This window comes from Inquilinus limosus, assembly GCF_051487185.1.
Taxonomy (GTDB): domain Bacteria; phylum Pseudomonadota; class Alphaproteobacteria; order DSM-16000; family Inquilinaceae; genus Inquilinus; species Inquilinus limosus_F.
The window spans coordinates 53,806-107,852 of the sequence record NZ_JAHVDK010000015.1 but is presented as its reverse complement, the minus strand read 5'-3'; the positions used below and the strand labels follow the sequence as shown (position 1 = coordinate 107,852).

Annotated in this window: 55 protein-coding genes (2 of these 55 only partly in view); 29 read left to right on the top strand and 26 right to left on the bottom strand. The window is 70.5% G+C overall.

Going from position 1 to position 54,047, the window contains the following annotated elements; all coding sequences use genetic code 11:
* From KXR53_RS18510 to KXR53_RS18495, 4 genes are all read left to right on the top strand, one after another.
* A protein-coding gene (locus tag KXR53_RS18510) for an FAD-dependent oxidoreductase (protein ID WP_437376726.1) crosses the window boundary here: on the top strand, positions 1-394 show its end. It extends 1,217 nt beyond the left edge of the window; the window shows 394 of its 1,611 coding nt (coding positions 1,218-1,611); the start codon falls outside the window, past its left edge; its stop codon occupies positions 392-394.
* A gap of 15 nt (positions 395-409) precedes the next feature.
* Positions 410-1,567 (top strand): NAD(P)/FAD-dependent oxidoreductase, encoded by a 1,158-nt coding sequence (locus KXR53_RS18505; RefSeq protein WP_437376725.1) that lies wholly within the window; start codon positions 410-412, stop codon positions 1,565-1,567.
* A gap of 157 nt (positions 1,568-1,724) precedes the next feature.
* Positions 1,725-2,372, top strand: coding sequence for an RraA family protein (locus KXR53_RS18500; RefSeq protein ID WP_437376724.1), 648 nt, complete (start codon positions 1,725-1,727; stop codon positions 2,370-2,372).
* A gap of 72 nt (positions 2,373-2,444) precedes the next feature.
* Positions 2,445-2,825 carry a DUF427 domain-containing protein gene (locus tag KXR53_RS18495; protein WP_437376723.1) on the top strand — a complete coding sequence of 127 codons (381 nt, stop codon included), beginning with the start codon at positions 2,445-2,447 and terminating at the stop codon, positions 2,823-2,825.
* Between the two features lie 319 nt (positions 2,826-3,144).
* Here KXR53_RS18495 and KXR53_RS18490 read toward each other — a convergent pair whose 3' ends face one another.
* Positions 3,145-3,555 (bottom strand): VOC family protein, encoded by a 411-nt coding sequence (locus KXR53_RS18490; RefSeq protein ID WP_437376722.1) that lies wholly within the window; start codon positions 3,553-3,555, stop codon positions 3,145-3,147.
* Positions 3,556-3,796: 241 nt separating this feature from the next.
* On the opposite strand from KXR53_RS18490, the gene KXR53_RS18485 reads away from it, so the two are divergent.
* Complete coding sequence (locus tag KXR53_RS18485) at positions 3,797-4,081, top strand: hypothetical protein (RefSeq protein WP_437376721.1); 285 nt, start codon at positions 3,797-3,799, stop codon at positions 4,079-4,081.
* 49 nt (positions 4,082-4,130) lie between these two features.
* Here the strand turns inward: KXR53_RS18485 and KXR53_RS18480 are convergent, their stop codons facing one another.
* Positions 4,131-5,138: an ABC transporter substrate-binding protein gene (locus tag KXR53_RS18480; RefSeq protein ID WP_437376720.1), complete on the bottom strand. Its 1,008-nt coding sequence runs from the start codon at positions 5,136-5,138 to the stop codon at positions 4,131-4,133.
* Positions 5,139-5,433: 295 nt separating this feature from the next.
* On the opposite strand from KXR53_RS18480, the gene KXR53_RS18475 reads away from it, so the two are divergent.
* Positions 5,434-5,718: a hypothetical protein gene (locus tag KXR53_RS18475; RefSeq protein ID WP_437376719.1), complete on the top strand. Its 285-nt coding sequence runs from the start codon at positions 5,434-5,436 to the stop codon at positions 5,716-5,718.
* Positions 5,719-5,837: 119 nt separating this feature from the next.
* Positions 5,838-6,590 (top strand): SDR family oxidoreductase, encoded by a 753-nt coding sequence (locus KXR53_RS18470; RefSeq protein ID WP_437376718.1) that lies wholly within the window; start codon positions 5,838-5,840, stop codon positions 6,588-6,590.
* Positions 6,591-6,912: 322 nt separating this feature from the next.
* Here KXR53_RS18470 and KXR53_RS18465 read toward each other — a convergent pair whose 3' ends face one another.
* The gene (locus tag KXR53_RS18465) at positions 6,913-7,701 is read right to left on the bottom strand and encodes a GNAT family N-acetyltransferase (protein ID WP_437376717.1); all 789 of its coding nucleotides are present in this window, start codon (positions 7,699-7,701) and stop codon (positions 6,913-6,915) included.
* Between the two features lie 97 nt (positions 7,702-7,798).
* On the opposite strand from KXR53_RS18465, the gene KXR53_RS18460 reads away from it, so the two are divergent.
* A complete protein-coding gene (locus KXR53_RS18460; RefSeq protein ID WP_437376716.1) occupies positions 7,799-8,437 on the top strand; it encodes a LysE family translocator in 639 nt (212 codons plus the stop codon).
* 8 nt (positions 8,438-8,445) lie between these two features.
* On the top strand, positions 8,446-9,165 hold the full coding sequence (locus tag KXR53_RS18455; RefSeq protein WP_437376715.1) for an HAD family hydrolase: 720 nt from the start codon (positions 8,446-8,448) through the stop codon (positions 9,163-9,165).
* A 4-nt stretch (positions 9,166-9,169) separates the two neighbouring features.
* Here KXR53_RS18455 and KXR53_RS18450 read toward each other — a convergent pair whose 3' ends face one another.
* Positions 9,170-9,721: a hypothetical protein gene (locus KXR53_RS18450; protein ID WP_437376714.1), complete on the bottom strand. Its 552-nt coding sequence runs from the start codon at positions 9,719-9,721 to the stop codon at positions 9,170-9,172.
* Between the two features lie 21 nt (positions 9,722-9,742).
* Positions 9,743-10,213: a MaoC family dehydratase gene (locus KXR53_RS18445; protein WP_437376713.1), complete on the bottom strand. Its 471-nt coding sequence runs from the start codon at positions 10,211-10,213 to the stop codon at positions 9,743-9,745.
* Between the two features lie 65 nt (positions 10,214-10,278).
* Here KXR53_RS18445 and KXR53_RS18440 point away from each other — a divergent pair, with 65 nt between their 5' ends.
* The 8 genes from KXR53_RS18440 (at position 10,279) to purH (ending at position 19,443) form a co-directional block, all read left to right on the top strand.
* On the top strand, positions 10,279-11,631 hold the full coding sequence (locus KXR53_RS18440; protein WP_437376712.1) for an RsmB/NOP family class I SAM-dependent RNA methyltransferase: 1,353 nt from the start codon (positions 10,279-10,281) through the stop codon (positions 11,629-11,631).
* A 113-nt stretch (positions 11,632-11,744) separates the two neighbouring features.
* Positions 11,745-12,485 carry an ATP-binding cassette domain-containing protein gene (locus KXR53_RS18435; RefSeq protein WP_437376711.1) on the top strand — a complete coding sequence of 247 codons (741 nt, stop codon included), beginning with the start codon at positions 11,745-11,747 and terminating at the stop codon, positions 12,483-12,485.
* Entirely contained in the window at positions 12,485-13,513 is a 1,029-nt protein-coding gene (locus tag KXR53_RS18430; RefSeq protein ID WP_437376710.1) for an ABC transporter permease, read from the top strand. Before KXR53_RS18435 ends, KXR53_RS18430 begins: the two co-directional genes overlap by 1 nt.
* 44 nt (positions 13,514-13,557) lie before the next feature.
* Entirely contained in the window at positions 13,558-14,505 is a 948-nt protein-coding gene (locus KXR53_RS18425) for a sugar-binding protein (RefSeq protein WP_437376708.1), read from the top strand.
* 106 nt (positions 14,506-14,611) lie between these two features.
* Positions 14,612-15,277: a ribulose-phosphate 3-epimerase gene (gene rpe / locus KXR53_RS18420; protein ID WP_437376707.1), complete on the top strand. Its 666-nt coding sequence runs from the start codon at positions 14,612-14,614 to the stop codon at positions 15,275-15,277.
* Positions 15,278-15,280: 3 nt separating this feature from the next.
* Positions 15,281-16,945, top strand: a complete 1,665-nt coding sequence (locus KXR53_RS18415) for a heparinase II/III family protein (RefSeq protein WP_437376706.1) — start codon at positions 15,281-15,283, stop codon at positions 16,943-16,945.
* Between the two features lie 18 nt (positions 16,946-16,963).
* Positions 16,964-17,797, top strand: coding sequence for an aminoglycoside 3-N-acetyltransferase (gene aac(3) / locus KXR53_RS18410; RefSeq protein WP_437376705.1), 834 nt, complete (start codon positions 16,964-16,966; stop codon positions 17,795-17,797).
* Positions 17,798-17,862: 65 nt separating this feature from the next.
* Positions 17,863-19,443, top strand: coding sequence for a bifunctional phosphoribosylaminoimidazolecarboxamide formyltransferase/IMP cyclohydrolase (purH, locus tag KXR53_RS18405; protein WP_437376703.1), 1,581 nt, complete (start codon positions 17,863-17,865; stop codon positions 19,441-19,443).
* 188 nt (positions 19,444-19,631) lie between these two features.
* Here purH and KXR53_RS18400 read toward each other — a convergent pair whose 3' ends face one another.
* The 3 genes from KXR53_RS18400 to htpX all read right to left on the bottom strand — a co-directional run bounded on the left by KXR53_RS18400 (position 19,632) and on the right by htpX (position 22,249).
* On the bottom strand, positions 19,632-19,877 hold the full coding sequence (locus KXR53_RS18400; protein ID WP_437376702.1) for a hypothetical protein: 246 nt from the start codon (positions 19,875-19,877) through the stop codon (positions 19,632-19,634).
* A 62-nt stretch (positions 19,878-19,939) separates the two neighbouring features.
* Positions 19,940-21,226 carry an MFS transporter gene (locus KXR53_RS18395; protein ID WP_437376701.1) on the bottom strand — a complete coding sequence of 429 codons (1,287 nt, stop codon included), beginning with the start codon at positions 21,224-21,226 and terminating at the stop codon, positions 19,940-19,942.
* Positions 21,227-21,379: 153 nt separating this feature from the next.
* Positions 21,380-22,249: a zinc metalloprotease HtpX gene (htpX, locus tag KXR53_RS18390; RefSeq protein WP_437376700.1), complete on the bottom strand. Its 870-nt coding sequence runs from the start codon at positions 22,247-22,249 to the stop codon at positions 21,380-21,382.
* A gap of 93 nt (positions 22,250-22,342) precedes the next feature.
* Here htpX and KXR53_RS18385 point away from each other — a divergent pair, with 93 nt between their 5' ends.
* Complete coding sequence (locus KXR53_RS18385; RefSeq protein ID WP_437376699.1) at positions 22,343-22,531, top strand: DUF1674 domain-containing protein; 189 nt, start codon at positions 22,343-22,345, stop codon at positions 22,529-22,531.
* Between the two features lie 6 nt (positions 22,532-22,537).
* Here KXR53_RS18385 and KXR53_RS18380 read toward each other — a convergent pair whose 3' ends face one another.
* Complete coding sequence (locus KXR53_RS18380; protein ID WP_437376698.1) at positions 22,538-23,524, bottom strand: isopenicillin N synthase family dioxygenase; 987 nt, start codon at positions 23,522-23,524, stop codon at positions 22,538-22,540.
* Between the two features lie 135 nt (positions 23,525-23,659).
* On the opposite strand from KXR53_RS18380, the gene KXR53_RS18375 reads away from it, so the two are divergent.
* Positions 23,660-25,261 carry a glucan biosynthesis protein gene (locus KXR53_RS18375; RefSeq protein WP_437376697.1) on the top strand — a complete coding sequence of 534 codons (1,602 nt, stop codon included), beginning with the start codon at positions 23,660-23,662 and terminating at the stop codon, positions 25,259-25,261.
* A gap of 14 nt (positions 25,262-25,275) precedes the next feature.
* Here KXR53_RS18375 and KXR53_RS18370 read toward each other — a convergent pair whose 3' ends face one another.
* Positions 25,276-26,193: a LysR family transcriptional regulator gene (locus tag KXR53_RS18370; protein ID WP_437376696.1), complete on the bottom strand. Its 918-nt coding sequence runs from the start codon at positions 26,191-26,193 to the stop codon at positions 25,276-25,278.
* A 96-nt stretch (positions 26,194-26,289) separates the two neighbouring features.
* On the opposite strand from KXR53_RS18370, the gene KXR53_RS18365 reads away from it, so the two are divergent.
* Both KXR53_RS18365 and KXR53_RS18360 read left to right on the top strand, forming a co-directional pair.
* On the top strand, positions 26,290-27,162 hold the full coding sequence (locus KXR53_RS18365; RefSeq protein ID WP_437376695.1) for an NmrA family NAD(P)-binding protein: 873 nt from the start codon (positions 26,290-26,292) through the stop codon (positions 27,160-27,162).
* Positions 27,163-27,298: 136 nt separating this feature from the next.
* The gene (locus tag KXR53_RS18360; protein WP_437376694.1) at positions 27,299-29,179 is read left to right on the top strand and encodes an ABC transporter ATP-binding protein; all 1,881 of its coding nucleotides are present in this window, start codon (positions 27,299-27,301) and stop codon (positions 29,177-29,179) included.
* A 9-nt stretch (positions 29,180-29,188) separates the two neighbouring features.
* On the opposite strand, the gene KXR53_RS18355 is transcribed toward KXR53_RS18360, so the two are convergent.
* The 8 genes from KXR53_RS18355 to KXR53_RS18320 all read right to left on the bottom strand — a co-directional run bounded on the left by KXR53_RS18355 (position 29,189) and on the right by KXR53_RS18320 (position 35,472).
* Positions 29,189-29,470, bottom strand: coding sequence for a helix-turn-helix domain-containing protein (locus tag KXR53_RS18355; protein WP_437376693.1), 282 nt, complete (start codon positions 29,468-29,470; stop codon positions 29,189-29,191).
* 11 nt (positions 29,471-29,481) lie between these two features.
* A complete protein-coding gene (locus KXR53_RS18350; protein WP_437376692.1) occupies positions 29,482-29,796 on the bottom strand; it encodes a type II toxin-antitoxin system RelE/ParE family toxin in 315 nt (104 codons plus the stop codon).
* A 57-nt stretch (positions 29,797-29,853) separates the two neighbouring features.
* The gene (locus KXR53_RS18345) at positions 29,854-30,750 is read right to left on the bottom strand and encodes an efflux RND transporter periplasmic adaptor subunit (RefSeq protein ID WP_437376691.1); all 897 of its coding nucleotides are present in this window, start codon (positions 30,748-30,750) and stop codon (positions 29,854-29,856) included.
* A 16-nt stretch (positions 30,751-30,766) separates the two neighbouring features.
* Positions 30,767-30,964: a DUF1656 domain-containing protein gene (locus tag KXR53_RS18340; RefSeq protein ID WP_437376690.1), complete on the bottom strand. Its 198-nt coding sequence runs from the start codon at positions 30,962-30,964 to the stop codon at positions 30,767-30,769.
* Entirely contained in the window at positions 30,961-33,030 is a 2,070-nt protein-coding gene (locus KXR53_RS18335) for an FUSC family protein (protein ID WP_437376689.1), read from the bottom strand. The genes KXR53_RS18340 and KXR53_RS18335 overlap by 4 nt, the downstream gene beginning before the upstream one ends.
* Positions 33,031-33,045: 15 nt before the next feature.
* On the bottom strand, positions 33,046-33,513 hold the full coding sequence (locus KXR53_RS18330) for a MarR family transcriptional regulator (protein WP_437376688.1): 468 nt from the start codon (positions 33,511-33,513) through the stop codon (positions 33,046-33,048).
* A 197-nt stretch (positions 33,514-33,710) separates the two neighbouring features.
* Positions 33,711-35,081: an NAD(P)H-dependent oxidoreductase gene (locus KXR53_RS18325; RefSeq protein WP_437376687.1), complete on the bottom strand. Its 1,371-nt coding sequence runs from the start codon at positions 35,079-35,081 to the stop codon at positions 33,711-33,713.
* Positions 35,082-35,112: 31 nt separating this feature from the next.
* The gene (locus KXR53_RS18320) at positions 35,113-35,472 is read right to left on the bottom strand and encodes a GFA family protein (RefSeq protein ID WP_026870766.1); all 360 of its coding nucleotides are present in this window, start codon (positions 35,470-35,472) and stop codon (positions 35,113-35,115) included.
* Between the two features lie 189 nt (positions 35,473-35,661).
* Between KXR53_RS18320 and KXR53_RS18315 the strand changes: the two genes are divergently transcribed.
* Entirely contained in the window at positions 35,662-36,972 is a 1,311-nt protein-coding gene (locus KXR53_RS18315; RefSeq protein WP_437376686.1) for a PQQ-dependent sugar dehydrogenase, read from the top strand.
* A 30-nt stretch (positions 36,973-37,002) separates the two neighbouring features.
* Here the strand turns inward: KXR53_RS18315 and KXR53_RS18310 are convergent, their stop codons facing one another.
* From KXR53_RS18310 to KXR53_RS18280, 7 genes are all read right to left on the bottom strand, one after another.
* Positions 37,003-37,641, bottom strand: a complete 639-nt coding sequence (locus KXR53_RS18310; protein ID WP_437376685.1) for a sarcosine oxidase subunit gamma — start codon at positions 37,639-37,641, stop codon at positions 37,003-37,005.
* Positions 37,634-40,693, bottom strand: a complete 3,060-nt coding sequence (locus tag KXR53_RS18305; RefSeq protein WP_437376684.1) for a sarcosine oxidase subunit alpha family protein — start codon at positions 40,691-40,693, stop codon at positions 37,634-37,636. The genes KXR53_RS18310 and KXR53_RS18305 overlap by 8 nt, the downstream gene beginning before the upstream one ends.
* Positions 40,690-41,064, bottom strand: a complete 375-nt coding sequence (locus KXR53_RS18300; protein ID WP_437376683.1) for a sarcosine oxidase subunit delta — start codon at positions 41,062-41,064, stop codon at positions 40,690-40,692. The genes KXR53_RS18305 and KXR53_RS18300 overlap by 4 nt, the downstream gene beginning before the upstream one ends.
* A 10-nt stretch (positions 41,065-41,074) precedes the next feature.
* The gene (locus tag KXR53_RS18295; protein ID WP_437376682.1) at positions 41,075-42,325 is read right to left on the bottom strand and encodes a sarcosine oxidase subunit beta family protein; all 1,251 of its coding nucleotides are present in this window, start codon (positions 42,323-42,325) and stop codon (positions 41,075-41,077) included.
* 120 nt (positions 42,326-42,445) lie between these two features.
* Positions 42,446-43,012 (bottom strand): tyrosine phosphatase family protein, encoded by a 567-nt coding sequence (locus tag KXR53_RS18290; protein ID WP_437376681.1) that lies wholly within the window; start codon positions 43,010-43,012, stop codon positions 42,446-42,448.
* A 113-nt stretch (positions 43,013-43,125) separates the two neighbouring features.
* On the bottom strand, positions 43,126-43,683 hold the full coding sequence (locus KXR53_RS18285) for a hypothetical protein (protein ID WP_437376680.1): 558 nt from the start codon (positions 43,681-43,683) through the stop codon (positions 43,126-43,128).
* Positions 43,684-43,741: 58 nt separating this feature from the next.
* Complete coding sequence (locus KXR53_RS18280; protein WP_437376679.1) at positions 43,742-45,418, bottom strand: formate--tetrahydrofolate ligase; 1,677 nt, start codon at positions 45,416-45,418, stop codon at positions 43,742-43,744.
* 225 nt (positions 45,419-45,643) lie between these two features.
* Here KXR53_RS18280 and KXR53_RS18275 point away from each other — a divergent pair, with 225 nt between their 5' ends.
* From KXR53_RS18275 to KXR53_RS18250, 6 genes are all read left to right on the top strand, one after another.
* Positions 45,644-46,681, top strand: a complete 1,038-nt coding sequence (locus KXR53_RS18275; protein ID WP_437376678.1) for a GlxA family transcriptional regulator — start codon at positions 45,644-45,646, stop codon at positions 46,679-46,681.
* A gap of 173 nt (positions 46,682-46,854) precedes the next feature.
* Positions 46,855-47,502, top strand: a complete 648-nt coding sequence (gene bioD / locus KXR53_RS18270) for a dethiobiotin synthase (RefSeq protein WP_437376677.1) — start codon at positions 46,855-46,857, stop codon at positions 47,500-47,502.
* A 203-nt stretch (positions 47,503-47,705) separates the two neighbouring features.
* Entirely contained in the window at positions 47,706-49,229 is a 1,524-nt protein-coding gene (locus KXR53_RS18265; protein ID WP_437376676.1) for an ABC transporter substrate-binding protein, read from the top strand.
* Positions 49,230-49,239: 10 nt separating this feature from the next.
* Positions 49,240-50,178, top strand: a complete 939-nt coding sequence (locus KXR53_RS18260; protein ID WP_437376675.1) for an ABC transporter permease — start codon at positions 49,240-49,242, stop codon at positions 50,176-50,178.
* Positions 50,175-50,987, top strand: coding sequence for an ABC transporter permease (locus tag KXR53_RS18255; RefSeq protein WP_437376673.1), 813 nt, complete (start codon positions 50,175-50,177; stop codon positions 50,985-50,987). The genes KXR53_RS18260 and KXR53_RS18255 overlap by 4 nt, the downstream gene beginning before the upstream one ends.
* Positions 50,984-52,438 carry an ABC transporter ATP-binding protein gene (locus KXR53_RS18250; RefSeq protein WP_437376671.1) on the top strand — a complete coding sequence of 485 codons (1,455 nt, stop codon included), beginning with the start codon at positions 50,984-50,986 and terminating at the stop codon, positions 52,436-52,438. Before KXR53_RS18255 ends, KXR53_RS18250 begins: the two co-directional genes overlap by 4 nt.
* A 196-nt stretch (positions 52,439-52,634) precedes the next feature.
* Here KXR53_RS18250 and KXR53_RS18245 read toward each other — a convergent pair whose 3' ends face one another.
* Positions 52,635-53,579, bottom strand: coding sequence for a metFprotein (locus KXR53_RS18245; RefSeq protein WP_437376670.1), 945 nt, complete (start codon positions 53,577-53,579; stop codon positions 52,635-52,637).
* A 226-nt stretch (positions 53,580-53,805) separates the two neighbouring features.
* Between KXR53_RS18245 and KXR53_RS18240 the strand changes: the two genes are divergently transcribed.
* Positions 53,806-54,047, top strand: the 5' portion of a protein-coding gene (locus KXR53_RS18240; RefSeq protein WP_437376669.1) for a Bug family tripartite tricarboxylate transporter substrate binding protein. The gene runs 754 nt beyond the window's last position; the window shows 242 of its 996 coding nt (coding positions 1-242); the start codon lies at positions 53,806-53,808; its stop codon lies off the right edge, out of view.

Sequence of the window (54,047 nt, the reverse complement as noted above, 5' to 3'; positions counted from 1 at the left end):
GGTCAGCCGCGGCGAGCTGCTGGATGTCAGCCCGCCCCGCTACCTCGAGCGCAAATCGAACAAGATGGGCACGCGGTCGCTGGCCACCCTCTTGGAGGACGGGCCGGTCAACCAGGACCAGGTCAAGCGCCTGACCCGCGCCGGCATGGGGCTGTGCCAGGGCCGCCGCTGCCGCGAGCAGGTGGCGATGCTGCTGGCCCTGGCCTCCCGCATCGATGTCGGCCAGGTGCCGCTGGCCAGCTACCGCCCGCCGGTGCGGCCGCTGCCGCTGAAGGTGCTGTGGCCGCAGGACGAGGCCGAGGTGGTGCGGCAGGAATGGGATTCCTGGTTCGGCATCGAGAGCCAGTGGATGCCCTGGTGGGAGATCCCCACCGGCGAGGCGAAGCAGGGCTGAGGCGGAGGGCGGATCATGGCGGAGACGGAGAAGACGGGCGCCTCGGTCGTCATCATCGGCGGCGGCGTCACGGGGCTGAGCGCCGGCTGGTGGCTGGCCCGCAGCGGCGTCGACGTGCTGGTGCTGGAGAAGGGCATCGTCGGCTGGGAGGCCTCGGGCCGCAACGGCGGCGGCTGCACCCATCCGCAGAGCCCGCTGTTCCCCGAGGAGCAGCGGCTGTGGCCGCAGATGGACGAGCTGCTGGGCTATCCGACCGAGCACCAGCCGCGCCGTCTGAAGATCGTCCTGCACGACTCCGACGTCGAGTTCATGCTCGGCTGGGCCCGGATGGGCGAGAAGCAGGGCTTCGGCTACGAGACGTTGGACGGCCGGCAGATCCGCGAGCTGGCGCCGCTGGTCGGCGACACTGTCGAGCGCGGCTACCTGCTGAACTATGGCGGCCACGCCAACCCGCAGCGCACCTCCCAGGCCTATGCCTGGGCGCTGCAGGACCATGGCGGCCGCGTCCTGCAGCATTGTACGGTCACCGGCTTCGACACCGCCGGCGGCAAGGTGACCCGGGTCCGCACCGACCGCGGCGATTTCGGCTGCGACCATGTGGTGATCGCCGCCGGCCCGCAGACCGGCCTCCTGGCCGGGATGCTGGGCATCGACCTGCCGCTGGCCTCCGGCCGGGCCGAGATGATCGTGACCGAGCCGCTGCCGCCGATGCCGATGAGCGGGGTCGACGGCAACGGCCTCTACGGAAGGCAGACGCTGCGCGGCAACCTGGTCTATGGCGGCGGCCCGCATGAATGGCTGCCGCCGGTCGACCTCTCGACGCCGCCGAAGCCGTCCAGTCCCCTCCTGCGCAACATCGGCCGGCGGCTGATGGAGCTGTTCCCGAAGGCGGCCCATGTGCGGATGATCCGCAGCTGGTCCGGGGTGATCGAGAACACGCCGGACGGGCGCGCGGTGATCGACCGGATGCCGGGCTTCGACAACGCCATCGTCGCCACCATGTCGAGCGTCGGCTTCGGCCTGTCGCCCGCCAGCGGCCACGCCATCCGCGACCTGATCGTCGACGGCGCCTGCAGCTTCGCCGACCTGTCGTCGATGCGGCTGGACCGTTTCGCCGGCCTGCCCAAGGACTGGCGCGAGGCCCAGGGCTGGCTGCCGCCGGTGGCGGCGTGACGGAAAGGCCGGCCTCCCCCTCCCCCAAGGAGAGGGATGGAGGTGCTGCCCCTTCACCTCTCCTCGGGGAGAGGTCGAAATCGCGCCAGCGATTTCGGGTGAGGGGGTGGCGCAGGCCTGTCGGATCGAGATAGCGTCGCGAAGGGAGGACCGCACCATGACCGACCTGACCGCCCGGCTGGAGGCCTGCTATTCCGGGGCCGTCTACGACGTGCTGCGCGACCTGGGCCATGCCAATTGCGTGCTGCCGCGGACCATCGTCGCGATCGATCCGGACACCCGCATCTCCGGCCGCGTCTTCACCATCCGCGGCCGGCCGGACGACACCGTCGATGCGCATCGCAGCCTGCTGGCCTGGACCGAGCTGCTGACCGTCGTGCCGGCGGACCATGTCGCGATCTGCCAACCGCAGGACGATGTGCGGGCGCTGATGGGCGAGCTGTCGGCCGAGGCGTTGCAGTCGCGCGGCGTGCGCGGCTATATCGTCGACGGCGGGTCGCGCGACAACGCCTTCATCCGCAAGCTGGGCTTCCCGGTCTTCGCCCGCTTCCGCACCCCGCGCGACATCGTCGCCGCCTGGGTGCCGGAGGCCTATGGCGAGCCGATCACCATCGGCCAGGTGCGGATCGCCACCGGCGATTGGGTGGTGGCCGATATCGACGGCATCGTCGTCATCCCCGAGGCCCTGGCCGAGGAGGCGGTGGGCCGGGTCGAGGCGGTGATGCAGCAGGAGAACCTGGTGCGGAAGGCGATCCTGGAAGGCGTCTCGCCGCAGGAAGCCTATCTCCGCCACGGCAAGTTCTGACCGCCCCTTCCCTCGCTGCCGCCCGGGCCCCACATCGGTGGTTCCGGACACAGCAACCAGAGGCCGCACGCCATGAGCGAGAAGCCGAGGAAGATCCCCGGACCCGACCACCCGATCACGATCACGCCGAATCCGGGCCGGGTCGTGGTCACGGCCGCCGGCCGGGTCGTCGCCGACAGCCGCAACGCGCTGACGCTGCGCGAGGCGTCCTACCCGCCGGTGCAGTACATCCCGCGCCAGGACGTGGACATGGCCGCACTACAGCGCACCGACCACGCCTCGCACTGCCCCTACAAGGGCGACGCCGCCTATTACAGCATTCCGGCCGGCGGGGAGCGGGCCACGAACGCGGTGTGGAGCTACGAGGCGCCCTACGAAGCCGTCGCCGCGATCAGGGACCACCTCGCCTTCTACCCGGACCGCGTCGATTCGATCGCGGAGCGGCCGGCCTAGACACCGACGACGCGACTTCTTAGCCGCTATGGCGAGCCCGAAGGGGCGTGGCCATCCGGGATGGTTGGGTCTGCTCCGGCCGCGGGACTGGATGGCCACGCTTCGCTCGCCATGACGGTTCGGGGATATGGGCCTGCTCTCTAGATCAGGTCGGGATACAGGTCCCGCCAGCCCGGGTTCATTACTTCAACCAAGACACGTCATGGCGAGCCTCGAAGGGGCGTGGCCATCCAGCGGCACCGGCCCCTGAATGGCCACGTCCCCCGGTTCAAGGCCGGGGTCCTCGCCATGACGGAGAAGTGAGATCGGCGCAATCAGGCTACGGGAACAGCCCCGGCGCATCCGCCCGGTGGCAGACGCAGCACAGCTTGTTGCCGTCCGGGTCCCGGACATAGGCGCCGTAGTAGTTCGGATGATAGTGCGGCCGGACGCCGGGCGTGCCTTCATCGGCGCCGCCTGCGGCCAGCGCCGCCTGGTGGAAGGCGTCGACCTGCGTCCGCTCGCGCACGTTGAAGCCGATGGTGACGCCGTTGCCGAAGGTCGCCTTCTCGCCGTTGATCGGGCGGCAGATCAGGAATTCCGGGCCGCTGTCGCCCTCCGGCACATAGCACAACCAGCCGGCGACCCGGTCGTCGAGCTGGCAGCGCAGCCCGATCGCCGCCAGCACCTGATCGTAGAACTGCTTGGCCCGGTCGATGTCGTTGGTGCCCACCGTGATGTGGCTGAACATGGCCCTCCCCCGCGGCCGATGGCCTTCCGTGTCCCGTGCATCGGGCTCGCCGGCCGACGCGATAGGTATGGCCTAGCATAGCGCCCGACACGTTCCGAACAAAGCGGCAACACCCCGAATTCTTCCTGCAGAACAGAGGCCGGATGCCGCAGCCGCGGCCGGAACCGGCTTTGCCCGGGCGCTATTGACCCGATAGCCGGCGCCGCCGGCCCTGCCCGGAACGCCGCCGAGGAGGATGGACATGGACACCATCGGTCCCCTGACCCAACAGATCCACAGCGATCTTCTCGCGCTGATCGGCGAGCGGTCCGAGGATTATGCCGCCGACGTCGGCGGTGATCCCCATGCCCTCAGCGGTGCGCTGATCGGCGCCCTGGCCTTCCTGACCGGGCAGATGATCGCCGCCGCGGTCGACGCCGAAGGCGTCACGCACCTGATCGAGCGGGCGACCGCCAATATGCGCGTCGGCGCCGAGATGGGCGTCGCGCAGGTGGAGATGCTGGACACCGACATCACCCTGCACTGATCCTGCAAGGATCGAACCCCGCCTGCGGCCGGCCGACGACAACGGCCGGTTATGGAGCGACGGCGGCGACGAAGCGCGGGTCGATCAGCCCGGCGGCGTCGACCTCGCCCCGCAGCAGCCCCGCGGCCTGGGCCGCCTTCTCCACATCGGCGATGACATGCCGGGCGAAGGCGCCGGTGAGCTGGGCCTTGTTGTCCGCCAGGGAGTAGAAGGTGACGCCGTCGAAGGCGGTCGACAGCTGCCCCGGCGCCGCCTTCACCGCCCTGGCGATGATGGCGCGGTCGTCCGCCCTGTTCTTCTCGTAGTCGTCATGCGCCGCCTGCCAGGCGCGCAGCAGCGCCGCGACCTGGCCCGGGCGCCGGGCCGCCACCTCCTCGCGCACGATGAAGACATCGGAGATCAGGCCGGGCTCCTCGGCCGCCGTGTACAGCAGCCGGACCGTCGGGTCGACCAGCCGCGCCAGGGAGAGGTAGGGCTCGTAGCTCACCGCTGCCGGGGTGCGATCCACGGTCACGGCGGCGGCGGCGTCCAGGGCCGGCATCGCCACGGAGGTGATGTCGGCGATGCTCATGCCGTTCCGGGCCAGGGCGTTGCTGAGCAGCATGTGGCTGGTGCTGCCCTCTTCATAGGCCACCTCCCTGCCCTTGAGGTCGGCGATCGTCTCGATCCCCGGGCCGGCGATGATGGCATCGGCGGTCATGCTGACGTCGAGCAGCGCGACGATCCGGATCGGCGTTCCCGCCGCCGCCAGCATCAGGGCGGTATGGGTGGAGACGCCGGCGCCGTCGAGCCGGCCCTCGGCCAGCGCCGCGTTGATCTCGCGGTCCTCGGCGAAGGTCACGATCTCGACGTCCGGCAGGCCCTCGGCCTGGAACAGCCCCTTCGCCGCCGCGACATGCCAGAGCCCGTAACCCAGCCAAGGCTGGATTCCCAAGCGGAAGCTGCCCGCCTCCGGCCGGGCCGGTATCGCCTGCGCCGCGGCCGATCCGGCCCAGGCCAGCACGACCGCCAGCAGCGCCGCCGGCACGGCACCCCGCACCCTGCCGCGAGACTTCATGGTCCCTTCCTCACCGCCGAGGCGCGGCCGCTGGCCGGCCACGCTGTTCTTGTGGAGCGAGGATTCATAGAGTGGCGGCCCGGAGAGTCAATCGATGCCCGGTGTCTTTTCCTACCGGGCGGCCCATGAGCGACGCTGCCCGGCGTCCGCAGGCTTGCCAATCCGAGGTCCAGCGGCTAACCATGAGTCATGGTCACCATGCGCTCCCTGCGAATTAGCCACTAGGCCCCGGGCCGGCCGCGCCGGCTCCCCCGGGGTCTCGCCGCTGCTGTTCGCGTTTCCCCGGGAGAAGACGATGACCATGACCCGCGACGATGCGCAGGTCGTCTTTCACGTGGTCGGCCTGGCCGACACCAACCTGCTGCCCCGCCTGCTCGAGCCGTTCTGCCTGCGCGATATCGTGCCCGACCAGGTCTCGGCCGAACGCCAGGGCGAGGAGATGCGGGTGACCATCGCCCTCCGCCGCGACGCCTGCCCGGAATGGGAGGCCGTGGCCCGCAAGCTGGGCCAGATCTTCGTGGTGAAGAGCGTGCTGGCCTCGGTCGCCGACGGCATGGAGGAGCTGCAGGCGGCGGTCTGAGGTGGCGGTCCGCCGCCTCGCTGCGCAATCCGGCTGACTAAGTCGGACATAATCGCTAGGGTCCGTCTGGACGCGGGGCGGATGCTGCCGACCCCGGGATCGATACGGGAGAGACGCAGATGGCAAGCAAGGTGGCGCTGGTGACGGGGGCCGGGTCGGGCGTCGGCCGGGCGGTGACGCTGGCCTTCCTGAAGGACGGCTACAAGGTGGTGCTGGCCGGCCGGCGGCAGGACGCGCTGGAGGAGACGATCCGGCTGGCCGGCGCGGCCGCCGACCAGGCGCTCGCGGTGCCGACCGACGTCACCGACCCGAAGAGCGTCCGCGCCCTGTTCGATGCCGCCAAGAACCGCTTCGGCCGCTTGGACGTGCTGTTCAACAACGCCGGCGTCAGCGCCCCCGGCGTGCCGCTGGAGGAGTTGACCTTCGAGCAGTGGAAGGCGGTGGTCGACACCAACCTGACCGGCCCGTTCCTGTGTACCCAGGAGGCGTTCCGGATCATGAAGGACCAGGATCCGCAGGGCGGCCGGATCATCAACAACGGCTCGATCTCGGCGCATGTGCCGCGGCCGAACTCCGCCCCCTACACCGCGACCAAGCACGCCATCACCGGCCTGACCCGGTCGACCTCGCTGGATGGCCGGAAGTACGGCATCGCCTGCGGCCAGGTCGACATCGGCAACGCCGCCACCGACATGGCGTCGAAGATGGCCAAGGGCGTGCCGCAGGCCGACGGCTCGATCAAGCCGGAGCCGCTGATGGACGCGGCCCATGTCGCCAGCACCGTGCTGATGATGGCGTCCCTGCCGCTCGACGCCAACGTCCAGTTCGTCACCGTGATGGCGACGAACATGCCCTATATCGGCCGGGGCTGAGCGGGCTGCGGAAAACTCAAGCCGTCATCGTGGGCCCCGAAGGGGCGTGGCCATCCAGTCTGTCGCCACTGTGAGCGGCGGCTGAAAGACTGGATGGCCACGCTTCGCTCGCCATGACGGTTCGGGGACATGGGCCTGCTCTCTAGATCAAGTCGGGATACAAGTCCCGCCAGCCCGGGTTCGCTGCTTCAACCAAAACACGTCATGGCGAGCCCCGAAGGGGCGTGGCCATCCAGCCTCTCGCCACTAGGAGCGGCGGCTAAAAGACTGGATGGCCACGCTTCGCTCGCCATGACGATTCCTTTCTGGTCGCACCGAACCGTCAGACTCCGGCCTCCCGCACATACGGCGTCGTCGTGGTCAGGGCCCGGAAGCCGAGCCGCTCCAGGATCGGTCGGCTTTCGGGGGAGGCGTCGACGGTGAGGAAGCGGAAGCCCCGGGCCTTGGCCTCGGCGGCCCGCTTCGCCACCAGGGCGCGGTAGATGCCGCGGCCGCGCCAATGCGGCCGGGTGGCGCCGCCCCACAGATCCGCGAAGGCTGTGCCCGGATGGAACCGGATCCAGCCGGCCGAGACGCAGTGGCCATCGACCATGGCGAGATAGACCGACAGCCGGTCCGGCGCCGCCGCGATCTCCGCCCCCAGCACCTCCGACCGCCAGTCCTCGTCGGCGCCGTAGACCGCGGCCATCAGGTCGTCGATGGCGCCGAAGCGCACCGGGTCGACCACCCGTTCGATCGTCACGCCCTCCGGCTCGACCGGCGGCGGCAGCGGGCCGTCGAGGTCGAGCACCATCAGAGTCTCCGACTCCTCCGGCACGAAGCCGGCGGCCTGCAGGCGGCGGCCGAGATCGGCCGGCGTGTCATGGCCGTACAGCTTCCACTCCACCGCCCGGCCCTGGCCGGCGAAGAAGGCGGCCTCGCGCGCGATCACGGCATCCGCCGAGGCGGCATCCAGCCGGCTCCACAGCACGCAATTGTCGTGCGCCTCGAGGCCGGGGCCGACGAAGCGTGTCACTTCGTCCAGCCGCTCGACCCGATAGGCCGGGTCGGCCGGGACCGGGGCCCGCCGCATCTCGGCGTCGAAGCGCTTCAGGATCTCCGCCTGGTCCATCTCGTCCTCGCTCGCTTCGCTGGGCTTGCCCTGGGCATCCCTTATGGCGGATTTTGACGACGGTTGCGACCGCAGCCCTGTCATCCCCGGAGGACTCGTGAACGGGACCCTGCTTCTGGCCTCCGGCCTCGCCGGCTTTGCCTACGGCATCTCGCCGGGGCCGGCGGTGCTGGCCCTGTTCGGCATCTCCGCCGGCCAGGGGCGGCGGGCCGGCGCCACCTTCCTGTGCGGCCATCTGGTCGGCGACGCGCTGTGGTCGTCGCTGGCGCTGACCGCGATCATCGGCGCCCAGGTGATCGGCCCGGCGGTGTTCGACGCGCTCGGGCTGATCTGCGGCGCCTATCTGCTGTGGCTCGGCTGGTCCGCCTTGACCGTGCGCCGCGGCTCCGACGGAACGATCGACACGTCGGTGCGGCAGCCGCTGCTGCGGGGCCTGGTGTTCGGCGTTACCAACCCGAAGGGCTATCCGGTGGCGGTCGCGACCTTCACCGCCCTTCTCACCAGCTATGCCACCAGCCTGTCCTGGTCGGCCTTGCCGGCGCTGGTCGCCGCCGCCTGCCTCGGCGCCGTCGGCGCCTATGTCATCCTGGTCGGCGTCGCCGGCGCCTCGGCGGTGCGCGGCTTCTACCGCCGGCACGAGATCTGGTTCGTCCGCGCCTCCGGCCTCTTGTTCCTCGGCTTCGCCCTGCACGCGCTGGCCGAGTCGATCACCGGCTTCGCCGCCCGCCGGAGCTGACGATCGCGATGCCCGCTCCCCTGACCGTCGCCTTCGACGCCGACGACACGCTGTGGCACAGCGAATCCGTGTTCGAGGAGACGCATGCCAAGGTGTTCGCCTTGCTGGCGCCCTGGGCCGACGCCGAGACGCTCGAGCGCACCCTGCTCGAGACCGAGGCGCGCAACCTCGCGATCTTCGGCTACGGCGTGAAGGGCTTCACCTTATCGATGATCGAGACCGCGATCGACATCACCGGCGGCCGCATCGGCGCCGCCGAGATCCGGGCCATCCTCGACCTCGGCAAGGCGATGATGGAGCATCCGGTCGAGCTGATCGACGGCGTGGTCGAGACGCTGGACGCGCTGGCGCCGGAGGCCGAGTCCGGGCGCCTGCGGCTGATCGTGATCACCAAGGGCGACCTGTTCCATCAGGAGAGCAAGGTCGCCCGCTCCGGCCTCGCCGACCGCTTCGAGCGGGTCGAGATCGTGGCCGAGAAGGACGAGCCGACCTACCGCCGGATCCTGGAGCGCAGCGGCACCCCGCCGGAGCGGTTCCTGATGATCGGCAACTCGATGCGCTCGGACATCCTGCCGGTGCTCGACCTCGGCGGCCAGGCGGTGCACATCCCCTATCACATCACCTGGGCGCATGAGGCGGTGAGCCGGCCCGAGATCGCGCCGCCCGGCTTCCACACTCTGGACAGCATCCGCGAGCTGCCGCCACTGGTGGCCCGCCTGGTCGGCTGACGCGCTACCGCACGCCGCAGGGCCCGACCACCTGCTTCAGCCCCGCGGCATCGTCCGGCAGCCGGAAGGTGAACGCCAGCGCGGGCTTGCCCGCATCGGGCGGACGAATCTCGGCCGCCAGCCCCCGCCCCGGCTGCGACAGCCAGCGTTCGGCGTCCTCCCTCGACAAGGAAAAGCCGAAGGTGAACACCTCGTCCTCGCCCCACCAGCCGGAGACGTGACGCGGCGCCGAGCGATCGCCTGCGAGCGCGATGGTCAGCCGCCTCTGGCGTTCACCGATGCCGCCGGGCCCCTCGAAAGGATCGGTGTCGAATCCCAGCGCCCGCGGGATCGCGAGGCTGGTCGTCATGTCCGCATCGGGGCGACAGCCGATGGTCAACTGGGCCGGCAAGGCGCGGTCGCCGACCTTGGCCGTGCCGGCCAGGGTCGCGGTCTGCAACGGATTGTCCGGATAGGGTTTGGCGACCGTCCAACCGGGGGGCGTCTCCGCCGCGGCGTTTCCGAAAGACGTCGCGAGGATCAGGCCGATGGTGGCCAGGGATGTCGCGCGCGGCATTTGGACTCCCCTTCCACGGAATCAGGCCGGCCGGCGCGGCACGACCATGTTCGCGACCATGACCTGCACCGGCTCGCCCGCCTGGTTGAGGGTGGTGATCCGGGTCTTGACCAGGCCGCGGTCGGGACGCGATTGGGACGGCCGGATCTCCAGAATCTCGCTCTCCACCCGCAGCACGTCGCCCGGGCGCACCGGCCGCGGCCAGCGCATCTCGTCGGTGCCGCCGCCGATCAGCCCGCCGGCCGGCTGATAGGGGCTGCCGACCAGCAGCTTCATGGTCAGGGCCGCGGTGTGCCAGCCGCTGGCGGCGAGACCGCCGAAGAACGTGGTGCGCGCCGCCTCCTCATCGAGGTGGAAGGGCTGCGGGTCGAACTCCCGGGCGAAGGCCTTGATCGCCTCGGCCGTGACCGTGACGGTCCCCGAGCCGAAACGTTGCCCGACCTCGAGGTCCTCGAGATGGAGGCGGCGGGTGGCGGTGTCGTCCGGCGGCATCGGCGTCATCTCCCTGGTACGCCCCAGCATGGCGCGGCCAAGCCGATCGCGGAAGCGCCGGATCGATGCTTCATCCAATCGACACACTGGCCCGGCCGGTTCCGATGGTCTACATCCCGCACATGACCGACACCGGATTGGCCACGCGCAAGGCGGCCGTCGAATTGCTGCGGGCCGTGCTGGCGCAGCGGCGCCCGATCGACGAGGCGCTCGACTCTCATCTCGCCCTGCAGGGCATGGAACCGCGGGACCGCGCCTTCACCCGCCTGCTCCTGACCACGACGCTGCGGCGCCTCGGCCAGATCGATGCGCTGATCGACGGCGCGCTGAAGACGCCGCTGCCGCGCGGCGCCGCCATCGTGCGCGACGTGCTGCGCCTGGGCCTGGCCCAGAGGCTGTTCCTGGCAACCCCGTCCCACGCCGCGGTCGACACCTCGGTCGAGCTGGCCGGCGTGACCGGCTTCGCCGGCATGAAGGGGCTGGTCAACGCCGTGCTGCGCCGGCTGGCCGAGGACGGCCCGGCCTTGCTGGCCGGCCAGGACGCGGCCCGGCTGAACACGCCGGACTGGCTGTGGTCGCGCCTGGCCGACGCCTATGGCGAGGCCACCGCCGCCGCCATCGCCGAGGCGCATCTGCACGAGGCGCCGCTCGACCTCTCGATCAAGGCCGATCCCGAGCTCTGGGCCGGCCAGCTCGACGCCCGCATCCTGCCGACCGGGACGCTGCGGCGCGAGGCCGGGGGCATGGTGCCGGAGCTGCCAGGCTTCACCGAGGGCGCCTGGTGGGTGCAGGACGCCGCGGCCGCCCTGCCCGCCAAGCTGTTCGGCCCGGTCGAAGGCCGGCGCATCCTCGACCTCTGCGCCGCGCCCGGCGGCAAGACGGCGCAGCTGGCCGCCGCCGGCGCCACGGTCACGGCGATCGACCGCTCCAGCCGCCGGTTGAAGCGGGTGGCGGAGAATCTGGAACGACTCGGCCTCGCCGCTGAGCTGCACACTGCGGATGCCGAGACCTTTACCGGCGCCGCCCCCTATGACGGCGTGCTGCTGGACGCGCCCTGCAGCGCCACCGGCACCATCCGACGGCACCCCGACGTGCCCCGGCTGAAGGGGCCGGAGGACGTGGCCAAGCTGGCAGCGGCGCAGGCGCGCATGCTGCGCCGTGCGGTCGAGCTGGTGCGGCCGGGTGGGATCCTGATCTGGTGCACCTGTTCGCTGCTGCCCGAGGAGGGCGAGGTGCAGATCGACCGGCTGCTGGCGGAGGACGACCGCCTGGCCCGCCTGCCGGTGGCGGCGTGGGAGCTGGGCGGGTCGACCGAGCTACTGACGCCCGCCGGCGACGTCCGCGCCCTGCCCTGCCACTGGGCCGATCTCGGCGGCCTGGACGGCTTCCACATCGCCCGGCTGAAGCGGCGGTCGTGAGTCCAGGCTCTTTAGCCAATAATCAGACAAAAACAATTGCGCTCTGCCACGCTCTCTTTCACAGTGCCGCCCGAACGAGACCGGGTTACCGGACCAGGGGAGGAGCGGCGCGGATGGCGCTTCTGGAGCTGCGTGATATTGCCAAGCATTTCGGGGCGATTCATGCCCTGACTGGCGTCAGCTGGTCGATCGAACCCGGCGAGGTGGTCGGGCTGATGGGCGACAACGGCGCCGGCAAGTCCACTCTGGTCAAGGTCATGGCCGGCAACTTCCCGCCGACCTCCGGCGAGATGCTGCTGGAGGGAAAACCGGTGCATTTCCACAAGCCGGTGGACGCCCGCGAGGCCGGCATCGAGGTGGTCTATCAGGACCTCGCCCTGGCCGATAACCTGACCGCCGCCGCCAATGTCTTCCTCGGCCGCGAGCTGAAGAAGGGCGTCTGGCCGCTGCAGCGGCTGGACCACGGCGCCATGAACCGGCGGGCGCAGGAGCTGTTCGCCGAGCTGAAGTCGGAGACCCGCGCCGGCGACCTGGTGCGGTTGATGTCGGGCGGCCAGCGCCAGGCCGTGGCCATCGCCCGCACCCGCCTGGCCAACGCCAAGCTGATCCTGATGGACGAGCCGACCGCGGCGATCAGCGTGCGCCAGGTGCATGAGGTGCTGGAGCTGATCCGCCGCCTGCGCGACAGCGGCATCGCCGTGATCCTGATCAGCCACCGCATGCCCGACGTCTTCGAGGTCTGCGACCGGGTGATCGTGATGCGCCGCGGCCGCAAGGTCGCCGACAAGCGCATCGCCGCCAGCTCGCCCGAGGAGGTGACGGGACTGATCACCGGCGCGCTGGAGGCGGCGTGATGGCCACGGTGACGATGAATTTCGACAATATCCGGCGGCAGGGCCCGCTGCACCGGATCATGTCGTCCCAGATCACCTACGTCCTGGCGGCGCTGGTGATCCTGATGGTGGTCATGACCATCGCCTCGGACAAGTTCCTGACCGAGCGCAACCTGCAGAACGTCGCCCAGAACTTCTCCTACATCGCCATCGCGGCGCTGGGGCAGACGCTGGTGATCATCCTGGCCGGCATCGACCTGTCGGTCGGGTCGGTGATGGCGCTCGGCGCCGTGGCCACCAGCCTGGCGATGACCTGGACCGCCGACTGGCCGCTGTTCGTCGACTGGCCTGGCCTGGCTCTCACCTTCGGCGTGCTGGCCGGCGTCGCCGTCGGCGGCGTGGTCGGGCTGGTCAACGGCCTGTTGATCGCGCGGCTGGGCCTGTCGCCCTTCGTCACCACGCTCGGCATGCTCAGCGTCTGCCGCAGCCTGGTCTATGTCGTCACCCAGGGCCGCGGCTCGCCCACCGCCGGGCCGGCCAAGGACCTGTTCCGGACGCTGGGCAACGACCCGATCTTCGGCATCCTGCCGCCGTCGCTGTTCTACATGGCGGTGCTGGGGGTGATGATCTGGTTCCTGCTGCGGCACATGCAGTGGGGCCGGCACGTCTTCGCCATCGGCGGCAACGAGAAGGCGGCGGCGCTGACCGGCGTGCCGGTCGAGCGGGTCAAGATCTCGGTCTATGTGTTCTGCAGCGCGCTCGCCGGCTTCACCGGCGTGCTGCTGCTGGCCTGGCTCGGCTCCGCCCCCGCCAACACCGCGGTCGGGTACGAGCTGCGGGTGATCGCCGCCTCGGTGATCGGCGGCGCCAACCTGACCGGCGGCATCGGCGGGCCGCTCGGCGCCGTCACCGGCGCGGCGCTGATCGAGGTGATCCGCAACGGTCTGATCCTGAGCGGCGTGCAGCCCTATTGGCAGGATTTCTTCGTCGGCGTGTTCATCATCCTGGCGGTGCTGCTGGACCGCATCCGGTCCAGGCGGGCGGCCTGAGCCGCCGCACCGGCAACGAGTTCAACAAGGGGAGGACGATCATTATGAAGAAGCTTCTTTTGGCCGCGGCGGCGCTCGGCGCGGTCCTGGCCCTGGCGGGCGGCGCGAATGCGCAGGACAAGCTGCGCTTCGCCCTGGTGCCCAAGGCCATGAACAACCCCTATTTCGACCTGTCGCGCGACGGCTGCATGGACGCCGGCAAGAAGCTGGGCGTCGAATGCGTCTATATCGGCCCGGTCGAGCACGAGCCGGCCAGCGAGGCGCAGATCGTGCAGGACCTGATCACCCAGGGCATCGACGGGCTGGCGATCTCGGTCGCCGATGTCGACGCCATGACCAACGTCATCAACCAGGCGGTCGAGGCCGGCATCCCGACCATCACCTTCGACGCCGACGCGCCGGGCTCCAAGCGCCAGGCCTTCGTCGGCACCGACAACTACGCCATGGGCAAGGCGATCGGCGAGATGGCCGCCAAGCTGAAGCCCAGCGGCGGCACCTTCGCCCTGGTCTCGGGCGGTCCGGCCGCGGCCAATCTGAATGACCGCGTGCGTGGTGTGATCGACGGGCTGGGTTCCGGCTGGACCCAGGTCGAAGGCTCGCCGCTCTACTGCAACGACGACGCGGCGCTGGCGGTGCAGCAGCTGCAGGACACGCTGACCGCGCATCCCGATATCGATGCGCTGCTGCCGGTCGGCGGCTGGCCGCTGTTCGTGCCCGACGCCTTCCGCAACTTCGCCGAGCCGATCAAGGCCAAGCTGGCGTCGAAGGAAGTCGTGCTGGTCTCGGCCGACACGCTGAAGTCGGAGCTGGAGCTGCTGCGCGACGGCTACGCCAACGGCCTGATCGGCCAGCAGCCCTACCAGATGGGCGCGCTGGCGATGGAGATCCTGCAGAAGCTGAAGAAGGGCGAGAAGGTGGACGAGATCACCTATGTCGGCCTCGACACGGTGACCCCGGACAACGTTCAGGAGTTCCTGGCCAAGGCGAAGTAAAACCCGCAGGGGGCGGCCGGGGCGTCGCGACGCCCCGGCCGGTCCTTCGTCACTGTCGGCTTCGTCACGGTTGTGACGCGGTCGGCCAGTTGTTATGAGGACGATCATGGTCAAGCCGGTCCTGATCGCTCCCTCGATTCTCTCCGCCGATTTCGCCCGCCTGGGGGAGGAGGCCCGTGCCATGACCGAGGCCGAGGCCGACTGGCTGCACCTCGACGTCATGGACGGGCATTTCGTGCCCAACATCACCTTCGGCCCCAGCGTGGTGAAGGCGCTGCGCCCATGGTCGGCCCTGCCCTTCGACACGCATCTGATGATCGGCCCGGCCGATCCCTACATCCCGGCCTTCGCCGAGGCCGGGGCGGACCGCATCAGCTTCCACCCCGAGGCCGGGCCGCACCCGCACCGCACCGTCCAGCTGATCCGCTCGCTCGGCAAGTCGCCGGGCGTGGTGCTGAGCCCCGGCACGCCGGTCGCCATGGTCGAGGAGCTGCTGGGCGACATCGACCTGGTGCTGGTGATGACGGTCAATCCCGGCTTCGGCGGGCAGAGCTTCATCGAAAGCCAGCTCGACAAGATCGCCCGGCTGCGCGCCATGATCGACAAGAGCGGCCGCGACGTGCGCCTCGAGGTCGATGGCGGCATCACGCCGGAAACCGCGCCGCGGGTGATCGCCGCCGGTGCCGACACGCTGGTCGCCGGCACCGCCGCCTTCCGCGGCGGGCCCAAGGCCTACGCCGCCAACCTCGCCGCCCTCCGCGGCAAAAGCTGAGCGATGCGGGATCCGCGCGCCATAACCCGCAGCGTCCAGGACCAACTGGCGCGGTTCGCCTATTCGAACCCGCTCTACTCGGTGGCGCTGGGGCGCAAGGGGCCGCGCGACCTCTTGATGGTGCCGCCCGATCCCTGGCCGGGCGACGCCGAGCGCGGCGCCGCCCTGATCGCCGGCCAGTACCGGCTGGGCGGCCAGACCTATGAGGCGGCGGCCGCCGCGCCGTGGGAGCCGTTCGGCGCCGCCCCCGCCTTCATCGAGGCACTGCACGGCTTCGAATGGCTGCGCGACCTGCGCGCCGCGGGCGGCGACCAGGCCCGGCGCCAGGCGCGGCGGCTGATCGACCATTGGATCGAACGCTACGACCGCTGGCACCCGCTGACATGGCAGCCGGACATCCTGGGCCAGCGCATCGCCAGCTGGCTCGGCGCCCACGACTTCTTCTGCGCCAGCGCCGATGACGATTTCCGGGCCCGGGTCTTCGCCAGCCTGTCGCGGCAGCTGCGCCACCTGACCCGCGTCGCCGACGGCGACCCGATGGACCCGCGCCAGATCCAGACCGTGCGCGGCCTGGTCTACGGGGCCGTCGCCCTGCCCCAGGGCCGGCCGCGGCTGGACCTGGCGCAGCGCATCCTCGGCAAGTGCCTGCCGCGCCAGATCCTGCCCGATGGCGGGCACATCCAGCGCAACCCGGCGATCCACCTGACGGTGCTGCGCCATCTGATCGACATCCGCGCCGCCTTCCGCGCCGCCCAGGCGCATGTGCCGGACGCGCTGCATCTGGCGATCGACCGGATGGCGCCGGCGCTGCGCCTGTACCGCCACGGCGACGGCGGCTTCGCCCTGTTCAACGATTCGCAGGAGGGCGAGCCGGTGCTGATCGACGCCGTGCTGGCCCAGGCCGATTCCAAGGGCAGGGCGCCGAAGAGCGCGCGGCACAGCGGCTTCGAGCGGGCGATGGCCGGCCGCACCCTGCTGCTGCTGGATGTCGGCGCGCCGCCGCCGGCCGGCGTCGACGACGGCGCCCATGCCGGGCTGCTCTCTTTCGAGCTGTCGGTCGGGCGCGAGCGCATGATCGTCAATTGCGGCGCCTGGCCCGGCCGCGGCAGCGCCGAGGACAGCGCCTGGCACACCGCCCTGCGCGGCACGCCGGCCCATTCCACGCTTTGCGTCGCCGGCCGCGATTCGGCCGAGATCCTGCGCGACGCCGGCATCGGCAAGCGGCCGCGCAGCATCGAGGTCGACCGGCAGGAGACGCCGCATTCGGTGCTGATCGACGCTTGGCACGATGGCTATCGCGAGGCGCTGGGGCTGATCCATCGCCGCCGGCTGGAGCTGTCGGCCTCCGGCGACGAGCTGCGCGGCGAGGATATCCTGTTCGCCGAGACCGATGCCGCGCGCGGCCTGCCCTTCGCCATCCGCTTCCACCTGCACCCGGCGCTGCAGCTGTCGCCGGTGCAGGGCGGCAGCTCGGTGATCATCCGCCTGCCCAGCGGCGACGGCTGGCGGCTGCGCGGCTATGGCGGCGAGGTGGCGCTGGAGGAAGGCATCTATCTCGGCCGCGGCACCGAGCGCCGCAAGACCACCCAGGTGGTGATCTGGGGCGAGGTCGGGACGGAGAGCACCGGCGTGCAGTGGATTCTGCGCCGCGAACGGCGGCTGGCTTAGGATCGGCGGAGGTCGCGGTTGCCGGCTGAGATCCACACCCGGCGGACGCTGGCCGCGCAGCTTCGCGAGATCGGCCTCGGCCCGGACGATTCGGTGATGGTCCATGCCGGGCTGCGCTCGGTCGGCCGGATCCTCGGCGGCCCCGATGCGCTGATCGACGCCCTGCAAGACGCGATCGGCCCGGGCGGCACGATCCTGGTCTACACCGACTGGAGCGACGACTACCACGACCTGCTGGACGAGGACGGCACCATCCCGGCGGAGCTGCGCGACGACATCCCGCCCTTCGATCCGGCTTCGTCCCGCGCCCGCCGCTTCAACGGCGCCATCGCCGAGTTGGTCCGCACCCGGCCGGGCGCCAGGCGCAGCGCCAACCCCGGCGCCTCCTTCGCCGCCGTCGGCGGCCGGGCCGAGTGGTTCACGGCCGACCACGCCCTCGACTACGGCTATGGCGAGCGCTCGCCCTTCGCCAAGCTGGTGCAGGCCCACGGCAAGATCCTGATGCTCGGCGCCCCGCTCGACGCCATGAGCCTCCTGCACCATGCCGAGCACCTGGCCCGGATCCCCGGCAAGCGGGTGGTGCGCTACGAGGCGCCGATCCTGGTCGAAGGCCGGACGGTCTGGCGCCGGTTCGAGGAGTTCGACACCTCCGACCCCGTCGTCGACGGGCTGCCGGACGGCTATTTCGCGACCGTGGTCGAGGATTTCCTGGCCAAAGGCCGGGGCGTGCGCGGCACCATTGGTGCGGCAACCGCGGTCCTGGTCCCGGCGGCGGAGATGGTGGATTTCGCCGTGCGTTGGCTGGAGAGCCGGTTCGGCGATCCGGAGCGCGGCGGCGCCGCATCCGCCTAGACAGTCGACAACCTACCCGTCCGGGTCTAAAGACGGGCGCCACGTCTGCCCCGGGGAGCCCTCCCATGACCGAAGCCGCCCTGCCGATCCGCCGTGCGCTGATCTCCGTCTCCGACAAGACCGGCATCGTCGAATTCGCCCGCTTCCTGGCCGAGCGCGGGGTCGAGATCCTGTCGACCGGCGGCTCGGCCAAGGCGCTGGCCGAGGCCGGCATCCCGATCAAGGAGGTCTCGGCCCATACCGGCTTCCCCGAGATCATGGACGGGCGGGTCAAGACCCTGCACCCGAAGATCCATGGCGGCCTGCTGGCCCGGCGCGACAGCGACGAGCATCTCGAGGCCATGACCGATTACGGCATCGCGCCGATCGACCTGCTGGTCTCGAACCTGTACCCGTTCGAGGCGACGATCGCGCGCGGTGCCGGCTTCGACGACGCCATCGAGAACATCGACATCGGCGGCCCGGCTATGACCCGCGCCGCGGCCAAGAACCATGCCTTCGTCGCGGTCGTCACCTCGCCGGTCGACTATGAGCCGCTGCGCCTGGAGATCGCGGCCAATGGCGGCACGCTGGGCCCGACCCGCCGCCGCCTGGCCGCCGCCGCCTTCGCCCGCACCGCCGCCTATGACGCGGCGATTGCCGCCTGGTTCGCCGAGGTCGAGGGCGAGACCTTCCCGCCGCGCCTGTCGCTGTCCGGCAAGCTGGCGGAGACGCTGCGCTACGGCGAGAACCCGCACCAGGCCGCCGCCCTGTATCTGAGCGGCCCGGCGGTACCGGGACCGGCCACCGCCGAGCAGATCCAGGGCAAGGAGCTGAGCTACAACAACATCCTCGACGCCGATGCGGCCTTCGAGGCGGTGTCGGAGTTCACCGAGCCCGCGATCGTCATCGTCAAGCACGCCAACCCCTGCGGCGTCGCCATTGCCGCCACGCTGGCCGAGGCCTATGCCAAGGCGCTGGCCTGCGACCCGGTCAGCGCCTTCGGCGGCATCATCGCCGCCAACCGGCCGATCGACGGCGCCACGGCGCAGGCGATCACCGCGCTGTTCGCCGAGGTGGTGATCGCGCCGGATGTCGAGCCGGAGGCCGCTTCCCTGTTCGCCACCAAGGCCAATCTGCGGGTGCTGAAGACCGGCGGGCTGCAGGACCCGAAGCAGCGCCGCCGCATCCTGCGCAGCGTCGCGGGCGGTTTCCTGACCCAGACCCGCGACGACGCGGCGCCGGAGGCGTCGGAATTGAAGCTGGTCACCCGCAAGGCGCCGACCCCGCAGCAGGTCGAGGACCTGCTGTTCGCCACCCAGGTGGCGAAGCATGTCCGGTCCAACGCCATCGTCTTCGCCAAAGGCCGCGCCACGGTCGGCATCGGCGCCGGGCAGATGAGCCGGGTGGACAGCGTCAAGATCGCGGTGTCGAAGGCGGCGGAAGCCGCCAAGGCCGCGGGCGAGACCGGCTCGCGCATCGCTGGCTCGGTGGCGGCGTCGGAAGCCTTCTTCCCCTTCGCCGACGGTCTTCTCGCTTTGGTCGAGGCCGGGGCCACGGCGGTGATCCAGCCCGGCGGGTCGATGCGCGACCGCGAGGTGATCGAGGCCGCCGACCAGGCCGGGATCGCCATGGTGTTCACCGGCCGCCGGCATTTCCGGCATTAAGACAGTGCCGCTCTTTTTGAACTGATTGCCTTTTTACTGTCATTGCCGGGCTTGCCCCGGCAATCCAGAAGATGTCGACAGTCTCTGGATGCCCGGGTCAAGCCCGGGCATGACAACAAGAGAAGCCTAACGACGTGAGGTCACCTCCGGACCTGCCGTGCTTGGCCCGCTACAGCAGGCCAACGCATTCAGACCAGCCCCTGTTCGGATTTCCCGGAAACTCGCCGATCGGCTTCGGCCACCATCGTCGGAAGGTCCTTGGCCAGGAGGTATCGCCGCTTCTGAGTCGGCACGCCGATCCGGATCTGGTCGATCGTCTCCATCACGCTGTCGGCGGCCGTGGCCGCCGGGATCTGGCAGAGAGCCTGCAGTGACACTCCGAGAGTGAGGACCAGCGTAGCCAGATCCGTCCTGCACACCGCCATCATGCCCATCGCCTCCCCTCCCGACGCGGTTCGATCATGATGCCACCGCAACGTCCCAAATGGAGGTAGCCTTAGCCCCGCTTGGGTTCCCGCACCGTCGCCACGATCAGCCCCCCGAGCGCGAACAGGGCGACGACCGCCGCCATGCCGGCGCGTTGGGTGGCAAAGGCGGCGGTGGCGGCGGCGAACAGCCAGGGACCGATGAAGCCGGTGGCGCGGCCGGTCAGGCCGTAGAGGCCATAGGCCTCGGCCTCGCCGCCCATGGGGGCGAGGCGGCCCATCAGGGTGCGGCTGGCCGCCTGCGCCGGCCCGAGGAACAGGCCCAGCACCAGGGCCAGGCCGATGAACCAGACAGGGTCGGTGACCAGGATGATCGGCACGCCGAGGACGACGAGCCCGACGATCGCGATCAGGATCGTCGGCTTCGACCCGATCGCGTCGTCGACCCAGGCGAACAGCACCGAACCGAGGCCGGAGGTGACGTTGAGGCCGATCGCGAACAGCACCAGCTGGCCGAAATCGAGCCCCAGCGCGCCGGCGGCGTAGATGCCGCCGAAGGCGAACAGCATGTTGAAGCCTTCGCGGTAGATCGCGCTGCCGATCAGGAACCGCACCAGGTTGCCCTGCCCCGGCAGCGACTTCAGTGTGCGCCAGAGATCGGCCAAGCCGCGGCGGATCGCGGCCCGGATCGGGGCGCCGCCTGGCCGCTCGCCGACCAGCAGCAGCAGCGGCAGGGCGAAGACCGTCCACCACAGCGCCACCAGCGGCCCGGTGGCGCGCGGGCCGGCCGACTCCACCGCCGGCAGCGGCAGCAGCGGCGCCGCGTCTCCGAAGCCGATCAGTCCGAACAAGGCGATGACGAGGCACAGCAGCCCGCCGAAATAGCCGAGGCCCCAGCCCCAGCCGGAGACGCGGCCGAGCATCCCGGGCGGCGCCACGTCGATCAGCAGGGCGTTGTAGAAGACGTAGGACAGCTCGAAGGCGACGGCAGCAAGGCCGACCAGCACCATCGTCGGCACGATCCAGGACGGGTCCGGCGCCGCGAACCAGAGCAGCGCCGTCGGCACCACGGCCGCGGCGACGCAGGCGGCAAGCCAGGCCTTGCGCCGGCCGCCGTGATCGGCGACCGCGCCCAGCACCGGGCTGAGCAAGGCGATGGCGACGCCGGCGCTGCCGGTCGCAACGCCCCACAGTGCCGCGCCGCGGTCGGCGTCGCCGACGATGCCTTTGGTGAAATAGACCGAGAAGACGAAGGTGCCGATGACCGTGTTGAAGGCGCTCATCGCCCAGTCGTAGAGGCACCAGCCGAAGATCGCGGCCCGCGAGGCGGCGGGCGGGGTGGCGGCCTCGGCGGTCACGGATGGCTCCCCCTCAGCGGAGTCGGGAACCCATTCCCTGATCCGTCATCCCCGCGAAAGCGGGGATCTCGTCGTGCATGGACCGGAAAGAGATTCCCGCTTTCGCGGGAATGACGTTGAAAGACGAGGTGGGGGAGACCTGGAGAGAAGGTCTCACCCCCACGGCCCGCCGGCCTGGGCCATGCCCGCCATCTGCCGCAGGGCGGCGACGCGGTTCGCGGTCGAGGGGTGTGTCGAGAACAGGCTGTCGACCGCATGGGCGTGGAGCGGATTGATGATGAACATATGGGCGGTGGCGGGGTTCCGCTCCGCCGCACCGTAGTCGATCCGCTTGGCAAAGGCTTCGATCTTTTCCAGCGCCGAGGCCAGCCACAGCGGCCGCCCGCAGATTTCGGCCCCGATCCGGTCGGCCTCGTATTCCCGCGAGCGGCTGATCGCCATCTGCACCAGCATGGCGGCGATCGGCGCCAGCACCACGGTCAGGATCACGCCGATGAAGCCGAGCGGGTTGTTGCGGTTGTCGCCGCCGCCGAAGAACAGGCCGAAATTGGCCAGCATCGACAGCGCGCCGGCGATGGTCGCGGTGATCGTCATGATCAGCGTGTCGCGGTTGCGGACATGCGCCAGCTCATGCGCCATCACGCCCGCCACCTCCTCCGCCGATAGCCGGCGCAGGAGGCCGGTGGTGGCGGCGACCGCGGCGTTCTGCGGGTTGCGGCCGGTGGCGAAGGCGTTCGGCTGGTCCGCGTCGATCAGATAGACCCGCGGCATCGGCAGCCGCGCCTGTTCCGCCAGCTGGGCGATGAGGTTGTAGAAGTCGGGCGCGGTGCGGGCGTCGACCTCATGCGCATTGTGCATGCGCAGCACCATCTTGTCGGCGTTCCAGTAGGCGAACAGGTTCATGCCCAGCGCCACCAGAAGCGCGATCATCATTCCGCCCTGCCCGCCCAGCAGCCAGCCCGCCGCCATGAACAGCGCGGTGAGGGCCGCCAGCAGCATCGCCGTGCGGATGTAGCCCGACATCGGTTCCTCCGTAGTCTCGTCCCGGATGAAATGGCCCCGGCGCCGCTTCGATCAAGCCTGGACTCGGCGGCGGGACCTCGCCATATCGGGAGGATGAGCGAGACCGAGACCACCACCGCCAGGCCCCTGTCGCCCCAGGAGTTGGCCGAGCGCATAGACCCGCGCACTGGCGCGCCGGTCGAGATCGTGCCGCAGAAGCCCGGCGAGATCGGCGGCCCGAAGGGCCCGGAGCCGACCCGCTACGGCGACTGGGACGTGAACGGCCGCTGCTCGGATTTCTGACGACTCCTAGGCTGCCGGCAGCGTCACGGTCGAGCGGAACTTCGCGGCCAGGTGAGGGCCGGACAGGACCGGCGGGTATCTGGGCGTCTCGCCCGGCGCGAGGCAGGTCGGCAGGCAGGCGATCTCCGCATCCCAGTTCGGCTGGTGGAAGAAGGCGATCGACTGGCGCCGGGTCGAGCCCGCCGCATCCGGCGGCGGGTTGACGACGCGGTGCAGGGTCGACCGCCAGCGGTCGTTGGTCCAGCGCGCCATCAGGTCACCGAGATTGATCACGAAGCCGCCCGGCACGGTCGGCACAGCGTGCCAGGCGCCATCTGGCCCCAGCACCTCGAGTCCGCCCGGCGCGTCCTGCGGCAGCAGGATGGTGAGCGAGCCGTAGTCGGTGTGGGCGCCGGCGCGGAGCTGCCCCGGCTGCGGCGGCACCGGCTGGTCCGGGTAGTTGAGCAGGCGCAGCGCGCTGATCGCCCGGTCGATCCGATCGTCGAAGAAGCTCTCCGTCAGGCCGAGACCCAGGGCGAAGAGGCGCATCAGCCGGCCGGCCAGGCCGGACAGTTCCCGGTAATAGGTCAGCATGGCGTCGCGAAAGGCGGGCGGCTCGGCCGGCCAGAGATTGGCAGCCCAGGCGAAGGCGACCGCCTCCTCCGAGTCCGGCGGCGGCACCAGGTCGGCCGGGCCGATCGAGAAGCTCTCCTTCAGGTCCGGCGGCCGCCGGTCGCCGAGCGACCGCGCCAGACTCTCCCCCGCCACCGGCGAATAGCCGTAGGGATAGCCGGGGCGCGGCATCACCACAGTCCGCTTCGCCGCCTCGGGCAGGTCGAAGAATGCGCGGGCCGCGGCCCAGGCCCGGCCGATGACCGTAGCCGGCACGCCGTGGCCGGTCACCACCAGGAAGCCGACCCGCTCGCAGGCCGCCGCCACCGCCGCGGACACCTGCCGCCGTCCCGCCTCTCCCGCCGCCGCGGGCGCCAGATCGATCACCGGCACCAGGCTCATTCGGTCCTCCCCTTTCCCGTCCGGCGCCATCTCACGACGCTGCGCGGCCGCGGTCAAAGCCCGTTCGCGCCTTGCCAGCGGCGGGACGTAAGGTTATTGCCGGATCGGCGGGATCGCCCCGGCCAGGGAGGATGCATGATCACCACCCGGCTTCATCGCCGCACCCTGCTCCGCGCCGCCGGATCGGCCGCGCTGTTGGCCGGGCTGCCAACCGCGGCGCGCGACGCCGCGGCGCAGCAGCAGGGGCTGGCCCTCGGCCCGGCGGCGCCCTTCTCCTACGAGGCGCTGGTTGCCCGGGCCCAGGCCCTGGCGGCGCAGCCCTACCAGCCGCCCTATAAGCCGGCGCCGGACATCGTCCGGGCGATCGACTACGATGCCCACGGCCAGATCAGGTTCAAGACCGACCTCGCCCCCTTCGCCGACGGCAGCGGTGCCTATCCGGCCAGCTTCTTCCATCTCGGCCGCTATTTCGGCGACTCGGTCCAGATGTATCTGGTCGGCGGCGGCAGCGCCCGCGAGATCCTGTACCAGCCGGGCTATTTCGACATGCCGGCGGACAGCCCGGCCCGCAGGCTGCCGGCCGATTCCGGCTTCGCCGGCTTCCGCCTGCAGGAATGGCGCGGGCGCGACGACTGGCGCACCCAGGACTGGGTCGCCTTCCTCGGCGCCTCCTATTTCCGGGCGATCGGCGCGCTCGGCCAGTACGGGCTGTCGGCGCGCGGCGTCGCGGTCGATGTCTTCGCCCCCGGCAAGCCGGAGGAGTTCCCGATCTTCACCCAGTTCTTCATCGCCGAGGCGCCGGACCCGGCGCAGCCGGCGGTGGTCTGCGCCGTGCTGGACGGGCCCAGCATCAGCGGCGCCTACCGCTTCACGCTGCACCGGGCCGAGGGCGTGGTGATGGAGGTCGAGGCGTCGCTGTTCCTGCGCAAGCCGGTGTTCCGCCTGGGCCTGACGCCGCTGACCTCGATGTTCTGGTACGGCGAATACGGCCGCGGCCGGACGCTGGACTGGCGGCCGGAGGTGCATGATTCGGACGGCCTGGCGATCTGGACCGCCGATGGCGAGCGGGTCTGGCGCCCGCTGAACAACCCGCGCGCGATCACGGTGTCGAGCTTCGCCGGCGAAAACCCGCGCGGCTTCGGCCTGCTGCAGCGCGACCGCAACTTCGACCACTATCTCGACGGCGTGTTCTACGACCGGCGCCCGAGCCTGTGGGTCGAGCCGCTGCAGCCCTTCGGCCGCGGCGCGATCCAGCTGGTCGAGATCCCGACCGACGACGAGATCCACGACAACATCGTCGCCTTCTGGGTGCCGGAGGGCGATGCGGCGGCCGCCGACCGCCACGATCTGAAGTACCGGCTGCACTGGCTGGCGGACGAGCCCTATCCCGACCAGGACATCGCCCGCACCATCGCCACCCGGATCGGCCGCGGCGGCGAGCCGGGCAAGCCGCGTCCGCCCGGCATCTACAAGATCGCCGCCGAGTTCGACAACCCGGCGGTGATGCGCCGGATCCCCTACGGCGTGTTCCCGGAGGTGGTGGCGACCGCCTCGCGCGGCACCATCCAGCGGCCGTTCAGCGAGCCGGTGCCGAACGGCAATGTCTGGCGCGCCGCCTTCGATCTCGCGGTCGACGGCGGCGATCCGGTCGAGCTGCGGATGTTCCTGCGCCTGGACGGCAAGCCGCTGACCGAGACCTGGCTGTATCAGCTCGACCCTGAACCGCCCCCAGCCTGAGGCGGCGCCGGCGGTCAGTTGCGGGCGGCCTCGCGCGCCGCTTCCGCCAGCTGCCGGCGCAGCCAGGCATGGGCCGGGTCGTCCTGCCGCCGCTCGTGCCAGATCATCGACACGGTGAGAGGTCCGATCTCCAGCGGCAGCTCCAGAATCTCGATCGGCGCCGTGGCGGCGACGCGGCGCGCCAATCGGCGCGGCAGCGACAGGATCATGTCGCTCTCCGCCACCAGCATCGGCGCGGCGATGAAATGCGGCAGCCGCATCGCCACCCGCCGGGTCAGCCCGTGCCGGGCCAGCGCCACGTCGACCGGCGCCTCGCCCCGGCCGGTGACGATCACCAGCAGATGCGACAGGCCGGCGAAGCGTTCCAGCGTCAGCCCCTCCGCGACCACGGGATGGCCACGGCGGACCGCGCAGACCAGGTCCTCGTCGTAGAGCGCCCGGCGGAAGAATCCGGCCGGCAGAGTGTCATAGACGCCGAGCGCCAGATCGGCGGCATCCGCGGCGATCAGCTCCACATGGTCGCCGGCCAGGGGCGGGATCTCCAGATCGAGCCCCGGCGCCAGGCGCGACAGCCGTGACACCAGGGCGGGCATCACGAGCAGGGTCGTGTAGTCGACGCCCGCGATGGTGACGCGGCCGCGCGCCGTCGCCGGGTCGAAGTCCGCCGGCGCCACGATCGCTCGGGCGCTCTCCAACAGCCGCGCCACCGGTTCGGCCAGGGCAGCGGCCCGCGGCGTCAGCTCCAGCCCCTTCGGCGTCCGGACCACGATCCGGTCGGCCAGCAGGCGGCGCAACCGGCCGAGAGCCCGGCTGGCGGCCGGCTGGCTGAGGCCGAGCCGCAGCCCGGCCCGGGTGACGCTGCGCTCCCGCAGCAGCGCGTCGAGCAGCTTCAGGAGGTTGAGGTCGACTCCAGCCAGATCCACTTCGTGCATGGAGAAGATCATACCCATGCATTTTCGATATGGCGACCCTCGCCGCATCTCCTCAGCACCGACCCGATCGTGGGCGGGCCAATGCAGGAGAAAGCCATGTTTGTCGTCGCCGGTGTGAGCGGGAACACGGGGGCTGCAGCCGCCCGGGCCCTGATCGAGGCGGGAGAGCCCGTCCGCGTCGTCGTTCGCGACGCTGCCAAGGCCGGCCCCTGGGTGCAGCAGGGTGCCGAGGTCGCGATCGCCGATCTCCGCGACGCCGGAACTCTGACCGCCGCCCTCTCCGGCGCCCGCGGCGCCTATCTGCTGAACCCGCCCGGCTATGGGGCGGAGGATCCCTTCGGCGACGCCGCGGCCGTGGCGGACGCGATCGCCGAGGCGGCCGTCGCCGCCCGCCTGCCGAGGCTCGTGGTCCTGTCCTCGGTCGGCTCGGACCGGCCGAGCGGAACCGGGATGATCGCCACCAACCGGACGCTCGAACAGCGGCTGGCCGGGATCGGCCTGCCGGCGACCTTCATCCGCGCCGCCTATTTCATGGAGAACTGGGCCGAGGTGGCCGGCCTCGCCGCCGCCGAAGGCGTGCTGCCGAGCCTGCTGGCGCCGCTCGACCGGGCGATTCCGATGGTGGCCACCGCCGATATCGGCCGCGTCGCCGCGGAGGTCCTGCGCGAGGGCTGGGCCGGTCACCGCACGATCGCCCTGGAGGGACCCGCCGCGGTGTCGCCGAACGATGTCGCCGCCGCCTTCGGCCGGGCGCTCGGCAAGCCCGTGCAGGCCGTCGCCGTCCCGGAAGCGGGCTGGCCCGAGGCCCTGTCGCAGAGCGGCTTCTCGGCGCGCACGCTGGCCGGCTTCATCGAGATGATGCGCGGCATCAACAGCGGCCATATCGACTTCGCCAGCGATCCGGCCGCCGAACGACGCCAGGGCCGGACATCGATCGACACGGTCGTCGCCGCGCTGGGCCGGGCCTGAGCCCAGGGCGAGGGGTCTCGGCCCCTCGCCGCCGCCGACAAGGCGTACAGGCAGAAGATGTCGCGAGACCCGCGCGGAGCGAATTCCTGCGTCGAAGATGTCGGGCCTTTTCGACGCCGCATTACCGGCGCAGGCTATGAGCCTGCCCAGGAATGCCGCCGAAAGCCCCGTCATGTTCCGCTTCTTCGAGGCCCGCGTGTCCCCGACCGCCAGGGGCATGCCTGGCCAGCCACCGGCCAAGCTGCTGCGCTTCTACTGGTTCTTTCTGCGCCAGGTGCGCTGGTACTACCTGGCGCTGCTGGCCGTCGGCCTCGCCGTCGCGCTGCTCGATTCGCTGATCCCGGTCTTCATCGGCCGGGTGGTCACGCTGCTCAGCACCACCGCGCCCGAGTCGCTGCTGGCGGAGCACTGGCCGCTGCTGGCGGGCATGGCGGCGGTGATCCTGCTGGGTCGGCCGGCCGTCCTGTTCCTGCAGGCGCTGGTGATCAACCAGATCATCGCCTGCGGCTTCACCAACCTGATCCGGTGGCAGAGCCACTGGCACATCGTGCGGCAGAGCTGGACCTTCTTCCAGAACGACTTCGCCGGCCGCATCGCCAACCGGGTGATGCAGACCGGGGTGGCGCTGCGCGAGAGCACGGTGATGTCGATCGCCGCGGTCTGGTACCTCACGGTCTACGGCACCAGCGCGCTGGTGTTGATGGCCAGCGCCGATCTGTGGCTGGCGCTGCCGGCCGTCGGCTGGTTTGCGATCTATATCGGCCTGCTCAGCTATTTCGTGCCGCGGCTGAAGCAGCGCTCGCTCGAGATGTCGGAGGCGCGGTCGCTGCTGACCGGCCGGATCGTCGACAGCTACACCAACATCCTGACAGTGAAGCTGTTCGCCCGGGCGAGGGAGGAGGACGACTACGTCCGCGAGGCGGTGGACGGCCACACCACGATTTTCCGCGGCCAGCTGCGGCTGATCACCCTGTTCAACCTGTGCCTGTCCACCACCAACGCCCTCTTGGTGGTGTCGACCGCCACCATCGCCATCCTGTTGTGGCGCCAGGGGATGGTGGCGCTAGGCGCCGTGGCCATGGTGCTGCCGCTGACCTGGCAGATCGTCAACATGGCCGGCTGGGTGGCGCAGCAGGTGACTACGATCTTCGAGAATATCGGCGTGGTGCAGGAGGGCATGATCTCGATCGCCAAGCCGCTGCGCCTGGTCGACAAGCCGGACGCCAAGCGGCTGAAGGTGACCAAGGGCGCAATCCGCTTCGACCATGTCAGCTTCAACTACGGCCGGCCGGGCGGGGTGATCGAGAATCTGAACCTCGACATCCGCCCCGGCGAGAAGATCGGCCTGGTCGGCCGCTCCGGCGCCGGCAAGTCGACCCTGGTCAACCTGCTGCTGCGCTTCTTCGACCTGGAGCGCGGCCGCATCCTGATCGACGGCCAGGACATCGCCGGGGTGACGCAGGAGAGCCTGCGCGAGCAGATCTCGGTCGTCACACAAGACACCTCGCTGCTGCACCGCTCGATCTTCGAGAACCTGAACTACGGCCGGCCCTCGGCGACACATGAGGAGGTGATCGCGGCGGCGAAGCAGGCGCACGCCCACGACTTCATCCTCGACCTCGAGGACTGGCGCGGCCGGCGCGGCTATGAGGCCCATGTCGGCGAGCGCGGGGTGAAGCTGTCCGGCGGCCAGCGCCAGCGCATCGCCATCGCCCGCGTGGTGCTGAAGAACGCGCCGATCCTGGTGCTGGACGAGGCGACCTCGGCGCTCGATTCCGAGGTCGAGGCGGCGATCCAGGAGCAGCTCGAGAGCCTGATGCAGGGCAAAACTGTGATCGCCATCGCCCACCGCCTGTCGACCATCGCCCGCATGGACCGGCTGGTGATCCTCGACCGCGGCCGCATCGTCGAGGTCGGCTCGCATGACGAGCTGCTGAAGGCCAACGGCCACTACGCCGCCCTGTGGCGCCGCCAGTCCGGCGGCTTCCTGGGCGAGGAGGAGCAGGCGGCGGAGTAGGCGCCCTGATCAGGCCGCTTCGGTAATGTCGAGGCGAACGGTCAGCCCGGCCCGGCCCGCGAGATTGATGAGCGCGTCCAGGCTGAAATTGTTGATCCGGCCGCGCAGAAGGTCGTTCAGGCGGGGCTGCGTGATCTGAAGCCGGCGGGCAGCTTCGGCCTGAGTGACGTTCCAGCTCTGCACCCGCTGGCGGAGCGCAATCAGCAGATCGGACCGCATCGTCATATTCGCGGCCTCGGCCGGTGTGTCCTCCAACGCATCCCACACGTTCTCGAAGCTCTGACGTTCCATAACCAGCCTCATCAAATCTGCCGGAACCGTGCGGCAGCCAAATCCAGGTCCTTCTTTGCGGTTTGCTGCGTCTTCTTCTGGAACGCGTGGAGCACGTAGACCGCATCGCCCCGCTTCACTAAGTAGATCACCCGAAATGCTCCGGCCTTGTCCCGAATCCGGACTTCCCGAACACCGAGGCCGATCGTCTTCATCGGTTTCCAGTCCGAGGGGTCCAACCCAAGCTGGATCTGACGCAGTTCGACACCGGCCTCGCGCCGCGCCGTCTCGGGAAACTCCCGAATGCGATCCAGCGAGTCTCCCAGGAAGACAATCGGCGTGACCAATTTGACCTCAATTATATCAGAATTTGTATAAGCAATGATAGTCGGTCGCGAACAATCTTACCTCGCCGCCGCTTTCTCCGCCTCCTCCGCCGGCAGCACCTCGACCGTGGCGGTCATGCCCGAGGCCAGCAGCACGCCGTCGGGGACCTGGTCGATGGCGATCCGGACCGGGATGCGCTGGGCCAGGCGGACCCAGCTGAAGGTCGGGTTCACGTCGACGATCTGGTAGGTGGAATTGATCGCCACCTCGCGGTCGGCGATGGCGCGGTCGATGCTCTCGACATGGCCCTGAAGCGGCGTCGACACGCCCATCAGCCGGATCTCGACCTTGTCATCCGGCCGGATGCGCGGGATCTTCGTCTCCTCGAAATAGCCGCGGAGATGGAAGCTGTCGGCGTCGACGATCGCCATCACCTGCTTGCCCGCGGTGGCATAGGCGCCCTGCCGCAGGATCAGGGTCGAGACGTAGCCGTTGACCGGCGACCGCACCGTCGTCCGCTCCAGGTCCAGCTTGGCCGTCGCCAGCGCCGCCTCGTCCTGCTCCACCGCCGCGCGTGCCGCCTGGGCTGCGGCCTCGGCCTGCTGCCGGGCCTCGATCGAGATCGCGTTGCTGCCGAGCCTGGCGCGGCGCTCAGCCTCCAGCACCAGCTCCTCGGTCTGCGCCCGCTGGCTGTCGAGCGCCGCCTGGGCCCGCTGCACCGCCAGGGCGTAGCGGTCGGGGTCGATCACGAACAGCACGTCGCCCTTCTGCACCCGCTGGTTGTTGACCACGCGCAGGTCGTCGACGACGCCGGAGACATCGGGCGCCACCTGCACGATCTCGGCCGCCACCCGGGCGTCCCGGGTCCAGGGGCTGTCGATGTAGTACTGCCACAGCAGCACCCCGGCGACGGCGGCGCCGGCCGCCACGACCAGGGTGATGAGGATTCGGAGCGCGAGGGTTGCGAGTTTCATGGTCGTCTTCTTCCCCTCACATCGTCAGCACGACGAGGGTGGTCAGGATGATCAGCAGCAGCGACAGGTCGAACAGCGCCGGATGCCAGATCCAGCGATAGGCGCCGATCCGGCCGAGGCCGAAGCGCAGGATGCCGGTGAGCGCCAGCGCGGCCACGAAGTAGCCGAGCATCGGCGACAGATAGACGCCGGCGAGGTCGATTTCCTTGATCATGTCGGCACAGTCAGGTCCTGGATCAGCGGCGGGCCGCCGGGTTGCGGCAGGGCGAAGAATTCGGCGTGGTGCTCGAGCGCGATGCGGATCGCGGCGACGGAGATCTGGGCCGCGACGACATCGGCCTCCGGCTCGCATGCCCGCAGCGCCGCCTCGGCCCAGACCAGCGCCGCCATCGCGTCCCGGCCGCTGTTTCCCGGCCGACGCCAGGCGCGGGCGAAATGGCGGGCTACGCCCGCCAGCGCCGCCGTCACCGCCTCCCCCGCCGGGGCCGGCAGCCGGCCGTCGAGCCGGCGCAGCAGCAGGGTGTTGTGGCCGACGCGCAGGCTGGCGAGGCTGCCCTGCAGGATCGGGCGGTCGCCGGGCGACGCCTGGTCCAGACGCAGGAACAGGCCGTTGATCCGGTCGAACATGCGGCTCGCGAACTCGTCCGGCTGCGGCGACGCGCCGGCGGCCAGGCTGGCCAGGTCGTCCATGATCCCGGTGACCAGCCGGCGCGCCGCCCATTGCGTGCCGAGCGGCCGCAGGAGGCGGAACAGCGCCACGGCGATGGCGATCCCGACCAGCACGGCGAGGGCGTTGTTCACATAGGCGGCGAAGTCGAGCGAGGGCGCGCTGCCGAGCGACAGCAGGAACAGGAAGTTGACCACCAGCGGCACCGCCGCCAGCCCGACCCGCGGCGCCGAGATCAGCATCCCGGCCGGGATCAGGTAGAGCGCGAGCGCGGCGGCCAGCATGAAGAAGCCGTCGAGCCGCGGCAGCACCAGCGTGACGTAGATCAGGCTGAGCACCACCGCGACCGCCGTCATCTTGAGGAAGCCGAGCGCCGCCACCGCCGGCTCGTCCGCGGCCGAGAAGAAGCCGCAGGCGATCACGATCATGGTCGCGGCCGAGGCGCCGTTGCTCCAGCCCGTCTCGATCCAGAAGATGCATCCGATGGCGAGGGTGAGGAAGGCGGTGAAGCCGGCGATCAGGGCGACCGCCTGGTCGCGGTGCCGGCGGATCGACGGCGCCGGGCCCATGCGGCGCGGCCGCGTGCCGGCGGCGATGTGGTCGCGCAGATCCAGGCACTCGCCGCGCAGCGACAGCAGGTCCTGCAGCCGGTCCAGCAGGATGCGCACGATCATCGCCGGACCGCCCTGCCGCACCTCCTCGGCGCCGGGCTGCAGCGACTCGATCAGCCGGCGGGCGGCGGCGATGCTTTCCTCGTCCTTCGGCTGGGCCGGGCCGAGCGCGCGGTCCATGATCCGCGCCACCGCCTCGAAGGCCGGCGCGATCGCCTGCCAGCGCACCGGGTCCTGGCGGCGCAGCAGCCAGGCCCGGTCCTGCACCGACACCAGCACGGCCAGGAACATGAACAGCCGGCCCTGCAGCTGGCGGATCACGTCGTTCGCCAGGCGGATCGCCCTTGTGTCGAAGACGGCGTGGGAGCGCAGCGTCTCCAGCGCCACCGCATCGGCGATCAGCCGGGCGCGGTCGGCCTGGCCCGGCGCCTCCTCCCCCTGGCCGCGCAGGATGTCGACCGACCATTTCGCGGTCGCCGCCAGAACCGCCTCGATCCGGTCCTGCAGGATCGGGCCGACCGGCCGCGGCAGGATGATGGCGCTGAGCAGCCCGGCGCAGCCGATGCCGATCAGGATCTCGGTGCAGCGGGTCACCGTGGTGTCGAACACCGTGGTCGGCGCCGTGATCACCGGGAAGCCGATGATCGCCGCGGTGTAGCCGGCCAGCATCGGCGCATAGGCCGCGGGCGCGTCGCGCAGCAGGACGGAGATATAGATGCAAACCCCAAACCACAGCGCGGCAGCCAGCACGAACAGCTCGCGCGCCTGGGCGAACAGGCCGATGAAGAGCAGCGTGGCGAGGCCGCCGGCCAGGGTGCCGAGCACGCGGTAGACGCTCTTCGACAGCATCATCCCGGTCAGCGGCTGCGACACGATGTAGACGGTCAGCACCGCCGTGCCGGGCGAGGACAGGTTGAGGCGCAGCGAGATCCAGGCGGCGAGCATCGCGGCGCAGAAGGTGCGCAGCGAGAAGACGCCGTCGCGCCAAGTCGGCCAGTCCATGCGTCCCCCGAGGGCCTAGCGGCCGCTGTCCTGCTGCGGCCGGCCGGCCGCGATGTTCCGCTCGATCCGGCCGAGAAGGCCAAGGCAGAGCATCATATCCTCGTCGGAGATGCCGGCGAGCAGCCGTTCGCGGATTTCCGCGGTGACGCCCTGGATGCCCTCCACCAGCGTCCGGCCGTCCGCCGTCAGGTGGACAGCCTTGGCGCGGCGATCGGCCTCGTCCTCGCGCCGCTCGATCAGCCCCTGGCTCTCGAGCAAGTCGAGCAGGCGGACCAGCGACGGTCCCTCGATGCCGAGCGATTCCGCCAGGTCGCGCTGCCGGATGCCCTCACCCAGCCGGGAGACGTGCAGCAGCGGCTGCCAGGTGGCGGCGCTGAGCCCGTAGCGGCCCAGCGCCTCGTCGACCTCGCGTCGCCACAGCCGGGCGACGAGGAACAGGCGGAAGCCGAAATCGGCCCGCGCGGCGGAGGGGTTGCTTGGCATGGGAATTTATTAGGATGCTAACTATTAGGGCCGAAGCGCAATTGCCGCATGCCAGATCTCGACGAAGATCGCTTTGGGAAGGATGGAAATCCCGAAGCCGTCATTGCGAGCGCAGCGAAGCAATCCAGGGCCGTTCGGCGTGGCCCCAGGATTGCTTCGTCGGCTTCGCCTCCTCGCAATGACGATGAGGAATGGCATCACTCCGCGGCGTTGCGCCTCGCCCCGACCTCCGCCTCCATGGCCCGGCGGATGCGCACCGCCTCGCTCTCCTCGATCACGACGTCGTCCCAGCGCACCACGCTCCCGGCTTCAACCGGCCGCGCCAGCCTGACCTTGTGGGCGAGGCCGATCGGCAGGGCGCCCATCGCCAGCGAATCCTCCGCCCGCATGATCCGGCCCCAGACCGCATAGCCGCCCTCCCCGTCCAGCATCTCGCCGACGGCGAGCGGCTTCTTGGCGACGGCGACCGCATCCGCGCGGAACGCCGTCGGGCTCCCGGTCGCCTCGTGCCGCAGGGCTGCCGAGGCGACGCTGACGCCGAGCTCGAGGCCGATGAAATGGACCGTCCGATAGAGCGCCGCATAGCGGCCCGACGGATCGATGGTGATGTTGTATTCGCGGAAGCAGCGGCGCGTATAGGCGGCGCGGGCGTCGTCGTCGCCGGCCTCGAACACGACATAGACGCCCCAGCGCAGGTCGTTGACGACCTGCCGGCCGTCGCGCTCCAGACTCGTCACCACCTCGACCATGCCGGCACGTTCGAGAATGCCGCCATCCGCGCGCGGCTTCAGCACCCGGGCAAGGTCATGCGCGCCCGCCGGCGGAAACAGCAGGCCGTCGCGCGGCGCCACCAGCCCCGTGGCGTTGGAAATCGCCGCCATCTCGATCGCCGATTTCGTACCGTCGATGAAGGAGTTGAACATCTGCGGGTTCATGCCGCCGAGCCGCGCCTCCTCGTCGGTGATGCCGAAATGGCCCCAGACGGTATCGGGCGTGGACTGATGATAGCTCGGCAGGTACTTCGTGCCCTTGCCGGCGGCCACCACCCGGAAGCCGCAGGTCTCCGCCCAATCCACCATCTCGCAGACCAGCGCCGGCTGGTCGCCATAGGCGAGGCTGTAGACCAGGCCGGCCTTGCGGAACCGCTCGGCCAGATAGGGGCCGGCCAGGACGTCGGCCTCGACATTCACCATGACGATGTGGCGGCCGTTCTCGGCCGACAGCAGCGCGTGGCGGATGCCGGCGGCCGGGCTGCCGGTCGCGTCGACCACCACGTCCAGCCCGCCGGCGCGGATCAGCGCCTCGGCATCCTCGGTGACGTGGGTTCGCCCGGTCTTGCGCGCGTCGTCGAAGGAGGAAGCCAGGACCGCGTCGATGTCCCAGCCGGTGTTCGCCATCGCCTTGCGCGCTCGCTCCGCCGACAGGTCGGCCACGCCCAGCAGATGCAGGCCGGTCGTGGTGCGCAGCTGCGCCAGGAACATCGAGCCGAACTTGCCGGCACCGATGAGGCCGACCCGGACGGGACGGCCCTCGGCGGCGCGCTGCCTCAGCTTGGTCGCGAGATTCATGGCGGGGCTCCCGCTGGAGAAACCTCTGGGTTCAGAAGCTCCGGCCGTCGACCGGGATCGGGCTCAGGGTCGAGAGATCGATGTCGTCGAGGCAGCGGACATTGACCGCGACCATCTCGGTGCCGTCAGGCTTGCGGCCGCGGGCGAAGGATTCGATGCCGCAGCCCGGGCAGAACAGATGATGGATCACCTTCTTGTTGAACTGGTAGTCGACCAGGTTCTCGCCGCCGGAGACCATGGTGAAGCGGTCGGGCGTCACGAAGGTCAGCATCAGGCCGCGCTTCTGGCAGTGCGAGCAGTTGCAGCTCATCACCTGGGCCAGGTCGGTCTCGACCCGATAGCGCACGGCGCCGCAATGGCAGCCGCCCTCATAGGTCTTCGTCTCGGGCATGGGGCGTTCCTCCGGCTTCTGGATCGTCGCCCGGAAACGGCGGCGTTCGGGCGAGAGAGTCGCCCGGGAGCCCCGTCCTGTCCACCGGGATCACGGATCCGCCGAGCCGTCATTTGAAGCGGTGGCGAATTCATCCTACTTTTGAGTCCGCCTTCGTGCCGCTCGGTTTCACGCAAGCAGGGGAACGCCATGAGCTTGTCCGGCATCTTTGCGCGAGTGGTCGCGCTGGTCGGCGCCGGAGCGATCCATTTGCGGCACCGGCACGACGGCCCGCAGGGGCCGGCCTTCGGCAGCACGCCGACCATCCCGCCGGCGAAGCCCCAAGGCAGCATTCCGACCCTGAAGATGCCGACCGCAAGGGGATGGGCCGCGGGACAGACGCCGGTCGCGGCACCGGGGCTCCAGGTGAACGCTTTCGCGGCCGGCCTGAAGCATCCGCGCTGGATCCATGTCCTGTCGAATGGCGACGTGCTGGTGGCCGAGGCCTTGAGCACGCCGGGGGGCATCAGGTCCGTCTTCGACTACGCCATGGTCAGCACGATGAAGCGCGCCGCCGCGGTGGGGGTCAGCCCGAACCGCATCACGCTGCTGCGCGATGCCGATGGCGACGGCGTCGCCGAAATCCGCGAGGTGTTCCTCGACGGGCTGAACCAGCCGTTCGGCATGGCGCAGCTCGGCGATATGCTCTATGTCGGCAACACCGACGGCGTGGTGGCGTTTCCGTACGCGCCCGGAGACACCCGCATCAGCGCAGCGGGGCGGAGGCTGGCGGAGTTCAAGGGCGGCGGGCACTGGACGCGGAGCCTGCTGGCGAGCCCCGACGGGCGGAAGCTCTATGTCGGAGTCGGCTCGCTCAGCAACATCGCGGAACACGGGATGGCGGCAGAGGAAGGCCGGGCCGCTATCCACGAGTTGGACCTCGAGAGCGGCAGGGTCCGCATCTTCGCCTCCGGCCTGCGCAATCCTGTCGGCATGGCGTGGGAGCCGACGACGGGATCGCTCTGGACGGTGGTGAACGAGCGCGACGGGCTGGGTGACGAGACGCCCCCCGACTATCTGACATCGGTGCGCGACGGCGGCTTCTACGGCTGGCCCTATTGCTATTGGGACAGGATCGTGGACGACCGGGTGCCGCAGGACCCGGCGCTGGTCGCATCGGCCATCACCCCGGACTTCGCGTTGGGCGGGCACACGGCGTCGCTGGGCCTGTGCTGGCTTCCGGCCGGCACGCTGCCCGGCTTCCCCGATGGAATGGCGATCGGACAGCACGGTTCCTGGAACCGCAGCAAGCTGAGCGGCTACAGGGTCGTCTTCGTGCCGTTCGTCAACGGACGTCCCGTCGGTCCCGTGCGCGACATCCTGACCGGCTTCCTGTCGCCCGACGAGCGCGCCTCCTACGGACGGCCGGTGGGGGTGACCATCGGCCCGGACGGCTCGCTGCTGGTGGCGGACGATGTCGGCGATGTGATCTGGCGGGTCACGGGGGCGCCCGGAGGGTAAGGGGTAGGCCGATGACCCGGGCGCGGCGCCCTACCCGGCCTCGCCGACCCCGTATTCCAGCGCCGCATCGGCCAGCCAGTCCCAGAGATACTGGGCGAAAGACCGGCGGACATAGATCCGCAGCCGCGGCGCGCCGTCCGCGTCGTCGGTGCGGTGCAGGATGACGTCGGCCTGGGCGATCATGCTCTGCGCCACCGACCCCACCGGGAAGGATCGCGGATGCAGGTCCAGCGGGCAGCCCTTGGCGAGCACGTCCAGCGCCTTCGGCCCGGCCAGCGCGATCACCGTCCAGTTGTCGGTGACGTTGGTGACGGCGGCGTGGCGGCCGGCCAGCGCGCCCTGCAGCCGGGCGGCGAGGTCGGCCTCGCGGTCCACCCCGCCGACCACCAGCCATTCGGTCGGGCCGAGCCACAGCGCCGCAACGCCTTCGGCCATGGCGACGCCCGGGCGGGCCGGCAGGTCGAGCCCGAGCGCGCCGGAGATGGCCGCGCCAAAGCCGGGATCGGAGAGGTCGCCGCGCAAGTTCAGCTTCGCCTCATGCGCGATCTCGGCCAGGCGGATGCCGGGGCTGGCCGGCGCCACCAGCGGCCGGACCAGCCCTTCGGTCGCCGAGCGCCGGGCCGGCGCCGCGGCCGGGACCTCTTCCTGAAGGGACACGACGTCAGGCATGGAGGCGCGCTCCCTCGGGGTCGACGAAGACCGGCTTCACCACCTTGGCCGGGATGGTGCGGTCGGGCATGGCGATGTGGACGGTGCCGTCGAGCCGCCCCGACCCGCCCTTGACCACGGCCAGCGCGATCGAGCGGTCGAGGTTGGGGCTCCAGTAGCTCGAGGTCACATGGCCCAGCATCGGCACCGGCGGGGCGCCCGGCGTCGCCGTATCGACGATCTGCGCCCCCTCCTCCAGCACCAGCTTCGGGTCGTCGGTCAATAGGCCGACCAGCTGCTTGCGGTCGGTCCGCGCCGTGTCGGCGCGGTCGAGCGAGCGCTTGCCGATGAAGTCCGGCTTCTTCTTGCCGACGATCCAGTCCATGCCGAGGTCGCCGGGGGTGACGGTGCCGTCCGTCTCCTGGCCGGCGATGATGAAGCCCTTCTCGGCGCGCAGCACATGCATCGCCTCGGTGCCGTAGGGGGTCAGGTCCAGCCCTGCTTGTCCACCCGAACCTTGGCTCGCCGCCTCGATCGCCTCCATCAGCGCCAGGCCATAGGCGGCCGGGACGTTGATCTCGTAGGACAGCTCGCCGGTGAAGGAGATGCGGAACACCCGCGCCGGCAGCCCGGCCACCTTGGCCTCGCGCATGGTCAGATGCGGGAAGGCCTCGTTCGACAGGTCGAGATCAGTCAGGCGCGACAGCAGCTCGCGGCTCTTCGGGCCGGAGATGGTGGCGACCGCCCATTGCTCGGTGACCGAGGTCAGGAACACCTTCAGGTCCGGCCATTCGGTCTGCAGCCATTCCTCGAGCCAGGCGAGGATGGTGGCGGCGCCGCCGGTGGTGGTGGTCATGTGGAAATGATCCTCGGCGAGGCGCGTGGTGACGCCGTCGTCCTTGACCATCCCGTCCTCGCCCAACATCAGCCCGTAGCGGCAGCCGCCGATGGCGAGCTTCGACCAGGCATTGGTGTAGACGCGGTTCAGGAACTCCGCCGCGTCCGGCCCCTTGACGTCGATCTTGCCGAGGGTGGTGGCGTCCATCACGCCGACCGAGGTCCGTGCGGCCTTGACCTCGCGATTCACCGCGGTGTGCATGTCCTCGCCCGGCTTCGGGAAGTACCAGGCGCGCTTCCAGCCGCCGCCGACATTCTCGAACACCGCGCCGTGCTTCTCGGCCCAGCCATGCATCGGGGTGCGGCGGATCGGGGCGTACAGCGCCTTGACCCCGCGCCCGGCGATGGCGCCGAAGGTGACCGGGGTGTAGGGCGGGCGGAAGGTGGTGACGCCGATCTCCGGAATCGTCCGGCCCATCGTCTCCGCCACGATGCCCAGCGCGTTGACGTTGCCGGTCTTGCCCTGGTCGGTCGCCATGCCGGTGGTGGTGTAGCGCTTGACGTGCTCGACCGAAACGAAGCCCTCGCGCAGCGCCAGCTTCAGGTCCTTGGCAGTGACGTCGTTCTGGAAGTCGACGAAGGCGCGGACGGCACCGGCCGGCCGGTCCGACGGCACCGACCAGAGCGGACGGGACTCGCCGGCCTCCGGCTCCTCCTGCGCGGTCTCGACCGGCGGCACCGGCACGGCCACCGGGGTCAGCCCGGCGGCCGAGGCCGCGGCGGCGCCGGCCACGAGGCCCTCCTGCAGCGCGTCGGCGAAGCGCAGGGTGCCGGCGCAGCCGCCGGCGGAGCGCTCGGCCTGGAAGGACTGGCCGGGCATGAAGGTGGCCCGCGCCTCGTCCCAGCGCAGCCGGCCGCGCGACTGCGAGTGCAGGTTCAGCACCGGGTTCCAGCCGCCGGACATGGCGACGGCGTCGCAGGCGATGGTGGTCTCGGCGCCGCGCCGCACCGACCGGCCGTCGGCGGAAAGCGGCATCAGCCGCACCTCCTGCACCCGAAGGCGCCCGGAGGTGCCGACCACGGCATGGCCGGCATAGACCGGCAGGCCGGCAGCCCGTGCCGCCCGCACCAGCGGCCCGTCCGCGTCCGGCCGGATGTCGACGATGGCCGGCACGGCGACGCCGGCGGCGGCGAGGTCGAGCGCGGTGGCATAGGCGCTGTCGTCGCCGGTCGCGACCACGACCCGTTCGCCCACCTTCACGCCCCAGCGGTGCAGATAGGCCCGGGCGGCGCCGGCCAGGAGGATGCCCGGCCGGTCGTTCTCGGCGAAGACCAGGCTGCGCTCGATCGTGCCGGTGGCCAGCACCACCTGCTTGGCCCGCACCTTCCACAGCCGCTGCCGCGGCGTGCCGACCGGCACCGCATGCGGCGCGACATGGTCGGTCACCCGTTCCAGCAGACCGAGCCAGTTGTGGCCGTAATAGCCGAAGGCGGTGGTGCGCGGCAGCACCCGGACATCGGGCATCGACGCCAGTTCGGCCACCGTCGCCTCGACCCAGTCGAGCGCGCCCGCCTCGCCGATCGACGCCGTTGGCTCGGCTCTGAGCCAACCGCCGAAGCGGGGCTGGTCCTCGGCCAGGATCACCCGGGCGCCGGCGCGGGCCGCAGCCAGCGCGGCGCCGAGGCCGGCGATGCCCCCGCCGACCACCAGCACGTCGCAATGCGCGTTCATGTGGTCGTAGCGGTCCGGGTCGGGCTGGCGCGGCGAGACGCCGAGGCCGGCGGCCCTGCGAATGAACCGCTCATAGACCATCCAGGCCTTGGGCGAGCGCGGCCACATGAAGGTCTTGTAGTAGAAGCCGGCCGGGATCAGCGGCGCGAACAGGTCGTTGATCGCGTTCAGGTCGAAGCGCAGCGACGGCCAGCGGTTCTGGCTGCGCGCCGCCAGGCCGTCGAAGACCTCGACCTGGGTGGCGCGGGTGTTCGGGTCGGTCCGCGCCGCGTCGAGGCCCAGCTGGACCAGCGCGTTCGGCTCCTCCGGCCCGGCCGAGAGCACGCCGCGCGGCCGGTGGTACTTGAAGCTGCGGCCGAGCAGGTGCACGCCGTTGGCCAGCAGGGCCGAGGCCAGCGTGTCGCCCTCATAGCCGCGGTACGACTTGCCGTCGAAGGCGAAGGCGACGCTCTGGCTGCGATCGATATCGGCGCCGCGGCCGACCAAGCGGTAGCGTTGGGTCATGGGGTCTGAGGACCGGAAGCGCTCGTGGGATCGATCAGCGGCAGGTTGGCGGTGCCGCGGGCGGGCTCGCCGGACGGGGTGGGGACGGGCTGGCCCTCGATCGCCGGCGGCGGCTCGCCGGGCCCGTAGACCGCCAGGATCTCGTCGGTCGCGGTGTGGCGGGCGACGTTGAACCAGCGCCGGCAGCCATGGATGTGGACCCAGCGCTCGTAATGCAGCCCCTTGGGGTTGGAGCGCATGAAGACGTAGTCCGCCCATTCCGCATCGCTCAGCTCAGCCGGGGCCGTCGGGCGGCGGATATGGGCCTCGCCGCCGCAGCGGAATTCGCGTTGGTCGCGCGGGCCGCACCAGGGGCAGTCGATCAGGAACATGGCGGCGTCCTCAATGCGCCACGGCGGCGGCGCCGTGCTCAGCCACCAGCGCGCCGGAGGCGAAGCGGTCGAGCGCGAAGGGCGCGGCGATCTCGTTCGGCTCGCCGCGGGCGATGGTGTGGGCGAAGACATGGCCCGAGCCGGGCGTGGCCTTGAACCCGCCGGTCCCCCAGCCGCAATTAATGAACAGGTTCTCGACCGGGGTCTTGCCGATGATCGGGCTGGCGTCCGGCGCCACGTCGACGATGCCGCCCCATTGCCGCAGCATGCGCATGCGGCTGAAGATCGGGAACATCTCGACGATCGCCGCCAGCGTCTCCTCGATGATCGCGAAGCCGCCGCGCTGGGAATAGGAGACGTAGCCGTCGATGCCGGCGCCGATCACCAGCTCGCCCTTGTCGGACTGGCTGACATAGGCGTGCACGGCGTTCGACATGACGACGCAGTCGATGACCGGCTTCACCGGCTCCGACACCAGCGCCTGCAGCGGATGGCTCTCCAGCGGCAGGCGGAAGCCGGCGAGGTTGGCCAGGACCGAGCTGTGGCCGGCCGCCACCACCCCGACCTTGCCGGCGCCGATATAGCCCCGCGTGGTCTCGACCCCGACGACGCGGCCGTGCTCGATCCGGAAGCCGGTGACCTCGCAGTTCTGGATGATGTCGACGCCGCGGGCATCGGCGCTGCGGGCATAGCCCCAGGCGACGGCGTCGTGCCGCGCCGTGCCGGCCCGGCGCTGCACCGTGCCGCCATAGACCGGGAAGCGGATGGTCGGGTCGGGGTTCAGGACCGGGCAGAACTCCAGCACCTGCTCGCGGTCCAGCCAATCGCTGTCGATGCCGTTCAGCCGGTTCGCGTGCAGCCGCCGCTTCAGCTCGCGCGCCTCGTGCGGGTCGTGGCAGATGTTCATCACGCCGCGCTGGCTGAACATGACGTTGTAGTTGAGGTCGGCCGACAGGCCCTCCCACAGCTTCAGCGCATGCTCGTAGATGAAGGCCGAGGCATCGTAGAGGTAGTTGGAGCGGACGATGGTGGTGTTGCGGCCGGTGTTGCCGCCGCCGATCCAGCCCTTCTCCAGCACCGCGACATTGGTGACGCCGTGCTCCTTCGCCAGGTAGTAGGCGGTGGCCAGGCCGTGGCCGCCGCCGCCGACGATGACCACGTCATAGGCCGGCTTGGGGTCGGGGGAGCGCCAGGCCTTCTGCCAGCCTTCGTGGTGCGAGAGCGCGTTGCGAGCGAGGGTGAAAATGGAATAGCGCGACATCAATCCGATGGCCGGTCCGGGGTGAGCGTGGGCATGGTGCAGAGCCGGGCGGGCCGGCGCCAGCTTAAGCGCGACACGCAGGCGTCGCCCTGCGCCAAGGCCGGATCGGTGGCGGCCGCGTCAGTCGGCCGGGATCTCGCGCTCGCGCCCGACCTGCCGCAGCAGGGCCATCAGCTCCGGCCGCTCGGCCGCCACCCGGCGGTATTGCGGCAGAAGGGCCTGGCGCAGCCGGCCCCCGGTGCCCAGCGCCGCCTCGGCGTATTCGATCATCAGCGTGTTCGGCCAGGCCTGCGGCCGGATCGCCGCCAGCTTCGCCACCGCCGCCGTCTCGTCGCCCGGATGGCGCTGGGCGATCAGCATCAGCATCGCCGCGGTCGAGCGCGACACGCCCATATGGCAATGCACCAGCAGGTGGCGCAGGCTTTCGCCCTCCAGCGCCATCGCCTCGCCGAACTCCAGGATCGAAGCGACATGCTGCGGGGCCGGCACGATCTCGCCGGGCCGCTCATCGATGATGTCGTGGAAGCGCAGGTCGAGGCGGCGATGCGGGGCGAAGCCGTCGAAATAGCTCTCGGCCGGGGTGCCCGGATCGGCGATCGACAGCACATGGGTGACGCCGGCGGCGCGGAAGCCGGCGATCTCCTCCAGGCCGCAGACGGTGAGATGGCGATCGGGGTGCAGCAGCATCGGGTCGTCCTCGGAATCGGGCGAGGCACTCTCCTGCCCGGCCGCGGCCGGGTCAAACGCCGATGCCGGGCCTCAGCCGTGCGGAGGGGGCATGCGCCTGCCCTACAGGACAACTACAACGTTGCCGCCCTGTTTTGTTCCAACCAACTGGACGCCATCGTCCTGAAGGCATCGAATTCGATGTCCGATTCCGGATAGGGCATCTGGGGAAGCTTCTTAAGTTGTGAGAACCATTTCAGGAAAACGACGATGAGTTCATGAGAGCAGCCTTTTTCGGCATGGAACCTTCCGATGTCTCTATTGAGCTTCCGGTCCATCTGCTCAGCACGTGCGATCAGCTTGTCCTGTGGAATTCCAGGGAAATTCTCCACGAAAATACGCGCTACGTAGATTCGAGACAATCCTAAGTTGCTGTTGAATCTCGCTTCCTCGGCTTTATCTTCGAAGCGATAGTGGCCGCAGAGCTTGGCAGAGATAGCGGCAGCAGTGTACTTGTTCGCAACATCGATAATTTGAAGATCGAATTCGCTGAACTCCTTTGCTTGAGTGACGGGAGACCAGAAGCCCGTCAACAACGCAGCAAGCACGCACCAAAGAGCCCCCAGGATTTTATTCATATGCTCCTTTCCCGCGCGGATCGTCCTTTGCCGTCCGCCGGCGATCGTCATCATCGCGCCGGCCACATTCGGCTTGCTAATTACACACAGCAATCTCGTTGAGTTAAAAAATTTAAAATAGCCCCTCCACCCGCCCATCCCCGTCCAGCCGGATGTTGTTGGCCGCCGGCGTCTTCGGCAGGCCGGGCATGGTCATGATCTCGCCGCAGATCGCCACCAGGAACTCCGCCCCTGCGGACAGGCGCAGCTCGCGCACCGGCACCACATGGTGCGACGGTGCGCCCTTCAGCGCCGGGTCGGTGGAGAAGCTGTACTGGGTCTTGGCGACGCAGATCGGGAAATGGCCGTAGCCGCCCTTCTGGAGCTGGGCGAACTGGTCGCGCACCCGCTTGTCGGCGATGATGTCGTCGGCGCCGTACAGCGAGGTCGCGATCGTCCGCATCTTCTCCCACAGCGGCAGGTCGTCGTCGTAGAGCGTGCGGAACTGGGAGTGACCGTCCTCGGCCAGATCCGCGACCTTGCGCGCCAGCTCCTCGGTTCCGGCGCTGCCGTCCGACCAATGGCTGCAGATCTGGGCCTCGACCCCGTGCTCGGCGCAGTAGTTACGCACCACCTGCAGCTCGGCCTCGGTGTCGGCGACGAAGCGGTTGACCGCGACCAGGGCGGGCACCCCGAACTGGCCGACATTGCGGATGTGGCGGCCGAGATTGGCCAGGCCCTTCCGCAGCGCCGCCACATTCTCCTGCCCGAGATCCTCCTTGGCCACGCCGCCATGCATCTTCAGCGCCCGCACGGTGGCGACGATCACCGCCACCGCCGGCTTCAGCCCGGCCTTGCGGCATTTGATGTCGAAGAATTTCTCGGCCCCGAGATCGGCGCCGAAGCCGGCCTCGGTGACGACGTAGTCGGCCAGCTTCAGCGCCGTCTTCGTCGCGATCACCGAGTTGCAGCCATGGGCGATGTTGGCGAACGGCCCGCCATGGACGAAGGCCGGGTTGTTCTCCAGCGTCTGCACCAGGTTCGGCATGAAGGCGTCCTTCAGCAGCACGGTCATCGGCCCGTCCGCCTTCAGGTCCTTCGCCGTCACCGGCCGGCGGTCGCGGGTCTGGCCGACGATGATCCGGCCCAACCGCTGCTCCAGATCCTGCAGGCTCTTCGACAGGCAGAAGATCGCCATCACCTCCGACGCCACGGTGATGTCGAAGCCGTCCTCGCGCGGGAAACCGTTGGCGGTGCCGCCGAGGCCGGTGACGGTCGAGCGCAGCGCTCGGTCGTTCATGTCCATCACCCGGCGCCAGGTCACCCGGCGGCTGTCGATGTCGAGCGCGTTGCCCCAGTAGATGTGGTTGTCCAGCAGAGCCGCCAGCAGGTTGTGGGCGCTGCCGATGGCGTGGAAGTCGCCGGTGAAGTGCAGGTTGATCTGCTCCATCGGCACCACCTGGGCGCGGCCGCCGCCGGCGGCGCCGCCCTTGACCCCGAAGCAGGGGCCGAGCGAGGGCTCACGCAGGCAGATCGCGGTCTTGCGGCCGATCCGGTTCAGCCCATCGCCGAGCCCGACAGTGGTGGTGGTCTTCCCCTCCCCCGCCGGGGTCGGGGTGATGGCGGTGACCAGGATCAGCTTGCCGTCGGGCCGGCCGTCGAGCCCGTCGACGAAGCCGGGCGTCAGCTTGGCGATGTGCGGGCCGTAGGGATAGAGGGCGTCCGAGGGGATGCCGAGCTTCGCGCCGACCTCGGCGATCGGCTGCAGCGTCGCCGCGCGCGCGATCTCGATATCCGACGGTGCCCCCATAGGTCCGCTCCCCAGGCTGTTTTGCGCCGATCGTCCCATAGCATCCGGCACGGGACCGCGTCTGCGGCGACGTGGTCCGGCCTCGCTGCGACTCCCGGCGCCAGCCATGCGCGGCGCGGATCTCGCCAGCCCCCAGCCGTCGCAACCAGCCTCTTTGTCGAATTTGCGACCCGTGCTACCGATTCGTTCAACAGGGCGCAAACGCCCGCCGGGAGGCAGTCATACATGGGCCAGGATCCAGCCTTCGACACCGAGACCATCGGGTTCCTGCTGATTCCGCAGTTCTCGATGATCGCCTTCACCTCGGCGGTCGAGCCGCTGCGCATCGCCAACCGCATGGCGGGCAAGCCGCTGTACCGCTGGATGGTGCTGTCGAAGGACGGCCAGGCGGTGAAGGCCAGCAACGGCATCAGCGTCGGCGTCGACACCTCGCTGGCCGAGCTCAGCCGCCAGGCCGGCGTGTCCAAGCCGCTCGACATGATCTTCGCCTGCTCCGGCCTCGGCATCGAGCGCTACCGCGACGACGAGGTCTTCGCCTGGCTGCGGCGGGCGGAGCGGCAGGGGGTGGGCATCGGCGCGCTGTGCACCGGCTCGCATCTCCTGGCCCGGGCTGGCCTTCTGGCCGGCTATCGCTGCGCCATCCACTGGGAGAACCTGCCGGGCTTCGCCGAGACCTTCCCCGAGATCCCGGTGTCGAGCGACCTGTTCGAGGTCGACCGCAACCGCTACACCTGCTCCGGCGGCACCGCGGCGATCGACATGATGCTGCACCTGATCGCGATCCGACAGGGCCGCGACCTAGCGACCAAGGTATCGGAGCAGTGCCTGGTCGACCGCATCCGCAGCCCGCACGATCGCCAGCGCCTGCCGCTGCGCGCCCGGCTCGGCGTGCATAACCCGAAGCTGGTCGCGGCGATCGAGCTGATGGAGGCGAACATCGCCGAGCCGCTGCCGCAGGAAGAGCTGGCGGCCCATGTCGGCCTGTCGCGCCGGCAGTTGGAGCGGCTGTTCCGCAAGCAGCTCGGCCACAGCCCGGCGCATTATTATCTCGAGTTGCGGCTGGAGCGAGCGCAGCACCTGATCAACCAGAGCGATCTGCCGATCGTCGATCTGGCGCTGGCCTGCGGCTTCGTCTCGGCCTCGCATTTCTCGAAATGCTACCGCCAGCTCTACGGCCGGTCGCCGCGCGAGGAGCGGGCGAATGCCATCCTGCGCGGGGTGCCGATGCCGGAAAGGCCGGCGCGACAGAAGGTCCCCGCTTGACGACGCATTCCAGCTTTGCTGCGCTGCGGTAACTGGGGACTCGCTTCGGAGGACCGATCTGTGCATAGTCCGCGACTTCGCGTAACGGCATCCCGGATCCGAATGCCCGTAGACCGGACCTGGCAGGCCCTTTCGGCCGCCGACCGCCTCGTCGCAGAGCCCCTCAGCACCCCATGACTCGATTCTATGTGACCGGCACCGACACCGGTGTCGGCAAGACCCTCGCCTGCGCCTGCCTGGCCGCCGCCTGGGACGCCGACTACTGGAAGCCGGTGCAGACCGGCCTGGCCGAAAAGCCGGGCGACATCGCCACCATCGCGGCCCTGACCGGCCTGTCGGCCGACCGGCTGCACGCGCCGCGTTACGCCTTCCAGGCGCCGCTGGCCCCGGTCGCCGCCGCGGCGCTGGAGGAGAGCGAGATCGACCCGGCCTCGCTGACGCCGCCCTTCACGACCCGGCCGCTGCTGATCGAGGGGCCGGGCGGCGGGCTGATGGTGCCGCTGGACTGCTCGACCCTAGCGATCGACCTGCTGGGGGTGTGGCGCTACCCCACCATCGTGGTGGCGCGCAGCGGCCGCGGCACGATCAATCACACCCTCCTGACCATCGAGGCGCTGCGCCACCGCAAGATCCCGATCGCCGGAGTGGTGATGAACGGCCCCCTCAATGCCGGCAACCGCGCCGCGATCGAGAAGCATGGCGGCGTGCCGGTGATCCTGGAAATCCCGGAGCTGCCGAAGGTCACCCGCGCCGTGGTCGAGGAACTGGCGCACGCCGTGCCGCCGCTGGGCGAGATCGTCTCCGAGGCCGTGGCCGCCTGAGGCGGCTTGCGAAACCCTTTCGGAACGCCTTCCCCTCACCGTCATTGCGAGGAGGCGAAGCCGACGAAGCAATCCATGCCGCCGGTTCGAGCGGCCCGATGGATTGCTTCGCTGCGCTCGCAATGACGAAGAGTATCCCGCTGTTGACCTTTGCCTCGGCCTTCTCCAGAAATCGTTAAGATATAACATTTCGGAGAAGGGGGATGCGGATCGCGCGTGTTCTCGCCGCGGCCGGGCTGGCGTTCGGCCTCTGGGCCGGGATCGCTTCGGCGCAGGACCGGCCGCTCAAGGTGGTCGGGCCCTGGGAGATCGCCGGCATCGACCCGGCGCAGTCGGGCTACATCTTCAGCCGCATGCAGGTGGCCGAGACCCTGGTCACGGCCGATCCCATGGGCACCCTCACCCCGGCCCTGGCCGAGTCCTGGTCCGCCGCCGATGACGGGCTGACCTGGCGCTTCCGGATCCGGGGCGGCGCCGTCTTCCACGACGGCACGCCCGTCACCGCCGAGGCGGCGGCGGCGAGCCTGCGCCGCGCCCGCGCCGGGGCCGGCCCCCTGTCCCAGGTTCCGATCGCCGAGATCGCCCATGACGGCGCCGACGTCGTCGTCCAGCTAGAGCGCCCCTTCGCCGCCCTGCCCGCCTTCCTGGTGAACTACAGCACGATCGTCCTGGCCCCGGCCTCCTACGACGAGGCCGGCCGGGTCACGCGGATCATCGGCTCCGGCCCGTACCGGGTGAAGGCGCTGACGCCGCCGCTGAAGCTCGAGCTCGAGGAAGCCGGCGGCTGGTGGGGCGGCGAGCCGGGCATCCGGGAGGTGGAATATCTCGCCGTCGGCCAGGGCGAGACCCGGGCGCTGATGGCCGAGAGCGGCGAGGCCGACCTCGCCTTCTCCATGCTGCCCGTCTCGGTGGCGCGGCTGAAGCGCGATCCCGATCTCGACGTGCGCGCCGCGACCATCCCCCGGACGCGCCTCCTGAAGCTGAACGCGGCCTCGCCCTTCTTCGATGACGTCCGGGAACGGCGGGCGCTGAGCCTCGCCATCGACCGCGCCGGCATCGCCAAGGCGATCCTGCGCAACCCCGAGCTGGCGGCGACCCAGCTGTTCCCGCCCGGCCTCGCCGGCTGGCACGTACCCGACCTGGCGCCGCTGCGGCGCGACCTCGAGGAGGCGCGGCGCCTCCTGGCCGAGGCCGGCTGGACGCCCGGCAGCGACGGCATCCTCGAGCAGGACGGCCGGCGCTTCAGCCCGACCCTCGTCACCTACGCCAACTGGCCGGAGCTGCCGCCGATCGCCACCGCGCTGCAGGCGCAGCTGAAGGAGGTCGGCATCGACCTCAAGGTGTCGGTCGGCAACAGCTCGGAGATCGTCAGCCGGCACCAGGACGGCACGCTGGAGATCGGCCTGATCTCGCGCCTCTACTCCGTCGTTCCCGACCCGATCGGGGCGCTGACGCAGGACTACGGGCCAAAAGGCGGCGACTGGGGCGCGATGGGCTGGTCCGATCCGGAGCTGCTGGACATCGTCGGGCAGCTGATGACGACGAGCGACCCGGACCGGCAGCAGCCGCTGCGCCGGCGCGCCGCCGAGATCCTGCAGGACCAGCTGCCGGGCATCCCGGTCACCTGGTCGGAGCTCGCGATCGTCGCCAACAAGCGTATCACCGGCGTGGAGATCGACCCGCTGGAGGTGAATTACCGCCTCGCCTCGATTCGCTGGGCGGACTAAGGGCGACGCGATGGGACGGCTTCTTCTCCCCAGGCTGGGCCAGGCTGCCCTGGTGGCGCTGGTCGTCGGCGCCCTGTGCTTCGTGCTGATGCGCGTCCTGCCCGGCGATCCGGCGATGCGGATCGCCGCCGGCCGCTACGGCCCCGACGCCATGAACGCGCAGGCGGCGGAGAAGGTGCGGGCCGAGCTTGGCCTCGACCGGCCCTGGCCCGCCCAGTTCGCCGACTGGATCGCCGACCTGGCCCGGCTGGACCTCGGGCGATCCCTCGTCACCGGCGCGCCCGTGGTCGAAGAGCTGGAGGTCCAGCTCGGCTACTCCCTGTGGCTCGCCGCCGCGGCGCTGGGGCTGTCGCTGCTGATCGGCCCCGCGATCGGCGTCGCCGCCGGCCTGCGGCCGCAGGGCTGGGTCGACCGGCTCGGGCTGGCCGGATCCATCATCCTGCGCGCGCTGCCGCCCTTCGTGCTGGGCCTGATCCTGATGCTGGTCTTCGCCATCCGGCTCGGCTGGCTGCCGCCGGCCGGCTTCGGCACCTGGCGGGAGCTCGCCCTGCCGGCGCTGACTCTCGGCCTCGGCCTCGCCGCCGTGTCGAGCCGGGTGACGCGGGATGCGGTCGCCGGCGTGGCGGCGACCCCCTTCTTCGCCTTCGCCCGGCATAAGGGGCTGCCGGAGGCGGTGGTGGTGCGCCGCCACGGCCTGCGCAACGCGGCGATCCCCGTCGTCTCCTATCTCGGCCTGCAGGCGATTTACCTGGTCGAGGGCGTCGTCGTGGTCGAATCGATCTTCGCCTATCCCGGCATCGGTCACGCCCTGGTCCACGCCATCATCGAGCGCGACGTTCCCATGGTGCAGGGCACGGCCCTGGTCATGGGGCTGATCTTCGTCGCCATCACCGCCGCGGTCGACGCCGCCACCGCCTCGCTCGACCCGCGCCCGAGGACCACGCGATGACACTGGCCCTGCCCTCCCCGTCTCCGCGCCTCGGGGCCGCGCGTGCCCTGGGCGGCGGGCTGCTCCTCGCGCTCGGCGCCTTTGCCGTCCTCGGGCCCTGGCTGGTGGAGGCAGATCCCGCCGCGCAGGATCTGGGCGCCAGCCTGGCGCCGGTCGGTGGCGATTACCTGCTCGGCGCCGACCATTACGGGCGCAGCCTGCTGGCCCGGCTGGCCCATGGGGCCCGGTTGTCCTGCGGCATGGCCGTCCTGACCATGGCGACGGCGGCCGTGCCCGGCGTGCTGCTCGGCCTCGCCGCCGCCTGGCGCGGCGGCTGGGTGGAGCGGCTGGCTGACCTCGCCTCGACCGTCGTCCTGGCTCTGCCCGGGCTGATGCTGGTCCTGCTGCTGCTGGCCTTCGCCCCCGGCAATTTCGGGCCGCTCTATCTCGGCCTCGCGCTGACGCTGTGGGTCGAGTTCTATCGCGTCACCCGCGCCACGGCGGCAACCGTGCTGAAGCAGCCGCATGTCGAGGCGGCGACCCTGCTCGGCTTCGGCCCCTTCTATGTGCTGCGCCGCCACGTCCTGCCGGTGATCGCGCCGCTGATCGGGACGCTCGCGGCCTTCGCCATGGCGACGGCGATCATCGCCATCTCGACCCTCAGCGCGATCAGCGTCGGCCTGCAGCCGCCGACGCCGGAGCTCGGCAGCATGATCGTCGAGCTCCTGCCCTACTACGCCGAGGCGCCGCTGCATGTGCTGCTGCCCGCCGGCCTGATCGTGCTGCTCGTCCTCGGCTTGCAGCTCGTCGCGCAGAGGGACTCCCGATGAACGCCCCCGACCATGGCCTCTCCATCGCCGGCCTCGGCATCGTCTCGGCCGCCGGCCCTCTCGTCGCCGGGGTCGACTTGTCGCTGCGCCCCGGCCGGCCGATGACCCTGCTGGGCGAAAGCGGCTCGGGCAAGTCGCTGGTCGCCCAGGCGATCATGGGCACCCTGCCGACCGGGCTGCACGCGTCGGGCTCGATCCGCCTCGGCGGCGCCGACCTGCTCGCCCTGCCGCCGGCGGAGCGGCGGGCGCTCTGGGGCCGCGCGATCTCGCTGCTGCCGCAGGAGCCTTGGCTCGCCCTCGACCCGACGATGCGGGTCGGCGCCCAGGTGGCGGAGGTGCACCGCTTCGTGCACCGGCGCCCCCGGGCGGAGAGCGAGGCCCGCGGCCGCGAGCATCTGGCGGAGGTCGGGCTCGGCCGCGCCGAGGCGCTCTACCCGTTCCAGATCTCGGGCGGCATGGCCCAGCGCGCGGCGATCGCCATCGCCCATGCCGGCGGCAGCCCGCTGCTGATCGCCGATGAGCCGACCAAGGGCCTCGACGCGCAGCTCCGCGACGGCGTCGTGGCGCGGCTGAAGCGCGAGGCGGAGGCCGGCCGCCTGCTGCTCACCATCACCCACGACATCGCGGTCGCCCGGGCGCTGGGCGGGACCGTCGGCGTCATGCTGGACGGGCGGATCGTCGAATCCGGCCTGGCGGAGACGGTGCTGCGGGCGCCAGACCACGCCTACAGCCGGGCGCTGCTGGCCGCCGACCCGCAGGGCTGGCCGGACCGGGCGCCACGGTCCTCGGGTGGGCCGGTCCTGCGTGGCCGCGGCCTTGGCAAGGCCTTCGGCGGCCGCCGGCTGTTCGCGGGGATCGATCTCGAGGTGCGGGCGGGCGAGATCGTCGCCGTGGTCGGCCCCAGCGGCTGCGGCAAGACCACGCTCGGCAACATCCTGCTCGGCCTGGCCGCGCCCGACAGCGGCACGGTCGAGCGGCCCGGCGGCCAGCCGCGGCTCAGGTTCCAGAAGCTGTACCAGGACCCGCCCGCCGCCTTCGCGCCGCATCAGCCGATCCGCCGGGGTCTGCGCGACCTGGCCCGGCTGCACCGCCAGCCCTGGGACCGGGTGGAGCGGCTGATGGCGCGGCTGCGCCTCTCGGACGGGCTGCTCGACCGCCTGCCGGGCCAGGTCTCGGGCGGCGAGCTGCAGCGCTTCGCCCTGCTGCGGGCACTGCTGCTGGACCCGGTGTTCCTGTTCGCGGACGAGGCAACCTCGCGCCTCGACCCGGTGAGCCAGCAGGAGGTGGTGGAGCTGCTGCTCGAGGTGGTGGCCGAGACCGGGCTGGGCGTGCTCCTGGTCACCCACGACCTCGCCCTGGCGGAGAAGCTCTCGACCCGGGTGCTCAGGTTGTCGGGGCCGGAGGGAGACGCCGCGGCACGCGGCGCGGCGGAGCTGGCCGCGCCGGTTTAGGGGCGATCAACGGAAAGGCCGGTGCCGCCCCCTCACCCGAAATCGCTGACGCGATTTCGACCTCTCCCCAAGGAGAGGTGAAGGGGCTGCGGTTCCTAGTCCCCTCTCCTCGGGGAGAGGGAGGGGCCCATTCGCGGCAGCGAATGGGAGGGTGAGGGGGAACCGCGTCGCCGAGCAAACTTGGCGTTCGACGGCCTCAGTCCAGAGCCTCGTCCATGGCGAAGCCGCCGCGGCCGTCGAGGGTGAAGCGGCCCTCCTGCATCGCCTTGACCCAGCGGGCCGAGCGCTCCAGCCCGCCGAAGGCGAAGAGGTGCAGCTGGGCGAGGCCGCAGGCCGGATCCTTGGCGCGGTAATCGGCCAGCGCGGCCAGCAGCCGGTCCGGCACCGAGACCGAGGCCAGCTTGGCGATGTTCATCGCCTGGCGGGTCAGGAACCGCATCGACGGGCCGACGCCGCACATCGCGGCGTAGTGGATCAGGCTCTTCAGCTTGGCCGGACCGGCCAGGCCGAGATGGATTGGCAGTTCGTTGCCGGCGCGGCGCAGGTCGCGGTCCCAGGCGATGATCGCCTCGGCGTCGAAGCAGAACTGGGTGGCGATGTACATGTCCGTGCCGGTCGCCTTGGCATAGGCGTTCTTCTCGGCCACGGCCCGGGCGATCTCCTCCGCCGGGATGTCCTTGCTGCCTTCGGGATGGCCGGCGACGCCGATGGTCTTGATGCCGTGCTGCTGCAGCAGGCCCGTCTCCAGCACCTGCATGGTGCGGTCGAACGGGCCGACGGGGGTGGAGACGCCGCCGCCGATCACCAGCGCCTGGTCGACCCCGGCCTCGCCGGCGAGGCGGCGGAGATAGTTGTCGAGCTGGGCCCGGCTCGCCAGGCTGCGGGCGGCGATGTGCGGCACCGGCACCAGCCCCTCGCCGCGCAGCCGCGCCGCGGTCTGCACGATCTCGCCGAGATCGGCGCCCGGCAGCATGGTGACATAGACGCGGGTGCCGGCCGGAAGATGGGCGCCGTAGCTGGCGGTCTTGGTGGCGATGCCGGGCGCGGTCTCGATCGACAGATCGCGGAACAGGTCGACGACCGCCGTCTTCGGCGTCGGGAGCGAGACAACCTTGGCGGCCGACCGATCGAATCCCAGCATCCACCGTCCTCCATGGGCACGGCGCCATCACCGGCGCTGGTGGAGAAGATGGTGGTGCCGGGGCTCCGGCGCTGCGTCGCCGACGACCGGAACTGTCCGGAAGACGACACCGCGGCCTCGTTGCGACAGGCCGGCCCGCCCCGCGTGCCAGGATGGAGGTCCTTTGGCATAGTGGGAGGCGGAAGCGGACCCGTGCCCGAGGCCGCCATCATCGAAGGGGGAAACCATGTCCAAGATAGCCTTGCGGCTGGCCCTGTGCGCCGGCCTGGCCCTGATCTCCGCCTTCCTGCCCGCTGGCCGGGCCTCCGCCCAGGACCTGGCGGCAAGCTATCCGAACCGGCCGGTCACCATCATCGTGCCCTTCGCCCCCGGCGGGAACACCGACTTGTTCGGTCGCCTGCTGGCCGATGAGATGAGCAAGACCTTCGGCCAGCCCTTTGTCGTCGAGAACAAGCCGGGCGCCGGCGG

What these genes read in the sequence shown, in the direction of transcription:
- KXR53_RS18505 (WP_437376725.1), top strand. Translation starts at nt 410, where the DNA reads ATGGCGGAGACGGAGAAGACGGGCGCCTCGGTCGTCATCATCGGCGGC.
- KXR53_RS18500 (WP_437376724.1), top strand. Translation starts at nt 1,725, where the DNA reads ATGACCGACCTGACCGCCCGGCTGGAGGCCTGCTATTCCGGGGCCGTC.
- KXR53_RS18495 (WP_437376723.1), top strand. Translation starts at nt 2,445, where the DNA reads ATGAGCGAGAAGCCGAGGAAGATCCCCGGACCCGACCACCCGATCACG.
- KXR53_RS18490 (WP_437376722.1), bottom strand. Translation starts at nt 3,555, where the DNA reads ATGTTCAGCCACATCACGGTGGGCACCAACGACATCGACCGGGCCAAG.
- KXR53_RS18485 (WP_437376721.1), top strand. Translation starts at nt 3,797, where the DNA reads ATGGACACCATCGGTCCCCTGACCCAACAGATCCACAGCGATCTTCTC.
- KXR53_RS18480 (WP_437376720.1), bottom strand. Translation starts at nt 5,138, where the DNA reads ATGAAGTCTCGCGGCAGGGTGCGGGGTGCCGTGCCGGCGGCGCTGCTG.
- KXR53_RS18475 (WP_437376719.1), top strand. Translation starts at nt 5,434, where the DNA reads ATGACCATGACCCGCGACGATGCGCAGGTCGTCTTTCACGTGGTCGGC.
- KXR53_RS18470 (WP_437376718.1), top strand. Translation starts at nt 5,838, where the DNA reads ATGGCAAGCAAGGTGGCGCTGGTGACGGGGGCCGGGTCGGGCGTCGGC.
- KXR53_RS18465 (WP_437376717.1), bottom strand. Translation starts at nt 7,701, where the DNA reads ATGGACCAGGCGGAGATCCTGAAGCGCTTCGACGCCGAGATGCGGCGG.
- KXR53_RS18455 (WP_437376715.1), top strand. Translation starts at nt 8,446, where the DNA reads ATGCCCGCTCCCCTGACCGTCGCCTTCGACGCCGACGACACGCTGTGG.
- KXR53_RS18450 (WP_437376714.1), bottom strand. Translation starts at nt 9,721, where the DNA reads ATGCCGCGCGCGACATCCCTGGCCACCATCGGCCTGATCCTCGCGACG.
- KXR53_RS18445 (WP_437376713.1), bottom strand. Translation starts at nt 10,213, where the DNA reads ATGCCGCCGGACGACACCGCCACCCGCCGCCTCCATCTCGAGGACCTC.
- KXR53_RS18440 (WP_437376712.1), top strand. Translation starts at nt 10,279, where the DNA reads ATGCTTCATCCAATCGACACACTGGCCCGGCCGGTTCCGATGGTCTAC.
- KXR53_RS18435 (WP_437376711.1), top strand. Translation starts at nt 11,745, where the DNA reads ATGGCGCTTCTGGAGCTGCGTGATATTGCCAAGCATTTCGGGGCGATT.
- KXR53_RS18430 (WP_437376710.1), top strand. Translation starts at nt 12,485, where the DNA reads ATGGCCACGGTGACGATGAATTTCGACAATATCCGGCGGCAGGGCCCG.
- KXR53_RS18425 (WP_437376708.1), top strand. Translation starts at nt 13,558, where the DNA reads ATGAAGAAGCTTCTTTTGGCCGCGGCGGCGCTCGGCGCGGTCCTGGCC.
- rpe (WP_437376707.1), top strand. Translation starts at nt 14,612, where the DNA reads ATGGTCAAGCCGGTCCTGATCGCTCCCTCGATTCTCTCCGCCGATTTC.
- KXR53_RS18415 (WP_437376706.1), top strand. Translation starts at nt 15,281, where the DNA reads ATGCGGGATCCGCGCGCCATAACCCGCAGCGTCCAGGACCAACTGGCG.
- purH (WP_437376703.1), top strand. Translation starts at nt 17,863, where the DNA reads ATGACCGAAGCCGCCCTGCCGATCCGCCGTGCGCTGATCTCCGTCTCC.
- KXR53_RS18400 (WP_437376702.1), bottom strand. Translation starts at nt 19,877, where the DNA reads ATGGGCATGATGGCGGTGTGCAGGACGGATCTGGCTACGCTGGTCCTC.
- htpX (WP_437376700.1), bottom strand. Translation starts at nt 22,249, where the DNA reads ATGTCGGGCTACATCCGCACGGCGATGCTGCTGGCGGCCCTCACCGCG.
- KXR53_RS18385 (WP_437376699.1), top strand. Translation starts at nt 22,343, where the DNA reads ATGAGCGAGACCGAGACCACCACCGCCAGGCCCCTGTCGCCCCAGGAG.
- KXR53_RS18380 (WP_437376698.1), bottom strand. Translation starts at nt 23,524, where the DNA reads ATGAGCCTGGTGCCGGTGATCGATCTGGCGCCCGCGGCGGCGGGAGAG.
- KXR53_RS18375 (WP_437376697.1), top strand. Translation starts at nt 23,660, where the DNA reads ATGATCACCACCCGGCTTCATCGCCGCACCCTGCTCCGCGCCGCCGGA.
- KXR53_RS18370 (WP_437376696.1), bottom strand. Translation starts at nt 26,193, where the DNA reads ATGCACGAAGTGGATCTGGCTGGAGTCGACCTCAACCTCCTGAAGCTG.
- KXR53_RS18365 (WP_437376695.1), top strand. Translation starts at nt 26,290, where the DNA reads ATGTTTGTCGTCGCCGGTGTGAGCGGGAACACGGGGGCTGCAGCCGCC.
- KXR53_RS18360 (WP_437376694.1), top strand. Translation starts at nt 27,299, where the DNA reads ATGAGCCTGCCCAGGAATGCCGCCGAAAGCCCCGTCATGTTCCGCTTC.
- KXR53_RS18355 (WP_437376693.1), bottom strand. Translation starts at nt 29,470, where the DNA reads ATGGAACGTCAGAGCTTCGAGAACGTGTGGGATGCGTTGGAGGACACA.
- KXR53_RS18345 (WP_437376691.1), bottom strand. Translation starts at nt 30,750, where the DNA reads ATGAAACTCGCAACCCTCGCGCTCCGAATCCTCATCACCCTGGTCGTG.
- KXR53_RS18340 (WP_437376690.1), bottom strand. Translation starts at nt 30,964, where the DNA reads ATGATCAAGGAAATCGACCTCGCCGGCGTCTATCTGTCGCCGATGCTC.
- KXR53_RS18335 (WP_437376689.1), bottom strand. Translation starts at nt 33,030, where the DNA reads ATGGACTGGCCGACTTGGCGCGACGGCGTCTTCTCGCTGCGCACCTTC.
- KXR53_RS18330 (WP_437376688.1), bottom strand. Translation starts at nt 33,513, where the DNA reads ATGCCAAGCAACCCCTCCGCCGCGCGGGCCGATTTCGGCTTCCGCCTG.
- KXR53_RS18325 (WP_437376687.1), bottom strand. Translation starts at nt 35,081, where the DNA reads ATGAATCTCGCGACCAAGCTGAGGCAGCGCGCCGCCGAGGGCCGTCCC.
- KXR53_RS18320 (WP_026870766.1), bottom strand. Translation starts at nt 35,472, where the DNA reads ATGCCCGAGACGAAGACCTATGAGGGCGGCTGCCATTGCGGCGCCGTG.
- KXR53_RS18315 (WP_437376686.1), top strand. Translation starts at nt 35,662, where the DNA reads ATGAGCTTGTCCGGCATCTTTGCGCGAGTGGTCGCGCTGGTCGGCGCC.
- KXR53_RS18310 (WP_437376685.1), bottom strand. Translation starts at nt 37,641, where the DNA reads ATGCCTGACGTCGTGTCCCTTCAGGAAGAGGTCCCGGCCGCGGCGCCG.
- KXR53_RS18305 (WP_437376684.1), bottom strand. Translation starts at nt 40,693, where the DNA reads ATGACCCAACGCTACCGCTTGGTCGGCCGCGGCGCCGATATCGATCGC.
- KXR53_RS18300 (WP_437376683.1), bottom strand. Translation starts at nt 41,064, where the DNA reads ATGTTCCTGATCGACTGCCCCTGGTGCGGCCCGCGCGACCAACGCGAA.
- KXR53_RS18295 (WP_437376682.1), bottom strand. Translation starts at nt 42,325, where the DNA reads ATGTCGCGCTATTCCATTTTCACCCTCGCTCGCAACGCGCTCTCGCAC.
- KXR53_RS18290 (WP_437376681.1), bottom strand. Translation starts at nt 43,012, where the DNA reads ATGCTGCTGCACCCCGATCGCCATCTCACCGTCTGCGGCCTGGAGGAG.
- KXR53_RS18285 (WP_437376680.1), bottom strand. Translation starts at nt 43,683, where the DNA reads ATGATGACGATCGCCGGCGGACGGCAAAGGACGATCCGCGCGGGAAAG.
- KXR53_RS18280 (WP_437376679.1), bottom strand. Translation starts at nt 45,418, where the DNA reads ATGGGGGCACCGTCGGATATCGAGATCGCGCGCGCGGCGACGCTGCAG.
- KXR53_RS18275 (WP_437376678.1), top strand. Translation starts at nt 45,644, where the DNA reads ATGGGCCAGGATCCAGCCTTCGACACCGAGACCATCGGGTTCCTGCTG.
- bioD (WP_437376677.1), top strand. Translation starts at nt 46,855, where the DNA reads ATGACTCGATTCTATGTGACCGGCACCGACACCGGTGTCGGCAAGACC.
- KXR53_RS18265 (WP_437376676.1), top strand. Translation starts at nt 47,706, where the DNA reads ATGCGGATCGCGCGTGTTCTCGCCGCGGCCGGGCTGGCGTTCGGCCTC.
- KXR53_RS18260 (WP_437376675.1), top strand. Translation starts at nt 49,240, where the DNA reads ATGGGACGGCTTCTTCTCCCCAGGCTGGGCCAGGCTGCCCTGGTGGCG.
- KXR53_RS18255 (WP_437376673.1), top strand. Translation starts at nt 50,175, where the DNA reads ATGACACTGGCCCTGCCCTCCCCGTCTCCGCGCCTCGGGGCCGCGCGT.
- KXR53_RS18250 (WP_437376671.1), top strand. Translation starts at nt 50,984, where the DNA reads ATGAACGCCCCCGACCATGGCCTCTCCATCGCCGGCCTCGGCATCGTC.
- KXR53_RS18245 (WP_437376670.1), bottom strand. Translation starts at nt 53,579, where the DNA reads ATGCTGGGATTCGATCGGTCGGCCGCCAAGGTTGTCTCGCTCCCGACG.